At 69.7% G+C, this 56,734-nt stretch carries 52 protein-coding genes and 1 tRNA gene (2 of these 53 running past the window's edge); 25 read left to right on the top strand and 28 right to left on the bottom strand.

The features are described from left to right. From BLR46_RS07920 to BLR46_RS07905, 4 genes are all read right to left on the bottom strand, one after another. Positions 1-3,321: the 5' portion of a BREX-2 system ATPase PglY family protein gene (locus tag BLR46_RS07920; protein WP_093250694.1), read on the bottom strand. It extends 402 nt beyond the left edge of the window; only the first 3,321 of its 3,723 coding nucleotides appear in the window; it begins with the start codon at positions 3,319-3,321; the stop codon falls past the left edge of the window. After that, on the bottom strand, positions 3,318-6,845 hold the full coding sequence (pglX, locus tag BLR46_RS07915; protein WP_093250691.1) for a BREX-2 system adenine-specific DNA-methyltransferase PglX: 3,528 nt from the start codon (positions 6,843-6,845) through the stop codon (positions 3,318-3,320). Before pglX ends, BLR46_RS07920 begins: the two co-directional genes overlap by 4 nt. Beyond that, the gene (gene pglW, locus BLR46_RS07910; RefSeq protein WP_176761701.1) at positions 6,842-11,080 is read right to left on the bottom strand and encodes a BREX system serine/threonine kinase PglW; all 4,239 of its coding nucleotides are present in this window, start codon (positions 11,078-11,080) and stop codon (positions 6,842-6,844) included. The genes pglX and pglW overlap by 4 nt, the downstream gene beginning before the upstream one ends. A gap of 70 nt (positions 11,081-11,150) precedes the next feature. After that, the gene (locus BLR46_RS07905; protein WP_143008246.1) at positions 11,151-11,630 is read right to left on the bottom strand and encodes a hypothetical protein; all 480 of its coding nucleotides are present in this window, start codon (positions 11,628-11,630) and stop codon (positions 11,151-11,153) included. Positions 11,631-11,768: 138 nt separating this feature from the next. Here BLR46_RS07905 and BLR46_RS07900 point away from each other — a divergent pair, with 138 nt between their 5' ends. Together BLR46_RS07900 and BLR46_RS07895 are read left to right on the top strand one after the other, a co-directional pair. Then, positions 11,769-12,698 carry a hypothetical protein gene (locus BLR46_RS07900; RefSeq protein WP_093250686.1) on the top strand — a complete coding sequence of 310 codons (930 nt, stop codon included), beginning with the start codon at positions 11,769-11,771 and terminating at the stop codon, positions 12,696-12,698. A gap of 32 nt (positions 12,699-12,730) precedes the next feature. Continuing rightward, complete coding sequence (locus BLR46_RS07895; protein WP_143008245.1) at positions 12,731-13,822, top strand: hypothetical protein; 1,092 nt, start codon at positions 12,731-12,733, stop codon at positions 13,820-13,822. 1 nt (position 13,823) lies between these two features. Here the strand turns inward: BLR46_RS07895 and BLR46_RS07890 are convergent, their stop codons facing one another. Further along, positions 13,824-14,315, bottom strand: coding sequence for an RNA polymerase sigma factor (locus BLR46_RS07890; protein WP_093250680.1), 492 nt, complete (start codon positions 14,313-14,315; stop codon positions 13,824-13,826). 283 nt (positions 14,316-14,598) lie between these two features. Between BLR46_RS07890 and BLR46_RS07885 the strand changes: the two genes are divergently transcribed. Further along, the gene (locus BLR46_RS07885; RefSeq protein ID WP_281230826.1) at positions 14,599-16,914 is read left to right on the top strand and encodes a catalase; all 2,316 of its coding nucleotides are present in this window, start codon (positions 14,599-14,601) and stop codon (positions 16,912-16,914) included. A 15-nt stretch (positions 16,915-16,929) separates the two neighbouring features. On the opposite strand, the gene BLR46_RS07880 is transcribed toward BLR46_RS07885, so the two are convergent. After that, on the bottom strand, positions 16,930-17,529 hold the full coding sequence (locus BLR46_RS07880; RefSeq protein ID WP_093250677.1) for a hypothetical protein: 600 nt from the start codon (positions 17,527-17,529) through the stop codon (positions 16,930-16,932). A 220-nt stretch (positions 17,530-17,749) separates the two neighbouring features. Here BLR46_RS07880 and BLR46_RS07875 point away from each other — a divergent pair, with 220 nt between their 5' ends. Next, entirely contained in the window at positions 17,750-18,727 is a 978-nt protein-coding gene (locus BLR46_RS07875; protein ID WP_093250675.1) for a hypothetical protein, read from the top strand. Positions 18,728-18,888: 161 nt separating this feature from the next. After that, a complete protein-coding gene (locus tag BLR46_RS07870) occupies positions 18,889-21,555 on the top strand; it encodes an ExeM/NucH family extracellular endonuclease (protein WP_093250672.1) in 2,667 nt (888 codons plus the stop codon). Positions 21,556-21,624: 69 nt separating this feature from the next. Here BLR46_RS07870 and serC read toward each other — a convergent pair whose 3' ends face one another. Continuing rightward, positions 21,625-22,716, bottom strand: coding sequence for a phosphoserine transaminase (serC, locus tag BLR46_RS07865; RefSeq protein WP_093250668.1), 1,092 nt, complete (start codon positions 22,714-22,716; stop codon positions 21,625-21,627). Between the two features lie 35 nt (positions 22,717-22,751). Here serC and nagA point away from each other — a divergent pair, with 35 nt between their 5' ends. The 7 genes from nagA to BLR46_RS07830 all read left to right on the top strand — a co-directional run bounded on the left by nagA (position 22,752) and on the right by BLR46_RS07830 (position 32,128). Continuing rightward, positions 22,752-23,891: an N-acetylglucosamine-6-phosphate deacetylase gene (gene nagA, locus BLR46_RS07860; protein ID WP_425441383.1), complete on the top strand. Its 1,140-nt coding sequence runs from the start codon at positions 22,752-22,754 to the stop codon at positions 23,889-23,891. A gap of 26 nt (positions 23,892-23,917) precedes the next feature. After that, positions 23,918-24,613 (top strand): iron-dependent transcriptional repressor DtxR, encoded by a 696-nt coding sequence (locus BLR46_RS07855; RefSeq protein WP_093250663.1) that lies wholly within the window; start codon positions 23,918-23,920, stop codon positions 24,611-24,613. Next, entirely contained in the window at positions 24,606-25,352 is a 747-nt protein-coding gene (locus tag BLR46_RS07850; protein ID WP_093250661.1) for a class I SAM-dependent methyltransferase, read from the top strand. Before BLR46_RS07855 ends, BLR46_RS07850 begins: the two co-directional genes overlap by 8 nt. A gap of 58 nt (positions 25,353-25,410) precedes the next feature. Continuing rightward, positions 25,411-25,779: a thioredoxin gene (gene trxA / locus BLR46_RS07845; protein ID WP_093250658.1), complete on the top strand. Its 369-nt coding sequence runs from the start codon at positions 25,411-25,413 to the stop codon at positions 25,777-25,779. Positions 25,780-25,923: 144 nt separating this feature from the next. Further along, positions 25,924-27,561 (top strand): NAD(P)-binding protein, encoded by a 1,638-nt coding sequence (locus tag BLR46_RS07840; protein ID WP_093250657.1) that lies wholly within the window; start codon positions 25,924-25,926, stop codon positions 27,559-27,561. Next, the gene (gene nifJ, locus BLR46_RS07835) at positions 27,558-31,121 is read left to right on the top strand and encodes a pyruvate:ferredoxin (flavodoxin) oxidoreductase (RefSeq protein ID WP_093250656.1); all 3,564 of its coding nucleotides are present in this window, start codon (positions 27,558-27,560) and stop codon (positions 31,119-31,121) included. Before BLR46_RS07840 ends, nifJ begins: the two co-directional genes overlap by 4 nt. Beyond that, entirely contained in the window at positions 31,118-32,128 is a 1,011-nt protein-coding gene (locus BLR46_RS07830) for a dihydroorotate dehydrogenase-like protein (protein ID WP_093250655.1), read from the top strand. Before nifJ ends, BLR46_RS07830 begins: the two co-directional genes overlap by 4 nt. A 43-nt stretch (positions 32,129-32,171) precedes the next feature. On the opposite strand, the gene BLR46_RS07825 is transcribed toward BLR46_RS07830, so the two are convergent. Next, positions 32,172-32,247, bottom strand: a tRNA-Arg gene (locus tag BLR46_RS07825). 80 nt (positions 32,248-32,327) lie between these two features. On the opposite strand from BLR46_RS07825, the gene BLR46_RS07820 reads away from it, so the two are divergent. After that, complete coding sequence (locus BLR46_RS07820) at positions 32,328-33,704, top strand: UTP--glucose-1-phosphate uridylyltransferase (RefSeq protein ID WP_093250654.1); 1,377 nt, start codon at positions 32,328-32,330, stop codon at positions 33,702-33,704. Further along, positions 33,701-34,054 carry a hypothetical protein gene (locus tag BLR46_RS07815; protein ID WP_093250651.1) on the top strand — a complete coding sequence of 118 codons (354 nt, stop codon included), beginning with the start codon at positions 33,701-33,703 and terminating at the stop codon, positions 34,052-34,054. The genes BLR46_RS07820 and BLR46_RS07815 overlap by 4 nt, the downstream gene beginning before the upstream one ends. Here the strand turns inward: BLR46_RS07815 and mscL are convergent. The 4 genes from mscL to BLR46_RS07795 all read right to left on the bottom strand — a co-directional run bounded on the left by mscL (position 34,051) and on the right by BLR46_RS07795 (position 36,070). Beyond that, positions 34,051-34,410, bottom strand: a complete 360-nt coding sequence (gene mscL, locus BLR46_RS07810) for a large conductance mechanosensitive channel protein MscL (RefSeq protein WP_093250648.1) — start codon at positions 34,408-34,410, stop codon at positions 34,051-34,053. The two genes, BLR46_RS07815 and mscL, sit on opposite strands and share 4 nt — an antisense overlap. 93 nt (positions 34,411-34,503) lie before the next feature. Further along, the gene (locus tag BLR46_RS07805) at positions 34,504-35,109 is read right to left on the bottom strand and encodes an SAF domain-containing protein (protein WP_093250646.1); all 606 of its coding nucleotides are present in this window, start codon (positions 35,107-35,109) and stop codon (positions 34,504-34,506) included. Between the two features lie 55 nt (positions 35,110-35,164). Beyond that, entirely contained in the window at positions 35,165-35,425 is a 261-nt protein-coding gene (locus BLR46_RS07800) for an FmdB family zinc ribbon protein (protein ID WP_093250643.1), read from the bottom strand. Between the two features lie 93 nt (positions 35,426-35,518). Further along, positions 35,519-36,070 (bottom strand): 5-formyltetrahydrofolate cyclo-ligase, encoded by a 552-nt coding sequence (locus tag BLR46_RS07795; RefSeq protein ID WP_176761699.1) that lies wholly within the window; start codon positions 36,068-36,070, stop codon positions 35,519-35,521. Between the two features lie 17 nt (positions 36,071-36,087). Between BLR46_RS07795 and BLR46_RS07790 the strand changes: the two genes are divergently transcribed. After that, a complete protein-coding gene (locus BLR46_RS07790; RefSeq protein ID WP_176761698.1) occupies positions 36,088-37,374 on the top strand; it encodes a molybdopterin molybdotransferase MoeA in 1,287 nt (428 codons plus the stop codon). A 57-nt stretch (positions 37,375-37,431) separates the two neighbouring features. Continuing rightward, positions 37,432-38,154: a hypothetical protein gene (locus BLR46_RS07785; protein WP_093250639.1), complete on the top strand. Its 723-nt coding sequence runs from the start codon at positions 37,432-37,434 to the stop codon at positions 38,152-38,154. A gap of 7 nt (positions 38,155-38,161) precedes the next feature. Here BLR46_RS07785 and BLR46_RS07780 read toward each other — a convergent pair whose 3' ends face one another. Together BLR46_RS07780 and BLR46_RS07775 are read right to left on the bottom strand one after the other, a co-directional pair. Further along, positions 38,162-39,007 carry a hypothetical protein gene (locus tag BLR46_RS07780; protein ID WP_093250636.1) on the bottom strand — a complete coding sequence of 282 codons (846 nt, stop codon included), beginning with the start codon at positions 39,005-39,007 and terminating at the stop codon, positions 38,162-38,164. Continuing rightward, positions 39,007-40,239, bottom strand: a complete 1,233-nt coding sequence (locus BLR46_RS07775; RefSeq protein ID WP_093250833.1) for a PQQ-dependent sugar dehydrogenase — start codon at positions 40,237-40,239, stop codon at positions 39,007-39,009. Before BLR46_RS07775 ends, BLR46_RS07780 begins: the two co-directional genes overlap by 1 nt. 95 nt (positions 40,240-40,334) lie before the next feature. Here BLR46_RS07775 and BLR46_RS07770 point away from each other — a divergent pair, with 95 nt between their 5' ends. Both BLR46_RS07770 and BLR46_RS15515 read left to right on the top strand, forming a co-directional pair. Then, entirely contained in the window at positions 40,335-40,841 is a 507-nt protein-coding gene (locus BLR46_RS07770) for a methylated-DNA--[protein]-cysteine S-methyltransferase (protein ID WP_093250633.1), read from the top strand. An 89-nt stretch (positions 40,842-40,930) separates the two neighbouring features. Continuing rightward, a complete protein-coding gene (locus BLR46_RS15515) occupies positions 40,931-42,046 on the top strand; it encodes a resuscitation-promoting factor (protein ID WP_093250630.1) in 1,116 nt (371 codons plus the stop codon). A gap of 3 nt (positions 42,047-42,049) precedes the next feature. Here the strand turns inward: BLR46_RS15515 and BLR46_RS07760 are convergent, their stop codons facing one another. The 4 genes from BLR46_RS07760 to BLR46_RS07745 all read right to left on the bottom strand — a co-directional run bounded on the left by BLR46_RS07760 (position 42,050) and on the right by BLR46_RS07745 (position 45,323). After that, complete coding sequence (locus BLR46_RS07760; RefSeq protein WP_093250627.1) at positions 42,050-42,928, bottom strand: amino acid ABC transporter permease; 879 nt, start codon at positions 42,926-42,928, stop codon at positions 42,050-42,052. Next, the gene (locus BLR46_RS07755; RefSeq protein WP_093250626.1) at positions 42,925-43,605 is read right to left on the bottom strand and encodes an amino acid ABC transporter permease; all 681 of its coding nucleotides are present in this window, start codon (positions 43,603-43,605) and stop codon (positions 42,925-42,927) included. The genes BLR46_RS07760 and BLR46_RS07755 overlap by 4 nt, the downstream gene beginning before the upstream one ends. Positions 43,606-43,686: 81 nt before the next feature. Continuing rightward, positions 43,687-44,535, bottom strand: coding sequence for a glutamate ABC transporter substrate-binding protein (locus BLR46_RS07750; RefSeq protein WP_093250625.1), 849 nt, complete (start codon positions 44,533-44,535; stop codon positions 43,687-43,689). 17 nt (positions 44,536-44,552) lie between these two features. Next, positions 44,553-45,323: an amino acid ABC transporter ATP-binding protein gene (locus tag BLR46_RS07745; protein ID WP_093250624.1), complete on the bottom strand. Its 771-nt coding sequence runs from the start codon at positions 45,321-45,323 to the stop codon at positions 44,553-44,555. A 145-nt stretch (positions 45,324-45,468) separates the two neighbouring features. Between BLR46_RS07745 and BLR46_RS07740 the strand changes: the two genes are divergently transcribed. Continuing rightward, positions 45,469-45,870, top strand: coding sequence for a hypothetical protein (locus tag BLR46_RS07740; RefSeq protein ID WP_093250622.1), 402 nt, complete (start codon positions 45,469-45,471; stop codon positions 45,868-45,870). Here the strand turns inward: BLR46_RS07740 and ybaK are convergent. From ybaK to BLR46_RS07720, 4 genes are read right to left on the bottom strand one after another with little or no spacing between them, the layout of a single operon-like run. Beyond that, a complete protein-coding gene (ybaK, locus tag BLR46_RS15420) occupies positions 45,867-46,358 on the bottom strand; it encodes a Cys-tRNA(Pro) deacylase (protein ID WP_093250620.1) in 492 nt (163 codons plus the stop codon). The genes BLR46_RS07740 and ybaK overlap by 4 nt on opposite strands. Positions 46,359-46,378: 20 nt before the next feature. Next, a complete protein-coding gene (locus BLR46_RS15415) occupies positions 46,379-46,672 on the bottom strand; it encodes a hypothetical protein (RefSeq protein WP_093250618.1) in 294 nt (97 codons plus the stop codon). Between the two features lie 15 nt (positions 46,673-46,687). Next, on the bottom strand, positions 46,688-47,497 hold the full coding sequence (locus BLR46_RS07725; protein ID WP_093250616.1) for a fumarylacetoacetate hydrolase family protein: 810 nt from the start codon (positions 47,495-47,497) through the stop codon (positions 46,688-46,690). Between the two features lie 55 nt (positions 47,498-47,552). Then, positions 47,553-48,476 carry a hypothetical protein gene (locus tag BLR46_RS07720; RefSeq protein WP_093250613.1) on the bottom strand — a complete coding sequence of 308 codons (924 nt, stop codon included), beginning with the start codon at positions 48,474-48,476 and terminating at the stop codon, positions 47,553-47,555. Positions 48,477-48,694: 218 nt separating this feature from the next. On the opposite strand from BLR46_RS07720, the gene BLR46_RS07715 reads away from it, so the two are divergent. Beyond that, complete coding sequence (locus BLR46_RS07715) at positions 48,695-49,528, top strand: hypothetical protein (protein ID WP_143008244.1); 834 nt, start codon at positions 48,695-48,697, stop codon at positions 49,526-49,528. A gap of 5 nt (positions 49,529-49,533) precedes the next feature. Here BLR46_RS07715 and BLR46_RS07710 read toward each other — a convergent pair whose 3' ends face one another. Continuing rightward, entirely contained in the window at positions 49,534-50,367 is an 834-nt protein-coding gene (locus BLR46_RS07710) for a mechanosensitive ion channel family protein (protein WP_093250610.1), read from the bottom strand. A 194-nt stretch (positions 50,368-50,561) separates the two neighbouring features. Here BLR46_RS07710 and BLR46_RS07705 point away from each other — a divergent pair, with 194 nt between their 5' ends. Continuing rightward, entirely contained in the window at positions 50,562-50,996 is a 435-nt protein-coding gene (locus BLR46_RS07705) for an OsmC family peroxiredoxin (RefSeq protein ID WP_093250609.1), read from the top strand. A gap of 39 nt (positions 50,997-51,035) precedes the next feature. Here the strand turns inward: BLR46_RS07705 and BLR46_RS07700 are convergent, their stop codons facing one another. The 5 genes from BLR46_RS07700 to BLR46_RS07680 all read right to left on the bottom strand — a co-directional run bounded on the left by BLR46_RS07700 (position 51,036) and on the right by BLR46_RS07680 (position 54,093). Continuing rightward, complete coding sequence (locus tag BLR46_RS07700; protein ID WP_093250608.1) at positions 51,036-51,770, bottom strand: SDR family oxidoreductase; 735 nt, start codon at positions 51,768-51,770, stop codon at positions 51,036-51,038. 25 nt (positions 51,771-51,795) lie between these two features. Continuing rightward, a complete protein-coding gene (locus BLR46_RS07695; protein ID WP_093250607.1) occupies positions 51,796-52,239 on the bottom strand; it encodes a VOC family protein in 444 nt (147 codons plus the stop codon). A 57-nt stretch (positions 52,240-52,296) separates the two neighbouring features. After that, the gene (locus tag BLR46_RS07690; protein ID WP_093250606.1) at positions 52,297-52,761 is read right to left on the bottom strand and encodes a hypothetical protein; all 465 of its coding nucleotides are present in this window, start codon (positions 52,759-52,761) and stop codon (positions 52,297-52,299) included. Between the two features lie 120 nt (positions 52,762-52,881). Further along, positions 52,882-53,709, bottom strand: a complete 828-nt coding sequence (locus tag BLR46_RS07685; protein WP_093250605.1) for a DUF72 domain-containing protein — start codon at positions 53,707-53,709, stop codon at positions 52,882-52,884. Between the two features lie 36 nt (positions 53,710-53,745). Then, positions 53,746-54,093, bottom strand: coding sequence for a hypothetical protein (locus tag BLR46_RS07680; protein ID WP_093250602.1), 348 nt, complete (start codon positions 54,091-54,093; stop codon positions 53,746-53,748). 60 nt (positions 54,094-54,153) lie between these two features. Between BLR46_RS07680 and BLR46_RS07675 the strand changes: the two genes are divergently transcribed. The 4 genes from BLR46_RS07675 to BLR46_RS07660 form a co-directional block, all read left to right on the top strand. Then, the gene (locus BLR46_RS07675) at positions 54,154-54,744 is read left to right on the top strand and encodes a TetR/AcrR family transcriptional regulator (protein WP_093250831.1); all 591 of its coding nucleotides are present in this window, start codon (positions 54,154-54,156) and stop codon (positions 54,742-54,744) included. Between the two features lie 120 nt (positions 54,745-54,864). After that, positions 54,865-55,890 (top strand): ABC transporter substrate-binding protein, encoded by a 1,026-nt coding sequence (locus tag BLR46_RS07670; RefSeq protein WP_093250600.1) that lies wholly within the window; start codon positions 54,865-54,867, stop codon positions 55,888-55,890. After that, a complete protein-coding gene (locus tag BLR46_RS07665) occupies positions 55,887-56,690 on the top strand; it encodes an ABC transporter ATP-binding protein (RefSeq protein WP_218118384.1) in 804 nt (267 codons plus the stop codon). Before BLR46_RS07670 ends, BLR46_RS07665 begins: the two co-directional genes overlap by 4 nt. A gap of 3 nt (positions 56,691-56,693) precedes the next feature. Next, on the top strand, positions 56,694-56,734 hold the beginning of the coding sequence (locus BLR46_RS07660; RefSeq protein WP_218118383.1) for an ABC transporter permease. 1,525 nt of this gene lie beyond the right edge of the window; 41 of the gene's 1,566 nt are visible here — the first part of the coding sequence; it begins with the start codon at positions 56,694-56,696; its stop codon lies beyond the right edge, outside the window.

Genomic DNA, 56,734 nt, shown 5'->3' with positions numbered 1-56,734 from the left:
GCCGGTGGCGGTTGGCTGGGGAACCTCCGCAACGGCCAAGCGCCTGATGAGCGGAAGACCGTTCAGCGCGCGAAGCACCTCGCAAAGATCTGCAGCGGCCCGGGCCGTATCCAGCCGCCGGTTGGGCTGCGACTGGTCGAGCACGATCGAGTTCGAGGCCGCTTCGAGAGCGGTGACCAGCCGGGCGCTGGGTTCCGACCATTCGATGGCCCTGGCACGCACGGCCTGCGCAAGGTTGGCCACCGCGCTGGGCGTGGCGTGAGTGGAGCTGCTGAGCCCGAAGATGGCGCCGGCCAGTCGAGTCGCGGTGGCCCACTCGTCCTCGGCAGGCATGGGCTGCTCACGCAACTCCATCTCATCGCGCAACGTGCCGGGCTTGGGCGCGTCGATGGTGGCGCCGTGGTGGTACCAGGCACGCCGACGGAGTGCGGCCCAAGCGAGGATCACCAGGTCGGCCACCTCGCGTGTGAGGCCCAGCTTGGGCTCCATTCCCGCGATCCATCCGCGTACCTCGCCGACGGTGACCGGCCCGCTGGCGCTGGCATCCCGGGCCCCGAGCCGTCGAGCGAACTCCGGGCCCCACATGGAGAAGTACTCATCCCCCATGAGGAAGTGCGTTTCGGCGGCCTTGCCCACACCGAGCGGGTTCGCGATCCGACGCGCAGCCGCCGCGTCGGGGCCGAGCGGGACGCGGTTCTCGCGGTCGGCCAGCGCTTGCTCGACGTAGGAGTACGCTACCTGCAGCTCGCGTGGGCGGACCTCCTCGTCGCCCGGCTCGAAGCGGGGGTGAGCCGGGTAGGTGGCGGAAAATGCCTCCCGCACCAGGTGCTCGTAGGCCTGCTTGAGGGTGCCGCCGGCCGGGGGCCGGGGCGTGAAGCTCGGCGTCAGTGAGGCCAGCACCTCGGGGTGGGAGGCGTCGCCCACCACGTCGCCGCTGCCCATCGGGGACTCGACGTCGTAGGCCACCTGGATGGCCTGCTTGAGCCGGTGGAGGAGCGCCTCGCGCTGCGATTGCAGGATGGTCTTCGCCTGCACCCGGCCGGTCTCGGAGAGGTGGTCGGCGAAGGACGCGTAGCGGTCGCCGGCGCCTTCCAGGAGGTAGTTGAGGATCACCAGTCGGCTGACGTCGCGGATCCGCTCGGGGCTGAAGAACCGCGGCAGCCACACGATGGTGCGCTCGTCCCAGTTGCGGGCTCGCATCTGGTCGATCCGCGCGAGGTCCTCGGCGGCGGAATGGCCGGGGTCGTCGAACGGGTGGTCGACGACGAACCGCCACGTCGATGGGCGGGCGCGGAAGTGCTCGTCGGTCAGCCAGCCAGCGTCCCGAACGTTGCCGAAAACCAGATCCACCTCGCGGGCGGTGCCGCGCCAGATCACCTTAAGGGTGTGGGCGCCGAGCATGTCCTGGGGGCCCAGCGCATCGAGACCAAAGCCCTCGGCGACGAGCCGCTTGATCAGCTCGCGACGGCGGCCGTCGTTGTCCTCGCCTCGGGCCCGGTCCACCACCGACTCGTAGTCGACGTCCGAGAGCTGCACGGAGATCAGCGGGTTGCGGCCCTCGGTCTCGACGCGGATCTCCGGCACCTGCGTGGCCCACTGCCGCACCTTCGACAGCACGACGCTGGCCTCGCCGTTGGGCAGTGGCGAGCGGATAGAGCCGTGGTTGAGCGAGGCCAGCCGGCCGGCGGTCAGCCCCTTGAGGGCTGGCACGTTCGGCGCGACGGCGCTGAGCAGTAGCGTCTTGGCCAGGCGCAGGTCCCCGACGAGCGCTGGGGGCAGCGGGGCACCGTTGCGCAGGTCCTCGGCCGTGAGGTTGTACTGCTTGAGGATCATCGGCTGCAGCCGCTCCTGGTACAGGCTGCTCGCGGCCCGGAACAGGGCCGCGGACGCCTCGTCGAGCGGCTGGTCACCCGCCGCGCCCGTCACGAGGTAGTCGAAGGCGTCGCCCACGGGGATGACATCGGCAATCGTGAGCTCGTCGCGGCGGTCGACGAGCAGCTGCTGCATGACCTTCAGCGCGGTGCGCTCGCGCTGCATGACGCCGGCGAGCGACCGGAGCGTCGAAACGAGCGCGGGGGAGAAGGGGTAGGTGAGCCGGAACTGGGCGGCGTCGGCGCCGCGGTGCCGGTCGTCGGTGTTGATGCCGTCGAGGAGCACGTCCCAGGATTCGGCGCGTCTGTCGAGGGTGTCGAAGGCGCGGTCGATCTCGCGTTTGGCGTCGTCGTCGCGGGGGGTCAAGAGTCGCTTGTTGGCGACGTAGGGGAGGTTGTCGTCGCCCAGCCGGATCTCGGGGAAGCGGCCCTCCTGGAAGCGGAACGCCTGGTCCAGCGCCTGCTGCTCGGCTCCGCTGGCGCCCGAGTCGGCCAGCCAGCGGCGAAGGTCCATCTGGCGGGCGATGAAGGACACCAGCGGGATGCGGCGGCCGCCCTGCCCACCCTCGACGAGCTTGCTGATCTTCTGGGCCTCGGCGCCGAAGAACGCGTGGTCGCGGATGCGGAACGCCAGCCACAGCACCAGCTCGTCGAGGAACAGCACGACGGCGTCGTAGCCGAGTGACTGCGCGTGCGCGGAGATGGCGGTGAGGCCCTCGTCGAGGCCGATGTGGGAGGCGTGTCGGCTGTAGGCGGCGAAGTACCGCTCCTGCAGCGCGGCCACCAGCTCGGCGCGGCGGGGGTCCTGCGGGGAGGCGGCGCGGGCGGCGTCATAGCTGGCCGCGTCCCAGGTCGCGGCGCCGCCGAGGAAGGAGTCCCAGACGTCGCCGGCCTCGGTGCCCTCGTTGAGGCCATCGAAGAACGCCTGGTCGCCGATGCGGCGGCGCAGCGAGTCGGCGTCCTCCAGCAGGCGGCTGGTCTGGTGCAGCAGCGGCGGTGTGGCCTCCGGGTGGAGCTCATGTAGCTGGCGGAGGTAGCCGTCGAACAGTGCCTGCTCCAGCGACTGCGCGCCCAGCAGGTGAAAGGTCAGCGGGAGGATCTTGCGGCCCTGGAGCTGGGGGTCGTGCCGGGCGACGACGCCCGCGAGCTCGGGGATGACGCGGGCCTTCGGGGTCTGCCGCAGCAGCGCGTAAAGAACGGCCATGAAGTGGCTCTTGCCGGAGCCGAAGGAGCCGGTGAGGAACGCGCCCTTGCTGGAGTTGGCCGAGATGGCGGTGGAGACGACGCCGAGCGCGGTGTCGAAGGCGCGGGCCAGCTCGTCGGTGACCACGTAGTCGTCGAGCGTGCGGTTGAGGTGGGCGTCGTCGACGCTCTCGGTGAGCCGCAGTACGTAGTCGGCGGTGCTGGTGGTCTCCGGGATGGTGAAGATGTCACGCAGTAGGGCGCTCACTTGGCGGCCCTCCTTCCGCGGGTCGGGGCTGGGGGGCGCCACGCGGCGAGGTCGTCGACGGTGAGGCCGAGGGACTTGAGGTGTTCGCTCAGCTGCTCCCGCGCGAACTGGGCCGGGCTGACGCCGAAGGTGGGGTCGAGTTCGGAGTGCCACTGCTCCACCCACGGCTGCAGCTCGGCGAGCCCCGCGACGAGCGGGACGAGTTGGGCGTCGGGGGCGCCCTCGGCGATGCGCTCATGGATGATCGTGGCCAGCGCGAGGGACTGCTGCGCGTGGTCCCAGCCGGCCCAGCCGAGCAGCGGGGTGGGGTCGGTCTCGCGGCCGGCGCCGGGATAGAGGATGAACCGCTCCTTCGGCACGTCGAGCTTGCCACGGTTGGACCAGTAGGAGGTCTTGCGGAAATCGGCCGTGGAGTACTTGGGCGGCACGGGGATCGTCCCCACCGGCTCACCGGCGTCTTCCTTGCGCTGTAGCTCCCAGGTGCGCTGCCACTCGGCGAACTTCCTGAGCCCCGAGTCCTTGAGCCGGTACGCGGCCAAGTAGGGCACCGCCTCGGACTCGATGAGCGACGTCAGCGCCGCGACCAGGTCCGCATCGCGGCGGCCCTGCCACAGCTCCACCACGGAGACGAACTCCGCGTCCCGGCCGAGCGCGTCGGCGAGCTGGCTCACCGACAGCGGCCGCACCTGCCCCTGCGACGTGAACCACAGGGAGCGGTCCTCCAACCGGTCCAGCAGCCAGCCGCGCAGCGCGCGGTCCGCCTGCTTGGTGAACGGCTCGGTGGCCCAGCGCCGCTTGTATTCGGGAGCCTCCAGCAGCCGGATGGCGTCGACAGACTCGATCGCGTCGATCCGCCGCTGCACGAGCTCGCGGTAGTCGGCCGGCCAGTGCTCCGGGACCTCCGTGATCGGGGTGGAGCCGTGTCGCGAGAACCAGGTGGTCTCCTCCTCGCCCGCTGCGATCCGGCGCGCGAGCACAATCTCGAATGCCCGCTCTCCGAGCCGCACCTCCGGCGGCTCGCCGGCGTGGACGAGTGCATCGTCCAGCAGGCCGTATGAGGCGTAGACCTCCCAGTCGAGCTCCTCCTGGTGCGCGATCATCCGCCCGCGGAGCGAGGACTGCGCCGCCTCCGCTTCGCCCAGCAGATCGGCGGTGGGCGGCTCCGACTCAATCAACGCCTCCACTTGGTTGCGTGACAACTCCTGCGCCAAGTCGTCAAGCACACGAGCCCTGTCCAGGGGTAGCTGCTTGGGAAGCGGGAATTCCTGGAGAGTCGTGCCGGTGAACTCGTACGTATCCCGGTGCGATTCACCGCGCGCCGCGTAGCCTGCGTCGACTCGCGCCCCACCGCCCTCGCCCTTGTTGTGGCTGTTCTGCTTGAGCCAGAAGCACGCCGTCGACGAGTTCAGGACGCCGAGGAGCTTGAGGTGGTCGTCCTCTGTGGCGTCGGCCGGCAGCTTGATCACCGGCGCGGACCTGTTGAACACCTTTCCGCCGCGGTCGAGGACGAAGTGGTTGTGCGTGGCGACGAAGGCCATAGCGATCCCCAAGGGAATCCTGAATCGCTCTGGGTGCCAACGGCTCCATTCGTACCAGGTCAGGCCGATCTCCTCATGTGTCCCGCCCGGCTCACGCCGAAGGCTCAGACCTGCCCGCTGAGCCCACAGCAGGCGCTTCAATCCAGGATCCTCAAGTTCAGCCTGGAGAGTCTGGTCGTAGGGGAAGAGAGCTTCAGTGTGCGGCGACAACGCCCAATCTCTGACGGCGTCCCCGGTGGCCAGCGGTCGCACGTGAGCCTGCGGAACCTGGAATCGTGTCCATGTCCCAGTCGGAGCGAAGTAGGCGTCATCTGAACCGGTGTGACATGTTCGTCCGATCAGCCTTACTTGATCGCCGAAGCGCTGGCCCCCGGCGAGCGCGGCGCTGAGAGCCGCGGCACCGCCGCCAGTGAGGCTCCAAGGGTGGGACGTCAGAGACGCCCGCGGTAGATCGACGACGGTGATCCAGGCGTCTTCGTGCGGACTCGTTCCGATGTTCTGGGCGATCGAGGACCAGACGAGACCGTTCGCGGCCACAGCAGGCCGTCCTGGCTCCCCCCGGATGCCCAACACGGAGCGAACGGTCCCCGATGCTGGGGTCTGATTTCGTCCCACAAGAATGACTGTGGGAGTTCCGTGCCCCGGGATGTATGCCCCCGAGGTGTCGATGACTTCTCGGAGATCCAAGTGCGTCAGGAAATCCTCGATGATCGGCGTACCGAACTCGCGTTTCATGAAGGCGTTGGAAGTGATTTGGCCGACCCAACCGGGCTTGGTTTCGGCTGCGCCTCGTCTGGCGAGTCTGAACAGCAACTCCATGAACGGGGCGGTTAGCTGGTATTGCCCCTTGAGGTAAGCGAAGCGTTCGCGATAACTGGTGCTGAGTGCCTTGTCCTTGACAGTGATGTAGGGCGGGTTCGCGACAACAGCGTCGTACTGACCACTGCTAAGCGCCTCAATCAAACCCTCTCTGTGCTCAGTTGAATAGGCGAACTCGCTTTGGGTTTGGAACAGACCCTCCTTCACCCGGCTGAACCACAGCGAGTCGCCGGCCAGAACGTGGATCTTGAAGCCGGGCGCGGTCTCCAGGGAGCTGTGGCCGATGGCTTTCAGCGCGGCGACGGTGAGGCGAAACACTGCAATGGCTGCGGCGAACGGGTTGATGTCGACCCCCCACACGGCGTCGAGGGCGTTCTGCACCTGGTCACGGCGGCCGAGGGCAGGCGCCTCCGCCTGCCAGCGGGCGAGCAGTCGGCGGAAGGCGCCGAGGAGGAAGTGACCGGAGCCGCAGGCCGGGTCGATCAGCTTGAACCCGTCGAGCGGGCGGTCGTTCAGGGCGGGTTCCAGGGTGCGGTCGAGGATGAACTCCTCGACGAACTCCGGGGTCTGGAGGAGGGCGTAGGTCTTCTTCGCGTGGTCGGAGAGGTCCTGGTAGAGGTCGCCGAGGAAGCGAGTGTCGAGCTGCGGATCGGTGAAGTCGTGGACCAGCGTGCCGTCGTCGGTGCGCTGCCGCCAGAACTCCAGCAGCCGGCCGACGGCCTGACCGGAGGGGGAGACGGTGTGCAGCATGGCCTGGTCGTCAACGAGTCCACGCGTGGCGGGCGTGGCGGCGAGGTGTGCGATGGCCTGCTCGACCCATTCGCGGTCGGTGTGTTCGGGGTGGGCGCGGAAGTAGGCGAGCTGCGCGTCGAGGGCCTCCTGCCGTCGCTCGGCCGGCCCGGAGATCCAGACGGGGCCGAGCAGGGCGTTGTCCTCGCAGAACCGGACGAAGGTCGTGGTCAGCACCCAGGACACGGCGGCCTGCGTGATCCGGTCGTCGGCCCAGGCCGTGTAGGTGGCGGCGGTGCGGTCCCCAGAAGTGGCGGCGGCGTGCTCGCTGCGCCACTCCTGATCGAACTCGGGCAGCGCGATCCGCTGGCGCAGGTCGTCCTCCAGGAGAAGCACCTGCTTCTTCAGGTCGGCGACGAGGGCGGCGGCGTTGATCACGCTGGGTGTCCTTCCGGGGCGGGGGTGCGGTGGTACGTGTCTATCCAATCGCGCGGCACCGACACGTACTGGTTGGGGGCGGTCAGGGGCAGGGAGTGGCCGTCCACCATGGGGCCGATGTTGCCGTGCAGCTGCGGGACGACGAGCCACACGGCGGTGGGCCGGGGGGTGGCCAGATCCATCCACCCGGCCAGGAGGCCGAGTGCCTCGTAGCGGGCGAGCAGGGACGCGTCGAGCAGCGCGACGGGGCGGCCCGCGGCCTCCTGCAGGGTGGCCTCGATGGCGGCGCGGACGGCGGGTAGGGAGCGCTCGACCAGGGCGCGGAGTCCGGTGTGGGCGCGGGAGCCCGGTTGTTCTGCGTCTGCGCCCAGCACCACGTCCCAGGGGAGCCCGGCCGCGGCGGCGGTGGCGTGGAGGGCGTCCATGAGGGTGTGGGTGAGGTCCAGGGGGACGGCCTCGAAGTGGGTGGCGAGCACGCCGACGAGGCGGTCGTGGGCGCCGGCGTCGACGCCGAGCGCGACGAAGGAGCGGCCCTTGCGGCTGTCGATCAGCCGTTGGCCGACGGCTCCGGGTCCGGAGGCGAGCGTGGCGGGGGTGCCGAGCTGGGTCTGGAGGCGCGATTCGAGGCCGGTGGTGTCCTTGCCCGCCGCGGCGGCGGCGCGGTAGCCGCGGGCGTTGTCGTCGTAGCGCAGGCCGCGGCCGAGGCCGTCGACGATGGAGTCGAGCTCGGGCCGCTGGGGGAGGGGCCGAAGCTGGGGGAACCGGGCCTGGACGCGTTCCCGCAGCTCGACGGGGCGGTACAGCTGGCCGGGTATGACGGCGGGGAGGGTGTAGCGCAGCGCGGCGCCTGCGGTGAGGTCGCGGTGGTGCAGCTCCCCGGCGGCCGACGCACCCGCGTGCCGGGAGACCAGCGCCGCCAGCTGGGCCAACCGCTGGCCCCGGCGGAGGTCGTCGAACGGGGCGGCGGCACGTGGCGAGGTGGCCTGGTCGAGAACGGCGCCCAGCTGCTGGGCTGCGCGGGCGGCCGGGACGAGGGCGTCGGCGCCCGACCCGTTGGCCTCGTCGACCAGTGAGTCTGCGCGGCGGCCGAGGACCTCGGCGACGTCGAGCAGATCGTGGCGGACGGCCACGAGCAGCGGCTGCCCCTCCCGACGGCGGAGCAGCCAGCCTGCCTCGCCATCGCCCGACCCCTCGGCGCGTTCGCGCGCGGCCTCCCGCTCCAAGGTCCAGCGCAGCATGCCCTGGGCCAGCCGGAACTGGGTGGCTTCGTCGGCCGACGGGCCGGCCACCATGAGGCTCAGCAGGTGGGTGGCGAGTTCGTCGAAGGTCGCCACGCCGCCGAGTTCGCCGAGGCGCTGGTCGACGGCGTCAGTGAGCCGGCCGAGCAGCGTGAGGGCGGCTGGGTCGGCGGCCCAGCGGTCCTGGAGGGTGCCGAAGAGCTGGCTGACGCGGCCGCGCGTGACCGGCGGGGAGAGGGCGGCGGCCAGCTCGGCCTGGGTGGCGTTGGGGTCGGTTCGGCCGAGGATGCCGAGGATGAGGGAGGCGAGCTCGACGGCGCGGTCCTCCTTGCCCTGGCGGGCGGCGGCGAGGAGGACGTCGGCGCTGTCGTGCGGATCCGGCAGCGGGGTGGTGTCTTCCACCACGCGCCAGGTGTGCTCCTTGCTCTTGTACTTGTCGCGCCAGGTGCGGGCGTGGCGCTTGATCTCCTCGCGGGTGGCGGACGAGGAGCCTGGGAGGTGGTTGAGGCGGACGGCGTCGATCTGCGCGACGTCGCCCACCGTCGCCACCTTGAGCGGCTCCAGCGCAGAGATGGCGCGGGGGGTGAGGCCGGACTGCGTCAGCGGGGTGTCGGCGGTGGCCTGGGCGGCGAGCTCGTCGGCGTTGATGGGCGGCACGGAGCTGGCGGGGAAGCAGGCGCGCCATTCGAGGAGCATCTGGGTGGCGGTGTCGTGCCGGGCGGCGGCGTCGCGGGCCAGTGCGCGGGTGAAGAAGGCGGTGAGCTGGGCGGAGACTGAGGGGTCGAACCGGGTGGGGTCGATGGCGGCCTCGTCGGGGATGGCCGCCGGATCCGAGAGGCCGTCACCGTAGACCGGTGGGTGGCCGGTGGCCATCTCGAACAGGACGACGGCGGCGGCGTAGCGCTCCGCGGCCGAGTCGTACTGCCTGCGGGCGGTGAGGAACGGATCGAGGTAGGGGCGGGTGCCGGCCTGGATGTCGGAGGCGGCGGCCTTGGCCAGGGAGAAGTCGAAGAGGACGAGGTGCTTGGAGCGATTGCCGCGGTCCACTTGGACGCCGAGGTTGGCGGGTTTGATGTCGCGGTGGGTGACGCCCGCGTCGTCGAGGACGACGAGGGTCTCCAGGAGGTCGGTGCCCCACCGGTCGAGCAGGTCGAGGGAGAGGCGCTCGCGGTTGCCGAGGTGGGTGGCCAGCGTCTCGCGGCCGGCGGAGGCCAAGAGGAGGGCGCGGCGGCCGGCGACCTCGAGCGGGCCGTCGATGAGCTTGACGATGCGCGGGCTGTTGACCTGGCGGAGGGTGTCCGCCTCGTCCTCGAGGCGGCGGGCGGCGGCGTCGTCGACGGCCACCTTGAGGACGCGCTCCGGCCGGTCGTCGAGGCTGAGGTCCTCAACCAGCAGGCCGACGGCGGTGGAGCCGGCGCCGAGGCGGCTCTTGAGTTCGAAGCGTCCGCCGAGGATGGCGCCGGGGCCGGCATCGAGGGGGTCGGCCGCTTCCTCCTGCTCTGGGCTGGTGGTGGCGGCGTCGAGGGCGCCGAGGAAGGCCGCGACGTCGGGGAGGCGGTCGGAGACCTGCGGGTGGGTGGCCTGGAGGATGGCGTCGCGCAGGGCGGGCGGCACCTCGGGGAGCTCGACGGAGACGTCGAGGCCGCGCTGCTCGCGGAGCCGGACGGTGAGGTCGGCGCGGTTGCGGGCGGGGAGTTGGCCGCCGGTGACCAGGTAGAACGCGAGCGCACCGAGTGAGAAGACATCGAGGCGGAGGCGGTCCGGGGTGCCCACCTGGATGCCCTCCGGTGCCGTGAACGCGGCTCGCGCCCAGCGATCTGCCAGCGGGATCTCGCCGGCGAGGACGTCGGCCAGCTGGGTGACTCCGCGGGTGGCCTCGGTGTGGGTGGCCTCGTCGGTGCGGCCGACGCCCTGCCAGTCACCGACCTTCACCTGGAGGCGGCCGTCGCGGCTGGTGTGGACCAGGACGGCGCGCGGGTTGAGGCCGCGGTGCACCACGTTCTTGCCGTGGGCGTAGGCGAGGGCCTCGGCGACCTGGCGGACGAGCGCGAGCTGGTCGTCGAAGCCGAGGGTCGGGCGGCCGGCGAGCCACAGGTCGAGGCGCTGCCAGGACGGGTCGTAGGGGTAGACGAGGCCGGGGCCGAGATCGGAGTCGACGAGGTCCTCAGGCCGGAGGACTGCGTCGTGGCTGAGGTGCTGCATGACGCGCATCTCATGCTCGGCGATGCGCCGGACGCGACGGCGGGCCTCGTCGGGCGAACCCTCGGGGACGGTGCGGAAGCGGATCCGGCGGCGGGTGCCCAACAGTTTGTGGGTGCCGAGCCAGTCCTGCCAGCCGGGGCCGTCGTCGACGGGCTGGGGGTCCAGGACGAAGCTGCCCGCCTCGCGCTGGTGGGAGCGCAGCCCGATGAGCTTCATCATTCCGACGACGGCGTTCTCCCGGACGGTGCTGTTCGGGTGGGGTGTGCCGTTGAAGAGCTCGGTGATGGGGCTGAGCCCGGAGGCGGCCTCGTTTCCGGGGAGGCCGTAGAGGTCGCGGCGGTCGGCTTCGGGGAGATCGACGACCAGGTCCGGGTGGTGGAGGAAGACGGATTCCTGGATGTAGGGGATGACCTCGCGGGCTGGGGGAGGTGGGGAGTCGAAGCGCCTACCGCGGCGCCAGGCGTCGTACTCGGACATCAACTTCGAGCGCAGGCGCTTGGCCTTGCGGTTGGCGAGGCGGAGGGGCGAGTCCTCGGGCGCGCGACCGTCGCGGAGCCAGGTCTGGTCGTTGCCGCGGAGGCGGCCGGAGTAGTACTTCAGCTCGACCAGGTGGAGACCGTCGGGAGCCAGGATGAGGAGGTCGACCTCGGACCAGTTACCGCGGTCGTCGCGGAACTCGAAGTTGGTCCAGGCGCGGAACGGGGCTCGCTTGGGCAAAAGGTCGCGAATGAGTCGCAGACCATCCTTCTCGTGGGCGAACTGGGAGGGGGTGACTTCGACCCAGCGGTCGTTCACCACTCAGCCCTCCTGACTCGTTCGAACGTACTTTAGGACAACATTTTCTGGAGCGCTAGCTCGTGACCCTTCACTGTGCTGTCTCGTGATCGACGGAGACGGAAAGGTCGTCTGCGACCCAGAACACGGCGATGCCCAGCCGGCGGAGTGCAGGGAGGACGTGCGAAACCATCTCCCGATGGTGTTGGTTGTCGGGAAACGCCAGTCCCGCCTGCGCTTCACCTCCCGACCACACGCGCAGCGCTCTGTGGATCGCCACCGAGACGTGGCTGCGCACTTGATTGCGGGTGAAAAGGGAGCCGTAACGCTTGGTGCCCATCTTCGAACTGCCTGCGCCCTTGGCCTCGATGACCAGCCGGTCAACCCCGCGCCGGGCGACGATGTCGTCCCCGTGCTGGTGAGCCATCGCATGGCCTTCGATTGACCATCCGTCGCCGGCCAAGTGTGTCATCACCGCGGTCACCACATCGTCCTCGTAGAGAAAGGGCTTTGCTGCATCGGCCTGTGGAGTCGTCGCCTGAGCCGTCGACGCCTTGCTTTCGTGTGTCAAGAGGGCACCCTCCGTATCGTTTTCCGTCCACTGTGACAGGATCCTCGAACCTGTCTACCACGGCACTCGCACTCCGCGCGTTGACATTTCACGGTTTCTTGCGTCTATGCAGGTGAAGGCACTCAACAAGGAGACAGCATGCCAACGAACACCGCACTCCGGCTGGACCGTACGTACATGGAGGAGGCCCACGTTCCCGTTCGGCGAGAGAGCGCTCTGCGTGCGATCCACCACCTGCTCGATCTGGAGAACGTCGACCTCGCACACAAGAAGGAACTCATCAGCATCGGGCTCTGGAAATGGACGGAGGCCGAGGGATTCCCGCCCCATCCGAAGTACCACATCCGCCTCCGCTCCGTCGGGTCCATCGATGTCGAGCGCACTGCCAAGGTGAACCACGAACACGTGTGGACACGAAGCTGGATCACTGGGGAACTGCTGCGGCGCGAGAGTTGGACGCTTGATGACCTGCGAAACTTCCTGACGCAGTACGCGGTTGCCTGCATCGTCACCACCGACGAACACGCACGCCTGAGCCAGTCGCGAGCCACAGGTTGGGAGCGCTATAGAGAGGCAGGGGTTCTGGTCTGGGACATGTTGACAGATCTGCCCTTCGAATTGCCGATCGGCGCGGACACCTCGTCGAAGGATGAACAGGCAACCGCGCGGCGCGGCTCGTCGGAGCCGGCGTTCTTGGTCGATGAGGCGGTGGCGCAACAGGGTGGAGCGCAGGCTTCCAACCTCCGTCGGTTGCTGGCACGCCTCGGGACGGAGGAGATCGCCGTCGTAGTCGGCGAGACGCGTGAAGGCGGTGTGGGCGACTACCTGCGGGTCCACGATTTCTCGACGGGTGAGCCATCGCCGGCGGTCGCCTACCTCCACTGGAATGGCAAGGTCTCCGTGAGGCTGCAGCACACAGAGCTTCCTGACTACCTTGCTTCGGACCCCGACGTGCGCTCGGTCCAACATCGGTCGTACGGCGTCAATACGCGGCTGACCGGTCACGAGTCATTGGACCTCGCGGAAGAACTGGTAACCCTCGCGCTCGACAAGGTGAGGTCGCTGTGACGGGAAACAGAGGGCTCGACTTGGCGCTCAGCGTGGCTGAGAACGCCCGCTACAAGGTGCGCTCGACTGCGGAGAACGGGGAGGAGGTGATTTACTCGTTGGCGTTCCTCTCCAGGCGACTCGTCGTCCTATTGGGGGGAGCTGCAGAGGGCAGCGGCTGGTGCTGGATCGGGGTTGAAGTTGGCGTCTTTCCGCTCTCGGGTGAGCTCATCGATGCGATCGACAGTCATTCTCGCTCCTCCTTCCAACGCCTGCACGGGGCGCTCCATGACGGTCAGGCCACACTGCAGTTGAGGCATCGCGTGAGGGGAGACGAGCTATCGGTCTCGTCGTTCCAGCGGGTGGTCAGGGACCTGCAGACGAATGCCTCCGTGCTCTTCAACCACGCACACTGGAGGCGCGTTGCGCAGCTCCCCATCGACGCTGACAGCCCTTCGTGGCCCGCTCAGCTGTCGATATCGGAACAGTTCACTGCCCAGTGGAAACAGATCCTTCGCCGCGCCGGTCACAGGACTGACCTGAACGTAGGGGCGGAGGGCAGGCTTGGCTGCGAGCCAGCGACCGGTCACGAGGTGCTCGCCATCTCGCGCGACGGTTGGTTCCAGTCCAGTGCGGCGCCTTGGCCGAGTCCCGAATTCACGAGCCTGAGCGACTGTGCGGCGCTGCTCGGAGCAGTCAAGACGCCAGAGTTCTCGGCATTGCGAGATTCTGGGGGCGTGGTCCAGGCCTGCGGAGCCATCGGAGGCTTGACCTATGTCATGGAGGATGAGGCGAATCTGGAACGTGCCTTCGCCGTCGTGGTCGGCAATGCGACCAGTCCATCGGTCTTTGATCTTGTCGCGCGATACTTCGGGGTGGCACGAAAGATGAATGGCCCGCTGCGCACCGAGTCCTTTTCGGATTCCCGATGGAGGCGCCCCCTGCTGGTGCAGGCGTCCGCCAGCGAGGAACGAATCAGGGTGTACACGCGCATCGACTCGGGCGAGATGGTGATGGACGCGAGCATCTCACACGCAGCCACTGCCTTGCTGAAGCAACCTGACTCATCCGAGGCGACGGGGCGACTCAGCCTCGAACTTGACGAGTGGTACACCCGCGCTCTGGACCGGACGCAAAGAGAGTGAGTCAGTTGATGTCGAGATCGGGGAAGGCGTCGCGGATCTTGCGCCTGGCCACCGCGAGCTTCGTCCTCACCGATGGCTCGGTGTACCCGTGACGATCGGCCAGCTCCTGCAGGCTGTATCCCTCGTTCTGTCCAACCAGAAGCTCACGCTCGATGTCGTTCAACACTTCGAGTGCCCTTTCGAGTTGGTCTCGTGCGGCCAGCAAACTGCTGGGGCTTCTAGTCTGTAGCTGGCGGGGCAGCGGGGAATGGGCGAGAGTGCCCTCACCCGGGATTCGCGCCCACCCGGCGTCGGGGTCCCGTCGTGCATGGTCTATTGCCAGGTTGCGCGCGGCACGTCTGACCCATGCGCGAGGCTCTCGCACTTCATCCCGGTGCATCCAGTACTTCTTCATGGTGGAGGAAGCGATGTCCTCAGCCCACATTCCAGCCCCTTGTGCCCGGGCAACGTGTTCGGCCAGCGACCTCAGATCTTCGTACTCCCTGTCCAACACGTCGTCATTACTCCCATCTAGGCGCCGCGCGCCTTTGTCACGCGACGCTACAGCGCAATCCCGGCACCGGGCGCCAGATAGAGCGAACGAGCAACGTGCTCCCCGTTGGGTCTCTTCTGCCGTTCTATCCTCCGCAGATTTTCAATGCGCACCGTTCGCGTCCGGGCGACGATGCACGTGTGAATCGTCGCCCTCCCAAGTGACCCGCACCGCTCCATAGACTCGAAATCCATCTTGGCCCGCGACCACGCGCTCGGGCCCGGCGTCGATCGAGGAGCAACAGGTGGCCAACAAGAAGAGCACGCCCGAATCGAAGAAGCTCGGCCCAGGCAAGAAGAAGCCGGGCCAGGGCATGGACAAGCCGAACCAGAAGAAGGGCAAACGCGACATGAGCGTCGCCGAGCACGACCTCACCCCGCCGCCGGGTCCCGGCGTCGAAGCCCCCTCGCTCGAGGAGCCGACGGCGCCCGTGCCGCCTCCGCCGCCCAAGCCGTCGCAGCGCGGGCCGGAGACGGTGACCCCCACTGGGGCCCCAAGCGGCGCAGCCCCGGAGGACGTGGCCCAGCAGGGCGAGCACCTCACCACCTCGCAGGGCGCCCGCCTGCGCTCCACGGACCACTCGCTGAAGGCCGGTCCTCGCGGGCCCGTCCTGCTGCAGGACCACCACCTGCGCGAGAAGATCACGCACTTCGACCACGAGCGCATCCCCGAGCGCGTCGTCCACGCGCGCGGCACCGGTGCGCACGGCGTGTTCGTCGCGAACGGCCGCGCAGAGAAGATCTGCCGCGCGGCGTTCCTGAAGCAGGGCGTGGAGACCGACGTGTTCGTCCGGTTCTCCACGGTGGTGGGCTTCCGCGGCTCGGCCGACACCGTCCGGGACACCCGCGGCTTCGCGACGAAGTTCTACACAGAGGAGGGCAACTACGACCTCGTCGGCAACAACATCCCGGTGTTCTTCATCCAGGAGGGCATCAAGTTCCCCGACGTGGTCCACGCGGTCAAGCCCGAGCCCGACAAGGAGATCCCGCAGGCGCAGAGCGCGCACGACACCTTCTGGGACTTCGTGTCGCTGCACACCGAGGCCCAGCACCACACCGCCTGGAACATGTCCGACCGCGGCGTCCCGCTGTCGTACCGCATGATGGAGGGCTTCGGCGTCCACACCTTCCGCCTCATCAACGACGCGGGCGAGACCTCGCTCGTGAAGTTCCACTGGAAGCCGCACCAGGGCGTGCACTCGCAGGTGTGGGAGGAGACCCAGCTCACGGCCGGCAACGACCCGGACTACCACCGTCGCGACCTATACGACGCCATCGACGCCGGCGCCTACCCGGCGTGGGACCTGGGCGTCCAGGTGATGCCGGACACGGAGGACGAGATGTTCGAGGGCATCGACCTCCTGGACCCGACGAAGATCGTGCCCGAGGAGCTGTGCCCGGTGGAGATCATCGGCACCATGACGCTCAACCGGCGCCCCACGAACTTCTTCGCAGAGGTGGAGCAGGTCATGTTCAACCCCGGCAACCTCGTCCCGGGCATCGACGTGACCAACGACCCCCTGCTGCAGGTGCGGCTCTTCTCCTACATCGACACCCAGATCACGCGCCTCGGCGGCCCGAACTTCAGCCAGATCCCCATCAACCGCGCCCACTGCCCGGTCAACGACATGTTCCGCGACGGGTTCCACCAGCACGCCGTCCACGGCGGGGTCGCGCCGTACAAGCCGAACTCGCTCGACGGGGGCAACCCCGCCCAGGGGAAGGACAGCGACACCGTCGCCTTCATCGACGTGCCCACGCCGGTCGAGGGCGCGAAGGTGCGCGAGAAGCCGGCCTCCTTCGAGGACCACTTCAGCCAGACCACGCTGTTCGTGCGCTCACTGAGCGAGGTCGAGCGCCAGCACCTGGCCCGCGCCTACACGTTCGAGCTCGGCAAGTGTTACGAGGAGGCCGTCAAGCTGCGGCAGCTCCAGTGCTTGGCCAACATCGACGCCGACCTGTGCGCGGAGGTGGCGGCCGGTCTGGGCCTTCCCGTGCCCGAGCCCACGGTCCCGCCCGCCGAAGTCGAGCCCAGCCCCGCCCTGTCGCAGGTCGGCAAGAAGTGGCCGGTCACCGGGCGCAAGATCGCGGTGGTCGTCGACGCGGACACCGACCCGGCCGCCATCGAGAAGGCGCGGAAGGCGGTCATGGACGCCGGCATGCTCGCCTTCGTGGTGGCGCCCCACGGCGGCAAGCTGGGCGACGTCGTCGTTGACCGCACGTTCCTCACCGCGGCATCCATCGAGTTCGACGCGATCCTCGTCGCCGATGCGCCGGCCCCCGGACCGGACGCCGTGCCGACGTTCGACGCCAAGGCCGGGCACGACGCCTTCGGCCCGGTCGACCCGCGCGTGGTCAAGCTGGTGGCCGAGATGTTCCGGCACGCCAAGGCGATCGCGGCCGATCCGGATGCGGCGGCCGTGCTGGCAGCGGCAGGAGTGCCGGAGGACGCGCCGGGAGTGGTCGTCGGCGGACCGGCGGACGCGGTGGCGCCGTTGGCCGACCTGCTCGCGAGCCATCGCGTGTGGGAGCGTTTCCCGACGGCGCCGGCCAAGGCGTGACAGCGGGGCCGCCGGTCAGGACTCCAGGACCACCAGGTCCAGTCGGGGGTCGGCGGCTACGACGTCGCACATGCCGAGCACCTCGTTGACGATGCGCCGGGTCTCGGGCTCCACGTCGCCCAGGACCCGGCGCAGCTCCGCGGCCGTCTCCAGGACGTGCACATGCTTCGCGTACCCGTCGATGTGGCCCTCGATGCCGCGCAGGGGGATGCCCAGCTGCCGCTCGCCGAGGCGGCGCAGCGAGTAGTAGGTGTCGAGCCCGTTGCGCGCGAGGTCGAACTCCGCCCGCTCGAGTTCCTCCTCGGTCACGTCGACGGTGATGTGCGCGGCCGACCGGTGGTCCAGGAGGGCGTGGAACAGTCGCCAGCTGGCGCGCATCCGCTCCGGCGACACGTACCCGCCCGACAGCAGGATGGACAGGTCCTCGCGGGTCGGCCGGTTGTTGGCAACGGTGAACTCCGGCGCCCTGCGCATGAGCGGTAGGAAGGCCCGACGGCGGTGCGGCTCCTCCGGGAACGCGACGCGTGCGGCGGCGATCAGTTCCTCCGCGAGGTCCCCATCGGCGCCGAACATGTCACGCACGTCGTCGATCGCGACGGCGTAGAAGTCCACCATGCTCGGCAGCCTAATGTCGCGCCCATGACGGGGAGCGGAAACATGCGAACATTGCCCGGCCAGGCGCGGCAGCCCCCGCGGGGCCCCCGTCGGGGAGCGCGTAGACTGACGCCAAATGAACCCTCGCGCCCGCAAACTGATCGTCACCGCCACGCTGCTGGTGGTCATTGCCGTGGTGATCATCGGCGCGATCGTCACTTCCCACTAGGCTGGGCCCGCCATGAACCGACGTTTCCGAGCCGTGCTCGCCGCGGGCGTGATCCTGGCGGCCACTGCGTCCGCCTCCGCCTCCGCGGCGTTCACCGTGCCCCCCGACCACGTGGGTGAGATCGTCGGCATGGCGTGGGACGAGGAGACCGCGCGGCTGTGGCTCGCGGGGGAGGAGGCCGACGACGGCACCCTCATCGGACTCACCGAGGACGGCGAACAGGCGCAGCTCACCTGGAACGCGGACATCGCGTCCGTCGAGGCGCTGGCGCTGTCGGGCGGAGCGCTCTTCGTCGGCGACCTCGGCAACCCCGACCTCGACCGCGACACCCTCACGATCTTCCGCTTCGGCGACACCCAGCCCGGCCGTAAGCAGTACCGCGCCTACGTGCTCGAGTACCCGGACGGGCCCCGCGACGCGCAGGCGATGATGGTCTCCGGCCGCGGACGGATCTACATCGCGACGACCGGGGACGACCCCGGCATCTACCGGGCGCCCGAGAACCCGTCGCGCACCAGCACCGACACCCTGACCCGCGTGGCGGACGCGCCCGAGGGCGTCACCGACGGCGTCTTCCTCGACGACGGGAGCACGCTCGTGCTGCGTGCGGCCGACGGGGTCCATGTCATCGACGCCTTCTCCTGGGAGACCGAGGCCGTCGAGACGTACGTGAACGGCCCGGAAGGGGAGTCCGTGGCGGCGATGGGCGACACGCTCCTGTTCAGCGCCGGCGGCGTGGTCCGGGAGGCGGAGGTCCCCACCAGCGACACCACCACCACGCTCGAGCCCGTCGCGTCTCCGGAGCCGTCGCCGGAGCCCTCCACGCCGGTACCCACCGGCGCCGAGGGCACGCCGTCGCCCGCACCCACGGCCGGACCCGCCGCCCCGACGGGCGCCACCCCACGCAACACGGGCACCCTCGTCGCACTCGTCGTCGCCGGGGTCGTGGCGATCGCGGCCGGCGCGACGACCTACTTCGTAAAGGGCTAACTGAGCCACCGCGCGTGCAAGCATGGGGGCCTGGACCGCCAGGAGGGGCAGGCGCGCGTTCACCGTTCGTTCACCGTCTGCTGCACTGGCCGTCACTTCGACGCAATAGTTTCGGGTCGGGCGCTCCGTCGCGTCCGTCCCCAAGTCAGTAAGGATCATCAGTGCGTTCAGAACGAAAGATCTGGGCCGGGCTGCTCGCCGCCGCCGTTGCCGGCACCACCTGGTTGGTGCCCCAGACGGCGAGCGCCGCCGCGTCCGACCTCATCATCAGCGAATACGTGGAGGGATCGAGCTTCAACAAGGCAATCGAGCTCTTCAACGGCACCGAATCGACGATCGACCTCAGCCAGTACCGACTGGCGCTGTTCTCCAACGGGGGCACGACGCAGACCGCGAGCGTGACGCTGACCGGGACCTTGGCCCCCGGCGACGTGCACGTCGTGGCGCACGGCGACGCGACCCTCGGCGGCTTCTCGCCCGACCAGCGCAACTCGTCGGCGATCAACTTCAACGGCGACGACGCGGTCGTGCTGTACAAGGGTGACGCCGTCATCGATTCCTTCGGCCAAGTGGGCGTCCGCGCCAACTTCGGGACGGACGTCACGCTGGTCCGCAACGCGTCGGTCACCGCGGGCGACACGAACACCACCGACGCGTTCTCCGCGGCCGCGGAGTGGGCGTCGTACCCTTCGAACACGTTCTCGTACCTCGGCAGCCACACGATGGACGGCGTGACGCCGGGCGAGGACCCGACGGATCCGGGTGAGGACCCGACCGATCCTGTCGACCAGTGCGAGCTCGAGGCCACCGCCATCGGCGCGGTCCAGGGCTCCGGCGATGCCACGACGATGGGCGGCCAGAGCGTGACCGTGCAGGGCGTCGTCGTCGGCGACTTCCAGACCGGTGGCTTCAACGGCTACTACCTGCAGGACGAGGGCGACGACGACCCCGCCACCTCCGACGGCATCTTCGTCTTCGACCGCAACCAGCTCGCGGGCGACGTGGCCGAGGGCGACGTCGTGCGCCTCACCGGCACGGCCTCCGAGTACTTCGGCATGACCCAGCTCACCGCGACCGCCGCCGTCGACTGCGGCGAGGGCGCGCTGCCCGAACCCACGGTGATCGACTTCCCGAACACCGACTTCGAGCGCTACGAGGGCATGTACGTGACCTTCGCCGAGCCGCTCACCATCCTCGAGCTCTACCAGTACGGCCGCTACGGGCAGATCGCGGTCGGCCCTGAGCGCCAGTTCCAGGCCACCGCCCTCTACTCGCCCGAGACCGCGGAGGCCCGCGCCGAGTACGAGGCGAACCTCGTCAACCGCGTCCTCATCGACGACGGCCGCTCGACGCAGAACCCCTCGGCCATCCACCCGGCCACGCTCGAGCCGCTCACCATGGACACCCTGTTCCGCGCCGGTGACCGGATCGACGGCGTCGCCGGCGTGCTCGACTACCGCTTCGACAACTGGGCGATCCAGCCCACCACTGCCGGGACGATCGAGCACGTCAACGAGCGCCCGTCGGTGCCCGAGGTGGGCGGCGACTTCCAGGTGGGCAGCTTCAACGTGCTCAACTACTTCACGACACTCGGCTCCCGCGGGGCCGAGACGGCGGAGGAGTTCGAGCGCCAGGAGGCCAAGATCGTCACGGCCATCAACAAGGCCGACGCCGCGATCATCGCCCTGAACGAGATCGAGAACAACGGCACCGCCGTCGGCGTGCTGGTCGAGGCCCTGAACGAGGCCGCCGGCTACGAGAAGTGGGCCGCGCTCGAGACGGGCGTGATCGGCACCGACGAGATCACCACCGCGTTCATCTACCAGCCGGCCATCGTGCGGACCGTCGGTGACTTCGACACCCTCACCTCGGCCGACGATCCCCGCTTCGACGACACCCGCAGCCGCCCGACGCTGGCCCAGACCTTCGAGCACCTCGCCAGCGGCGAGCTCATCACCGTGGCGGCCAACCACTTGAAGTCGAAGGGCTCCGCCTGCGGCGACCCCAGCGAGGCCACGCTGGGCTACCTCGTCGGCAACTGCAACGAGACCCGGACCGAGGCCGCCGAGGCGATGGTCGACTGGCTCGAGGGCGACACGATCGGCGTCGAGAAGACGGAGAACATCCTCATCGTGGGTGACCTCAACTCGTACGACCACGAGGACCCGATCAAGGTCTTCGAGGCCGCCGGCTACACCGACCTGACCAAGCTGTACGAGGGCGAGCGCGCCTACTCGTACGTCTTCGACGGCCAGCTCGGCTACCTCGACTACGCACTCGCCAACGAGGCGCTGCTCGACAACGTCACCGGCACCGAGACGTGGCACATCAACGCCGACGAGCTACCGCTCATCGACTACACGATGAAGTTCAAGGCGCCCGCGGAGGATGCGCTCTACGCCCCCGACGAGTTCCGCTCGTCCGACCACGACCCCGTCCTGGTCGGCGTCGACTTCGACGAGCCGCAGGCGGACCTCGTCCTCAACGAGGTCAAGCCGACGGGTCGCCTCGCCTTCGTGGAGCTCCTGAACGCCGGCGACGGCGACGCCGATCTCGACGGGCTGACCCTGACGGATGGCCGCGGTCGGACCTACGAGCTCAGCGGCACGCTGGAGGCCGGCGCCTACCTGGTCCTCGACCAGGAGGATCTGGGCTTCAAGCTGCGCGGCGAGGACACCGTCGTGATCTCCGACGGAGAGGGCGCCGAGGTCGACTCGTTCGCGTGGGAGGGCGCCCCGGGCAACGGGTCGTACAGCCTCTGCGACGGCGAGTTCGTCCGGGCTGAGGCGACCGCGGGCGCGATCAACGCCTGCGTCGTCGACGGCTGACCGCACGACCGCACACGAACGGGGAGGGCCCCAGCCGATCCGCCTGGGGCCCTCCCTCGTCGTCCGGGATCAGTGGCAGCGCTCGATCACGTAGTTCAGGCAGTCGGTGAGCGCGGCGACGTCGGAGGGCTCCACGCTGGCGTAGCAGCCGATCCGCAACTGGTTGCGCCCGAGCGAGCGGTACGGGTCGACGTCGACGATGCCGTTGTCGCGGAGCACGCTGATCACGTAGGCGGCGTCGATGCTGGCGTCGAGGTCGATCGTCGCGACGACGGAGGAGCGCGCGGACGGATCCTCGACGAAGGGCGTGGCGAAGTCGTGGGCGTCGGCCCAGCGGTAGACGATGTCGCTGCTGGTGCGGCAGCGGTCGGCGACGGCGGCAAGGCCGCCGAGGTCCAGCATCCACCGCAGTTGCGCCTCGAGGAGGAGCAGCGTCGCGATCGACGGCGTGTTCAGCGTCTGCTGCTTGCGCGAGTTCGCCACCGCCGTGGTGAAGTCGAGCATCTGCGGGATCCAGCGCCCGGTGGCGATCCGCTCGGCGCGCTCCACCGCGGCGGGGGAGGCGAACGCCAGCCACAGTCCCCCGTCGGAGGAGAAGTTCTTCTGCGGGGCGAAGTAGTAGAGGTCGGTGTCGGCCAGCTCCACCTCGATGCCGCCGGCCGCTGAGGTGCCGTCGACGAGGGTGAGCCCCTCCCCGACGCGACGGACCGGCGCCATGACGCCCGTGGAGGTCTCGTTGTGCGCCCAGGCGTGCACGTCGGCGTCGCCCGCCGACGGCACCGCGACCGAGCCGGCGGGTGCCTCGTCGACGTCCGGCTCACCAAGGAACGGCGCCTTCCGCGACGCCTCGGCGAACTTCCGGCTGAACTCCCCGAACACCCCGTGGGCGGACTTCTCCTCGATGAGCGAGAACGTGGCCATGTCCCACACCAAGCTGGCGCCGCCGTTGCCGAGCACCACCTCGTACCCGTCGGGCATGGCGTACAGCTCTGCCAGCATCGACTGGACCCTGCCGACGAGCTCGCGCACCGGCGGCTTGCGGTGGGAGGTGCCGAGCACGTCCGAGCGCGACACCAAGTAGTCGAGCGCCTCGGGCCGCACCTTGGCGGGCCCTGAACCGAACCGTCCGTCCTGCGGAAGCAAATGAGGGGGGATCTGCACGTGGCCATTCTGGCACTACTGATTGAATGGGGCCCATGCAGAGTCTCGCAGTCGCCCGCGCGGTCACCCGCGACGGGGTGTTGACCGATGTCCGAATCAGCTTCGAGGACGGCCGGATCGCCGCGATCGAGCCGGGGGCGGGCGACGGGGCGGCCCCCCTCTGGGCGGTTCCCGGCTTCGTCGACACCCACTGCCACGGCGCGGTCGGCGTGAGCTTCGGCGACCCCGACCCCGCCGCCAACCGGCGCGCCCGCGACTTCCACCTCGCCCACGGGACCACCACCCTCTTCGCGAGCACGGTCACCCGCTCCCTGGAGGACCTCGAGCGCGAGTCGGCCGCGCTCCGGGCGCTGTTCGACGAGGGCGTCGTCGACGGCATCCACCTCGAGGGCCCCTTCCTCGCGGAGGCGAAGAAGGGCGCCCACGCGGCCGAACTCCTCGTCGACCCGACACCGGAGGCCGTGGAACGGCTCCTGGCCGCCGGGGGCCCGGCGCTGAAGATGATCACCATGGCGCCCGAGCGTGCCCACGCGATGGAGGCCATCCGGCGGTTCCGGGAGGCGGGGGTCGTCGTCGCCTTCGGGCACACCGACGCCGACGCCGACACCTGCCGGGCCTCCATCGACGCCGGTGCCACTGCGGCGACCCACCTGTTCAACGCGATGAACGGCATCCACCACCGCGTCCCGGGCCCGGTGCCAACGCTGTTGCACGACGAGCGCGTCCTCGCCGAGCTGATCTGCGACGGCGTGCACCTCCACCCGGACGTCATCCGGCTCGCGCACGAGGCCGCAGGCCCCGATCGCATCGCGCTGGTCACCGACGCCATGAGCGCCACCGGCTCGGCGGACGGCGCCTACAAACTGGGCGGGCTCGACGTCATCGTGCGCGACGGCGTCGCCCGCCTCACCACCGCCGACGGCAGCCCCGGCGCCATCGCGGGCAGCACCCTCACGATGGACGAGGCCTTCCGGTTCGTGGTGTCCGAGGTGGGCATCCCGATCCCCGAGGTGGCGCGCATGGCGGCCACCACTCCCGCTCGGTACCACGGGCTCACGGAGGTGGGCGAGATCGCCGTCGGCAAGCGCGCGGACCTCTGCCTCGTCGACGACGACGGCCGCCTCCAGAGCGTCGTCCGCGGGGGCGTGCACATCCCACCCGCCCGGTCCGCCTGAGGCGGCGGCGGAGTAGGCTGGCGACGATGAGCGACTTGATTGACACCACGGAGATGTACCTCCGCACGGTGTACGAACTCCTCGAGGAGGGCGTGCCACCGTTGCGCGCGCGGATCGCGGAACGCCTGCACCAGTCGGGCCCGACGGTGTCGCAGACGGTGGCCCGCATGGAGCGCGACGGGCTGCTCGTCGTCGCCCCCGACCGGACCATCAAGCTCACCCGCGCCGGCGACCAGCTCGCGCGCGAGGTGATGCGCAAGCACCGGCTCGCCGAGCGGCTGCTCACGGACGTGATCGGGCTCGAGTGGGAGAAGGTCCACGACGAGGCCTGCCGCTGGGAGCACGTGATCTCGGTCGACGTGGAGCGCCGTCTCGTGCAGATCCTGGGCGAGCCCACCACGTCGCCCTACGGCAACCCCATCCCGGGCCTCGACCAACTGGGCCTCCACCTGCCCCACCAGCGTTTCCGCGACGGCGTGGTGAGCCTCGCGGAGGCCGCGGCCGACGGCGCCACCCGCGTGCGCCTGGCGCGGATGAGCGAGAATCTCCAGGCCAACGACGAGCTCCTGTCCCTGATCGCGGACACCGGCCTGCGGCCGGGGATCGAGTGCGAGGTCACGGAGATCGCGGGGGGCGTCGAGCTGCGCTGCGGCGACAACGGCCTGAAGCTCGCCGCCGCCGACGCCGAGCTGCTGTTCGTGGCGGTGCCCAACGGTGAATGACAAGCGGCTGCGCTGGATCATGTCCCACCGGCCCGGCGCGGTCGAGTCGGTGATGGAGCGCAGCTTCGGCGGGTCCAAGACACCGTACGACTGGCTCGCCCGCTCGGTGTCGTCGTCGGCGAAGAAGGTCCTGGTCGTGCACTGCGGTTCCGGCGGGATGGTGGAGCACCTGAAGCAGGAGGGGCGCTTCATCGTCGGGCTCGACTGGTCCGAGAGCTCCATCGAGGAGGCGCGACGGCGCGGCCGCAACGTGCTGGTGCAGGCGGACGCGAACTACCTGCCGTTCCACTCCGAGTCCTTCGACGCGGTGGTCAGCGACTTCGGGCTCGGGGTCAACGAGAACCGGCAGTTGCTGCTGCTCGAGGCGGCCCGCGTGCTCCGCCCCGGCGGCATGTTCGCCGCGCTCGCCCCGTCGCTGCGTCCCATGAACCTCGACGACGCCCGCCGCGTCGCCCGTCTGGCGCGACAGCTGAGGGTCACGCCGCACCTTCCGGGCGACACCGAGTTCCGCGCCGTGCCGCTGCTGACGATGGCCGGCCTGCAGAAGGTGGAGGACGCCCGTGCCCGGTTCTACTTCGATGTCCGCAACCGCGACGACGCGGAACTGCTGATCGGCGGCCTCCGCCCCACCGAGGACGTGGAGCGCGCGAGGCAGGCGGTGAACTACCTTGCCGAGCGCGTGAAGGAGCACACGGTGCGCCTGCCGCTGCCCATGCGGAGGCTCCTGGCGATCAAGTGAAGGAATAAAGTGGACCGCCACAGCGTTTTCCCAGGACATCCACGGAAGGGGACTAAACATGGCGACCACCGCCTTGACCGCTGAGAACTTCGCGAGCACCGTCGAGGAGAACGAGGTCGTGCTGGTCGACTTCTGGGCCGACTGGTGCGGCCCGTGCAAGCGTTTCAGCCCGATCTACGAAGAGGCCTCGCAGCGTCACGACGACGTCGTGTTCGCGAGCGTGGACACCGAGGATGCGCGGGACCTGTCCGCGGCCCTCGAGATCCAGTCGATCCCGACGATCATGGGCTTCCGCCGTGGCCAGCTGGTCTTCCGCCAGTCCGGCCTCCTCACCGGCAAGCAGCTGGACTCGCTGATCGAGCAGATCAAGGAGCTCGACATCGACGCGCTGCTCGCCGAGGCGAAGGCCGCCGAGGGCAAGAACTGACACTCGGTCCAAGCAACACCCGCCGATCCCTCACGGGACGGCGGGTGTTTTCGTTGAAATGGCAGCCATGGGGGACCCCGGTGCGGGGGCCGGAGAAGGGGGTTCTAAGCTGAAAACTACGACACAGGGTCGTAGGAGGCGGCGATGGAGCACCAACGTAAAGACATGACCGTTCTGCCGGATCTCGCGAAGGAGCGGGGCCGGGTGGGACCGGTCCGGGAACGCAGGCCGGTGTACCTCGACATGCTGCCGCCGTGCAACGCCGCGTGTCCCGCGGGCGAGAACATCCAGGAGTACATGCGTCTGGTGAAGGCGGGCCAGGCCAAGGAGGCCTGGCTGCAGCTGGTGCAGGACAATCCGTTCCCGGCCATCCATGGGCGCGTCTGCTACCACCCGTGCGAGACCAGCTGCAACCGCGGCGACCTGGACGCGCCCGTGTCGATTCGGTCCGTCGAGCGCTACCTGGGCGACCTCGCCATCGCGGAGGGCTGGAGCTTCCCGCCGCCCCGCCGCCGCTCCGGGCGTCGGGTGATGATCGTGGGCGCCGGCCCGTCCGGGCTCTCGGCGGCCTACCACCTGACGAGGCTGGGCCACGGCGTCGAGATCTTCGACGCGGGCGACGAGCCGGGCGGGATGATGCGTTACGGCATCCCCGAGTACCGGCTCCCGCGTGACGTCCTGGACGCCGAGATCGCGCGGCTCGTGGAGATGGGCGTGGTCATCCACATGAACAGCCCGGTCAAGGACCTTGAGAAGGCGAAGCGCGAGGGCGTGTTCGACGCGGTGTTCGTCGCCGTCGGCGCCCACATCTCCAAGCGGGTCGACATCCCCAGCATGGACGCGTCGCGCATCGTTGACGCCGTCAGCTTCCTGCGCGACGTCGCCTCCGGCGAGCGGCCCATCATCGGCCGGCGCGTGGCCGTCTACGGCGGCGGCAACACCGCCATGGACGCGGCACGCGTCGCGAAGCGGCTCGGCGCGGAGGAGTCGGTGGTGGTCTACCGGCGCACTCGCGAGCAGATGCCCGCCCACGAGGACGAGGCGGTCGACGCCGAGAACGAGGGCGTGCGGATGAACTGGCTGCGCACCATCACGTCCATGGGGGAGGAGGGGCTCACCGTCGAGGTCATGGAACTCGACGAGGAAGGCCGGGCCCGCGGGACCGGCCGCTTCGAGAAGCTCGAGGCGGACACCGTCATCCTGGCCGTGGGCCAGCGCGCCGACACCGAGTTCCTCAAGAAGATCCCCGGCATGCAGTTCGACGACGACGTCGTCGAGGTGGACCCGGAGACCCTGATGACGGCCGTCCCCGGAATCTTCGCCGGCGGCGACGCCGTCCCCTCGGACCGGACCGTCACCATCGGCACCGGCCACGGCAAGAAGGCCGCGAAGCGGATCGACGCCTGGCTCAACATGGAGACCGCCGACCGTCGCCCGAAGCACCCGGTGGTGACCTTCGACCAGATGAACGTGTGGTACTTCGGTGAGCACGACCGGCGCAAGAACCCCGAGGCCGACGTCGAGACCCGCGTTCAGGACTTCACCGAGATCGTCCGCGGCCTCACCGCCCAGGAGGCCCGCTTCGAGGCCGGCCGCTGCCTGAGCTGCGGCAACTGCTTCGAGTGCGACGGCTGCTTCGGCGCGTGCCCGGAGGACGCGATCATCAAGCTCGGGCCGGGCCGGCGGTACCGCATCGACTACGAACTCTGCACCGGCTGCGCCACCTGCTACGAGCAGTGCCCGGTGCACGCCATCGAAATGATTCCGGAGGGCAACGCATGACCAGGGCGATCATCGACGGCAACGAGGCCGCGGCCGACGTGGCCTACCGGCTGAGCGAACTGTGCTCGATCTACCCGATCACGCCGTCGTCCACCATGGCTGAGCTGGCCGACGAGTGGGCCGCGCACGGGCGTCGCAACATCTTCGGCACCGTGCCGACCGTCATCGAGATGCAGTCCGAGGGCGGCGCTGCCGGCGCAATGCACGGCGCGCTCCAGGCGGGGGCCCTGTCTACGACGTTCACCGCCTCCCAGGGACTGCTGCTCATGATCCCGAACATGTTCCGGATCGCGGGCGAGCTCACCTCGTCGGTGTTCCACGTCGCGGCGCGGTCGTTGGCGACCCAGGGACTGTCGATCTTCGGCGACCACCAGGACGTGATGGCGGTGCGGCAGACGGGCGTGTGCCTGCTGAGCTCGTCGAGCGTCCAGGAGGCGCACGACATGGCCGCGATCTCCCACCGCGCCACCCTCGACGCGCGCGTGCCGTTCGTGCACTTCTTCGACGGCTTCCGCACCTCGCACGAGCTCAACACGCTGACCAAGCTCACCGACGAGGAGCTGCGCGCGTTCGTGCCCGAGTCGCTCGTCCTCGAGCACCGGTCGCGGGCGCTGAGCCCCGCGCACCCGTTCATCCGGGGTACGGCGCAGAACCCCGACACCTACTTCCAGTCGCGCGAGACCGCGAACCCGTACTACGCGGCGGTGCCCGGCATCGTCGAGCGGGCGATGCGGGAGTTCGAGGGGCTCACCGGCCGCCGCTACGGCCTCGTGGAGTACCACGGCCACGAGCAGGCGGACCGGGTGGTCGTGATCATGGGTTCCGGCGTGGAGACGGTGCGCGCCACCGTCGACCACCTCGTCGCGGCCGGCGAGCGTGTCGGCGTCGTCTTCGTCCGGCTCTACCGGCCCCTGCCCGTGGAGGCACTGCTCGCTGCCATCCCTGCCACCACCAGCAGGGTCGCGGTGCTCGACCGCACCAAGGAGTCGGGCGCCGCGGGGGAGCCGCTCTACCTCGACGTGTCGTCCGCCCTTGGCGAAGCCGTCATGTCCGGCCGCCGCGACACCCTGCCCCTGGTGATCGGCGGGCGCTACGGCTTGTCCAGCAAGGAGTTCACGCCCGCGATGGCGAAGGCGGTGTTCGACGAGCTCGCCAAGGAGTCGCCCAAGGCGAGGTTCACCGTCGGGATCCACGACGACGTCACCCACCTCTCGCTCGACTACGACCCCGGGTTCGACCTCGCTGACCCGGAGACCCTGTCGGCGGTCTTCTACGGGCTCGGTTCGGACGGCACGGTGGGCGCGAACAAGAACACCATCAAGATCCTCGGCTCCAGGGACGGCACCTACGCGCAGGGCTACTTCGTCTACGACTCGAAGAAGTCCGGCTCGCGGACGGTGTCGCACCTGCGGTTCGGGCCCAACCCGATCCGGGCGCCCTACCTCGTGGGGCAGGCCGGGTTCATCGGCTGTCATCACTGGTCGATCCTGGAGCGCGTCGACGTGCTCGAGTTCGCGCGGCCGGGGGCGACGCTGCTGCTGAACTCGCCGTACGGCGACCAGACGTGGTCGCGGCTCCCCGAGCCGGTGCAGCGCCGGATCATCGAACTCGGGCTCAGCGTGTACGCCATCGACGCCGGGGCCGTGGCCCGGGCCGCGGGGCTCGGTTCCCGGACCAACACCATCCTGCAGACCTGTTTCTTCGCGATCTCCGGGGTGCTGCCCCGCGAGGAGGCGATCGAGGCGATCAAGCACGCGATCACCAAGACCTACGCCCGCAAGTCGGCAGAGGTCGTGCGGAAGAACCACCTCGCGGTCGACCAGGCCGTGCAGAACCTCGTGCAGGTCACCCCGGGCGAGGCCTCGTCGCACGGGCTCCTGCCCCCGGTCCCCGAAGGTGCGCCGGAGTTCGTCCGCACCGTGACCGCGGAGATGCTCGCCGGGCGTGGCGACTCGCTGCCGGTGTCCGCGCTGCCGGCCGACGGCTCCTACCCTTCGGGCACCACTAAGTACGAGAAGCGCAACATCTCGGACATCGTCGCTGTGTGGGACCCGGAGGCGTGCATCCAGTGCGGCAACTGCGCCTTCGTCTGCCCGCACGCGGTCATCCGCGCGAAGACGTACCCCACGTCCGCCGCCGAGGGGACTCCCGACGGGTTCCTTTCGGCCCCGCTGAACGCGGTCGGCCTCCCGGACACCAGCTACACGCTCCAGGTCTACGCCGAGGACTGCACGGGTTGCGGGCTCTGCGTCGAGGCCTGCCCCGTGCGGCCCATCGGCCAGCCGCACCGTCGCGCGATCAACCTCGAGCCCAAGCTCGACCGCGAGCCCGAGAAGCGGGCGGTGGAGTACTTCGAGTCGATCCCGTACAACGCCCGGGAGCGGGTCGACTTCGGCACGGTCCGCGGCACGCAGTTCCTGGAGCCGCTGTTCGAGTTCTCGGGCGCCTGCGCGGGCTGCGGGGAGACGCCGTACCTGAAGCTCCTCACACAGCTGTTCGGCGACCGGCTCATGGTGGCCAACGCGACCGGCTGCTCGTCGATCTACGGCGGCAACCTCCCCACCACGCCGTGGTCGAAGAACGCCAAGGGCCGGGGGCCCGCGTGGTCGAACTCGCTGTTCGAGGACAACGCGGAGTTCGGGCTCGGCATGCGGCTCGCCGCCGACGTGCACCGCGACCTCGCCCGCGCCAGGCTCAGCGAGCTGCGCGAGGCGATCGCCGACGACGAGCTCGTCGACGGGCTGCTGGAGAACGAGCAGCGGGCCAGCTCCGACCTCGTTGCCCAGCACGAGCGGGTGGAGCGGCTGCTCGACCGGCTCACGCAGCTCGACGGGCCGGCGGTGGCGGACCTGCTGAGCGTCGCGGACCACCTCGTCCGGCGGTCCGTCTGGATCGTCGGCGGCGACGGGTGGGCCTACGACATCGGTGCCGGTGGCGTCGACCACGTGCTCGCCTCGGGCCGCAACGTCAACATCCTCGTGCTCGACACCGAGGTCTACTCCAACACCGGCGGCCAGGCGTCCAAGTCGACGCCGCTCGGCGCGGTGGCGAAGTTCACCTCGGGCGGCAAGCTGACGAACAAGAAGGACCTGGCGCTGCAGGCGACCGCCTACGGATCGGTGTACGTGGCCCGGGTGGCGATGGGCGCGGACCCGCAGCAGACGCTGAAGGCGTTCCGCGAGGCCGAGTCGTTCGACGGGCCGAGCCTGATCATCGCCTACAGCCACTGCATCGCGCACGGCTACGACCTGCGCGACGGCCTCGACCAGCAGTACAAGGCGGTGAACTCGGGGCACTGGCCGCTGATGCGGTACAACCCCGTGATCCGCGAGCGGGGCGGCAACCCCTTCCTGCTCGACTCGCCGCGGCCAAGGCTCACGCTGGAGGAGTACCACGCCCACGAGCTGCGGTTCAAGGCGCTGAAGGCCGCCAACCCGCAGGAGGCCGAGCGGCTGCTCGCGCTCGGCCAGGCGCAGGTGGACCGTCGTTGGCAGGAGTACGAGGAGCTCGCCACCAAGGGTGCCGAGCGGTTCGCGATGGATGCGAGGGAACGCTCATGAATCTGGAGACCAACTACCTGGGGCTCACGCTGAGGAATCCGGTCGTGGCCTCGGCCGGGCCGTTGAGCCAGACCGTCGCCGGCATCCGGGAGCTCGGCGACGGGGGAGTGGGTGCGGTCGTCGTCTACTCCCTGTTCGAGGAGCAGCTCCGCCGCGAGGCCGAGCGGCTCACCCGCCTGGAGACGCAGTTCGAGGACATGTTCGGGGAGGCCACGTCGTTCTTCCCCGAGGTGCCGAACGAGGGCGCCCATCCGGCGCACCGGTACCTGAGGCTGATCGAGGACGCGGCGCGCGTCAGCGAGGTGCCCGTGATCGCCTCGCTCAACGGCGTCTCCGTCGGCTCCTGGATCGACACCGCCCGCCAGCTGCAGGACGCGGGCGCGGCGGCGATCGAACTCAACATCTACTTCGTGCCCGGGGACCTGCGGACCACCAGTGCCCAGGTGGAGCAGCGACACGTCGAGATCGTGTCGGCGGTGAAGCAGTCGGTGAGCGTGCCGGTCGCGGTGAAGCTCAGCCCCTACTTCTCGTCGCCCGGCCACATGTGTGTCGAGCTCGACCGGGCGGGCGCCGACGGGCTCGTGCTCTTCAACCGGTTCCTGCAGCCTGACATCGACATCGACCGCTTGGAGATGGTGTCCGGAGTGACGCTGTCGAGTCCCAACGAGGCTCGGCTGCCTCGGACGTGGATCGCGATCCTGCGCGGGCACGTGCGGGCTTCGCTGGCGGCCACGACCGGCGTCGAGACGCCGGAGGACGTCATCAAGTACATCCTCGCCGGCGCCGACGTGGTGATGACCACCTCCGCGCTCGTGCGGCACGGGGCCGGCTATGCGCTCGACCTCGTGGTCGGGCTGGAGGACTGGCTGACGTCCCGCGGCCTCACGCTGGAGCAGGCGCGCGGGATGCTCGCGATCCCGGAGGCGGCCTCCGCGGACGCCTTCGAGCGGGCCGGCTACGTGGATGCGCTGCAGAAGGCGAAGTCGACGTACGGAAGCCTCGTTTAGCAGTTTGGGCGCCTCCCCAGGCGCATGCGGGGAAGGGAGAAGGTGGCGGCCTCGGTTGGATTCGAACCAACGGCACCCGCTTTAGGAGAGCGGTGCTCTATCCCCTGAGCTACGAGGCCATCTCGCGTATCGTAGCCGGTACCGGCCCGGCGAGACGAACGCGGGGGCCGGCCCGCGAAAAATTCCAAGGAGGAAGCACGTGTCCCAGGAGGGTCTGCAGGAAGCACGCACCAAGATGGAACGAGCGGGGGTCTCGGCCCCGGCCATCGAGGTGTTCACGAACTTCTATCAGCAGCTCGAGTCGGGCGCGACGGGCGTGATCCGTGAGGACGACATCGACCCCCTCGACGAGCCGACGCGGCTCGCCGACGTGCAGGTCAGCGACGAGCAGGCCCGCGAGGCGCTCGACAAGCTCGTGGTGATCAAGCTCAACGGTGGCCTCGGCACCTCCATGGGGCTCGAGAAGGCGAAGACGCTCCTCGAGGTCCGAGAGGGGCTCACGTTCCTCGACCTGGTGGCGAAGCAGGTGATCTCCGCCAGGGAGCATCACGGCGCCCGCCTCCCCCTGCTGTTCATGACCAGCTTCCGCACCGACGCGGACACCAAGGAGTACCTCGCCCGCTATCCCGACCTCACAGTGGACGGCGTGCCGCTCACGTTCCTGCAGAACCAGGAGCCCAAGCTGCGGGCCGACGACCTGACCCCGGTGGAGTGGCCGGCCGACCCCTCGCTGGAGTGGTGTCCGCCCGGCCACGGTGACCTCTACCCGGCGCTCGAGGGCTCGGGCGTGCTCGACGCGCTGCTCGCGGCCGGCTTCAAGTACGCCTTCGTCTCCAACGGCGACAATCTCGGCGCGGTGCCCGACGCGCGGCTCGCCGGCTGGTTCGCGAGCTCGGGCGCCCCCTACGCCGCCGAGGTCTGCCGCCGCACAGTCAACGACAAGAAGGGCGGCCATCTGGCGATCCGGAAGTCCGACGGCCAGCTGATCCTGCGGGAGACCGCGCAGACCGACCCGGCGGACATGGGGCACTTCACCGACGAGCACCGCCATCCCTACTTCCACACCAACAACCTCTGGTTCGACCTCGAGAGACTCCGGGCCACGCTCACCGAGCGGGGATCGGTGCTCGGCCTCCCGCTGATCCGGAACGAGAAGACCGTCGACCCCAAGGACCCGGGCTCCACGCCCGTGATCCAGATCGAGTCGGCCATGGGCGCCGCGGTGGAGGTCTTCGAGGGGGCGACGGCGATCGCGGTCGGGCGGGAGCGGTTCCTGCCCGTCAAGACCACCAACGAACTGCTGCTGCTCCGCTCGGACGTGTACGAGCTCGACGAGGGCGGGCACCTCGTCGCCCAGACTGACCACTCGCCGGAGATCTCGCTGGACCCGGAGCACTACAAGAAGGTGGACGCGTTCGCGGAGCGCTTCCCCCACGCGCCCTCACTGAGGGAGGCGACCAGGCTGACCGTCGAGGGCGACTGGACGTTCGGCAAGGATGTCCGCGTGGTCGGTGACGTGACATTGGATGACCGGGGGGAGAAGCAGAAGGTGCCCGAGGGCACCGTGCTGACATGAGCGATCCTGCAGATTTCGCGGCCGAGCTGGGCCGCGCGTTGACCGGGGAGACGCTCCCCCTGACCTCTCCGCTGCTCGAGGACCTGGTGGGCGACCTCCGGGACCTCGGGTGGGGAGCCGAGCAGCTGGGCCTGCTCCGCCAGGCACGTCAGGAGTCCGGAGAGCCCTGGCCGTTCCCGGTCCGCCGAGACGTGGTCGCGGAGGTGGGGTTCGCGGTGTTCCACGCCCGGTTGGCAGCGCTGCGGGACGCCCTCGGCCTCACCGGTCTCCAGACGATGCAGCGGGCCAGCCGGGCGCTGACGGCGGAGGAACGCCGCCTGGCCGCCGACCGCCCGCCGCACTGGGGCTAGCTGCGCTGCGCCTTGAGGAGGTCGCGGATCTCCGTGAGCAGCAGCTCCTCGTTGGAGGGGGTGACCTCCTCCACCTTCTCGTAGCGGCGCTTGACGGCGTTGTAAGGCTTGACGACGCCGAAGTAGATCACGGCCGACAGGATCAGGAACGCGACGAGGGCGGTGATGAAGACCCCGACGTTGATCGGGCCGATCGCGACCTCGGAGAAGTCCGGCTGGCCGCCGAGGAGGCCGATGACGTCGAGGATGATCTGGGTGAACGCCGTGACCACGGTGGCGAACGCGCCACCCATGATGAAGGCGACGGCCAGCTCGACGAGGTTGCCGCGCATGATGAATTCCTTGAAGCCCTGCATTGGGTCTCCTCCCGGGTGAGTGCGCGCGACGCGCGCGCTGACCCCATTGTGGGCGAGCGGAGGGGCGGAGCGCGGAGGAACCTGCCGTGCCGCTCACAATGCACCGAGGACGATCACCAACTGACCCGATTGGCCGAGTGCCGCCACCTCCCCGGCCACCTCGCTCGGGACCTCGACGACGACCATCCCACTGCCCGATGGGAGGGACAGCCCACCGCCCTCCTGGGACGGCAGCTTCGCGACGCGCGCGGAATCGGTGACCACCTCGGGGCGTTCTCCGAGTGCGACGAGCAGGCTCACCGTCGTCCCGGGCTCAAGGAGGGAGCGCAGGGCGGGGTCCTGCACCGCAATCGGCACCAGCGCCCGGCCGTCGCGCGAGGGGTCGGAGGAGAGCATCGTCGAGCGCGTGAGGACCTGACCCGCCTCGAGCGCGATGGCCGTGGTGGAGCCCACCACCGCGTCGGGGTCCCTCAGCGTGCCGGGCGTCACGAGGCGCGGGGGCGCCTCCGTCAGCGTGACGTCTCCGGCAGAGATCGTGTGGCCGACCGGGAGCGGGCGGGCCGCGACGAGCACCGGCTCACCGGGTGGCGGCGACTGCACGACCGACACCACGCCGGCCACGCACAGACCCGCGAGGACGGCCGCGACCGCGCGGCGGTGCCAGCTGACGAAGGAGGCGATGCGGTGGAGCAGCTTCATGCCCCACTGTGGTCACGGATCCGGGCCGACGCCCGGTTTCCACAGGCCCGTCGGGTCAGGCCGCGCTGGTGGCGGGGCTGGACTCCGTCGTCTTCTTCTCCGCCGGCTTGGGGGCGGAGGAGGAGGAGGACTTCTGGGACGCCCGGTTGTCGGTCTTGTAGAAGCCCGAGCCCTTGAAGACCACGCCGACGGCGCCGAAGACCTTGCGGAGATCGCCCTGGCACTCGGGGCAGACGGTCAGCGCGTCGTCGGTGAACTTCTGCTGGACCTCAAGATCGGCGCCGCAGTCGTTGCATCGGTACTGGTACTTGGGCAAGACGGAACCTCCCGGGGAAAAACGTGTGCGCGCCCATGGTACGCCGCGCAGGCGAGTTCTTCCGCATCAAGGGCGTGCGCTGGGAGCGAACCGTCACAGGAGGTGGACGCCGCTCTCGGTGACGTACCCGTCGACGGGCAGGTCGTGGGGCTCCCTCGGCACGGTGTCGACGACCTCCACGTCCCGGCTCCAGGCGAGGACCGTCGCGTCGTCGCGGCGATGGCGCAGCGCGCGGTCGTACCAGCCGCCGCCCACCCCGAGCCGGTAACCGGCACGGTCCACCAGCAGGCAGGAGGCGATCACCACGTCGGCCTCGACCAGCGACCCGGCCCCGAGGAGGGGCCCGGCGGGGGTCGGGATCCCCTGCCAACCGGCCCGCATGGCGTCCCAGCCCCGGAACCTGGCCCAGTCCACCTCGCGGCGGATCACGGGGACGCGGACCTCCCAGCCGAGGGCGCCCAGCGCGTCGATGAGCGACGAGGTGCCCGGCTCCCCGGGGAGGCTGGCGTAGGTGGCGAGCACCCCGGGCCGCTGGGGCAGCCAGGCGAGGAAGTGCCGCAGCCGGGCTCCGTCCTCCGCGGCGAGCGCATCCGGGCTGCGGTTTGCGCGCACCGCCGCACGAAGTGCGGGTTTGGCCTCAGTCACCCGTCTATCGTATGGGCATGGCTTGGTTTGGTCGGAAGAAGGAAGCGCCCCTCGAGGTCGAAGAGGTCGAGGTGGCGCCGAGCCTGCCCGAGCCACCCCCGCTGAACGAGGCGGGCCTGCGGTCCATGCAGGACCACGTCGACTACCTGCTGGGCCTCGTCGAGCCGCTCAACCCCTTCGGGATGGGGCTCCTCGAGGCGTGGGACCAGGTCCTTTGCGAGGACCTCGAGTCCCTCGTCGACGTCCCCGCCCACACCACCGCGCTCGTCGACGGCTACGCCGTCCGTGCCGCCGACCTGGTCGACGAGGACAACCAGCGGGTCGAGAGCATGCAGTTGTTCGACGGGGAGGGGCGCATCCCCGTCGGCGCCATCAAGCACGTCACCGTGGGGGAGAAGCTGCCCCCGGGTGCCACGGCCGTGCTGCCATCCACCTTCATCGCGCTGGAGGGCGAGCTCGCCCGAGTCTTCGAGACCGTCACCGACGGCGAGTACGTCCGCAGCGCCGGCGAGCACCTGTCCGCCGGCGAGCCGCTGATGCGGGTCGGTGAGGTCGTGGGTGCCCGGCACATCGGCCTCCTCGCCGGCGCCGGCATCGACAAGGTGTTCGTGCGGCCGAAGCCGAGGGTCGTCGTCGTTGGCTCGGGCGAGGGGCTCGTGGAGCCCGGACGACCCGTCGATGCCGACCAGACGATCGACGCGAACTCGTTCCTCATCGCCGCTGCGGCGCGGGCCGCGGGAGCTCGCGTGTTCCACATCGTCGTCGGCTCCAACAACCATGCGGAGCTGGCACAGCACGTGACCGACCAGCTGATCCGCGCGGACCTCGTCATCTCCACCACCGGCGGGCGCCGGGAGGACTACGAGGCGATGGTCCAGACGATGTCGGGCATCGGGTTGGTCGACTCCGCCCAAGTGGCCATGACCCCGGGCCGCACGCAGACCTTCGGTCTCATCGGGGAGGACAACATCCCGATGATCATGCTCCCCGGAAACCCGGTGAGCGCCTACGTGTCGTTCCAGGCGTTCGGCTGGCCGCTGATCCGCAAGCTGGCGGGCGCCGACCCGCAGCGCAAGCTGCACCGCGGCATCGCGCGGACCGGCTTCCGTTCCTTGGAGGGCCAGACCCACCTCCTGCGGGGCATCGTGACGAACGAGTCCGGCATCAACCGCGTCGCCCAGGTCTCCCGGCAGCACGCACTCAGCGAGCTCGCCGAGGCCAACGTGCTGATCGTGCTCGACGAGCAGACGGCCCAGGTCCGCGCCGGCGAATCCGTCTACTACTGGAAGCTCGACGAGGACTGAGCCCGACACGCTTCCCCACGGGCAGCCAAATCACATCGATGTTGTTAACGTGGGCGCATGCTCGCCGGACTCCTCATCGCCGCCCTCCTCGTGGCCGGTTTGGCGTTCGCGGTTCCGTGGATCTCCGCCCAACGGCACAACCCCGACGACTTGGCGGAGGAGCCCACCGAGCGGTTCTCGCAGTCGATGCGGATCCTCCAGCGTGACGTCGTCGAGTACGGCGACCCGAGTGCCGTGTCGACCCCGCTCACCCGTGCCTCGGAGTTCTACGGCCTACACATGACCGCCAAGCAGGCCGCGAAGCGCCGGCTCGTCGTGCTGGCGTCGCTGGCCGGCACCGGCATCGTCCTCGGCGTGCTCACGGCGCTCGGCATCCTGCCGTGGTGGTCCGCGCTGGTGCCCGTCGCCCTCATCGCGGTGTTCCTCGGCATCGCACGGTTCAGCGTCGTCGACATGCACCGCCGCCTCGACGCCTACGCCGCCAGCCTCGAGACGGGCTTCGGCGACGACGAGGACACCGAGGTCATCGAGTTGCAGCAGGAGGACACCGAGCCGACCGAGTTCTCGGTCGATCTCTCGGCGCCGACCGGCCGGGGCGCCTTCTGGGACCCGGTCCCGGTGACCGCGCCCACCTACGTGCAGCAGCCGCTGCTGCCCCGCACGGTCCGCACGATCGACCTCTCCGCGCCCGTCGTCGCCTCCACCCCGCTGGTGCCCACCGCGGACCGCCCGGACGCCTACGTGCCGGAGGAGTCGCTGCGGCCCGCCGTCGGCGAGTGAGCGGCGATCAGTCGAGCAGGTAGTCCGCGGCCGTGACGGCCATGCGCGCGTGCTCGTGGGCGACGCCCGGGACGACGACGAGCCGCCAGCCGAAGTCCGCGTCGAGTTTCCCCGCCAGTTCCCTGCCCGACTCGTAGAACGCCCGGCCGCGCTCGAATCGGGTGCTGCCCTGGCGCAACGTGTGCTCGTCGTCCCGGCGGAACTCCTGGCCATGGTCCGCCCCGCCCAGCATGACGACCAGGTCGCGGGCGAGGAAGGCCGTGAGGTCGGTCTTCGGGGCACGCTCGAAGCCGTACGGGAAGGGACGGCGGCGGCGCGGCATCGTGTACCAGCCCGCGTTCGCCGCCACTGCTCGGTCAACAGGCGCAGCGGGGGTGAAGGCGAGATACCGGTGCACGAACTGCGCACCGGCCGAATGGCCGTACATCCGGAACGTCCCAGGAGTGCCGCCCAGTCGCTTCACCGCGTCCTCGACGAGCGGCGCCACCATCGCGAAGGTCCACTTGCGCCGAGGGCGGTGGCGGGTGAACGTCGGATCGATGGTGCCGCCGAGGTTGTAGGAGTGGGTGTCGGGGAACCGCTCCCCGGAGAACAGCGGCGCCACGACGATCGCGTCGCGTCCCGCGATCAGGGGTACCCACGCGTCGCGATAGGCGTCCGCGTTGCGGCGCACCCCGTGCATGACCGCGATCACGGTCGCCCTCGTCGGATCGCCGGACGCAGCCGTGTAGACGCGCACCCTCGGGAAGCCGCGCATCTTGAAGGAGTGGGCATGGAGCCGGACGTCCCCCTGCGGGAAGGAGACGACATGGGACCTGCCGAACACGTCGGCCAACGGGCGGGGGAACTGCATCAGGCCGGTCGGAGTTCCAGGAGCCGGGCTCCCGCGCCGTCCTCGAGCAGCCAGATGCTGCCGTCGGGCGCTTCCTCCACCGCGCGGACGCGCTCGCCCATCTCCCACTCGTCGACGATGTCGGCATTCTCGCCGTCGAGGGCGACGCGCACCAGCGTCTCGCCGGAGAGCCCCCCGAGCAGTGCGCTGTTGCGCCACCCCGCGAAGAGGTCGCCCTCGTAGATCTCGAGGTTGCCGGGCGAGATCGAGGGGGTCCAGAAGGCCTTCGGGGCCTCGAACCCGTCGCCCTCGCGGTGGTCCGGGATGTCGCGACCGTTGTAGTGGCTGCCGTTGCTGGCCTCGGGCCAGCCGTAGTTGGCCCCGGGGACGATCCGGTTCAGTTCGTCGCCGCCCTCCGGCCCCATCTCGGACGACCACAGGGTGCCGTCGACGTCGAAGTCGAGCCCGAGCGGGTTGCGGTGACCGATGCTCCAGAAGGAGCTCTCGACGCCCTCGTCGCCGAACGGGTTGTCCGGGGCGGGGGTCCCGTCCAGGGACAGCCGCAGGATCTTGCCGAGGTTCGTGCCGTTGTCCTGCGCCGGATCCATCTCCTGGCGGTCGCCGGAGGTCAGGTAGAGGAGGTCGTCGGCGATCGCGATCCGCAGGCTGAAGTGGCCGTCACCGCCCGCCGGGTCCTGCTCCCAGATGACGTCGAGGTCCTCGAGAGCCGCGTTCGCGATGTCCAGTGTGCCGAGGCCCAGCATGCCGTGCGGACCCTCGTCGCCGCGGGTGACCCAGCTCACGTAGATCCTGCCGTCGGTCTCGAACGAGGGGGCCGGCTTCACGTCGTGCAGGCCGGCCTGGCCCTCGTGGTAGACCTCGGGCACGCCGCTGACCTCCCGGACCTCGCCGGTGGACTGGTCGCGCAGCTTCATGGCGCCGCCGCGCTCGTTGATGAGCAGCAGGTCGGTGCCGGGGAGGAACTCCATGGCCCAGGGCTCCGTGAACTTCCCGTGCTCGGTGGTGCGGAACTCCCGCACCGGGGCGACGTCCGGCGAGGGCTCCTCCGACTGGGGCGATTCGGACGGCGACTCCGCGGGCGAGGCGCTCGGTGACGCGCTGGGCGGGTCGCTCGGGTTGGCGCTGGCGGGGGGAACGGGGCTCGTCGGGGCATCCTCCGGGGCCTGGTCACCGTTGGCGCATGCGGCCAGTGACAAGGACATCAGCGCTCCCCAGGCGAGTACTCGTCGCATGAAGCGACGGTACTGGATCGGGGGCTCCAGCAACAGGGCGGCCACGCCGGGGTTTGCGGGGTTAAGCTGTGGGAACCGAACACAGGAGGCTCCCGATGTCCGTCACCCGCCATGCCAGCGTGGACACCGTGCTCGGCGCCCTGACCATCGTCGCCGATGCCGAGTCGGTGGTCGGCGTCTACTTCCCGGACCACACCCACCCGCCCACCCCCGAGGCGATCGGTGAGGTGGTGAACGAGGGCGACGACCCGCTCATCAGTCGTGCGGCGAGGGAGTTGCGCGAGTATCTCGACGGAAGGCGCCAGAGTTTCGACGTGCCGGTCTCCACCGACGGTGACGAGTTCTCCGAGAGCGTGTGGGCGTACCTCAGGACAGTGCCGTTCGGTGAGACGACGACGTACGGCCGCATCGCCCGCGAGCTCGGCAACCCCGGGCTCGCGCAGCGGGTCGGGCGAGCCGTGGGGCACAACCCCGTGAGCATCCTCATCCCCTGCCATCGGGTGGTGGGTGCCGACGGCGCGCTCACCGGCTATGCCGGTGGGCTCGAACGGAAGCGGGCGCTGCTGGATCTCGAGGCGAGCGAGGACAGCCGACTCTTCTGAGCAACACGCCGCGAATTCTGAGAAGATTTTTGGGAATTCTCAGACAACTGGCTACGCTGATCGGGTCCCACTCCCACCTGGAGGCTCGAATGGCCAAACTCGCCGTGCCCGCGATCGCCGGCGCCACCGCACTCGCGCTCGTAGCTTCCGTCGGAGTCGCCACAGCCATGCAGAAGAACGACGTGGCCCTCACCGTCGACGGTGCCACGAAGGCGATCGCGGTGCGTGAGGACACGGTCGGCGAGGTGCTGGAGCTCGAGGGCATCGAGCTCGCCGAGCACGACGTCGTCCTCCCCGGTGTCGAGTCCGAGGTGACCGACGACATGGAGATCACGGTCCTGGTGGCCCGGCCGTTCGAGGTCACTGTCGACGGGCAGACCCGCGAGGTGTGGACCACGGGCAAGACCGTCCAGGAGGCGCTCGGCTTCCTCGACCTGGATGCCGCCGATTCGAAGCTGTCGGTGTCGCGGTCGGCGGCGATCGGCCGCGAGGGGCTGAGCGTGGACGTGTTCACGGCCAAGGACGTGTCGCTGGTCGCTGGCGGCAAGGAGATGGCGGTTCGTTTCGCGGGCACCGTGGCGGACGTGCTTGTCGGGGCGCACCTCACGCCGGATGCCGACGACATCGTCGCCCCGGCGCCCGACACGCTGCTGGCCGACGGCATGGAGATCAAGTACGTCGACGTGGAGGTCACCACCCCCAGCGTCGAGAAGGCGATCCCGTTCGGGAAGAAGTCGGTGGAGTCGAGCAAGCTCGCGAAGGGCAAGTCCGAGGTCACCACCAAGGGCGTCGAGGGCCTGAAGCGCGAGACCTGGAAGAACGTCTACCACGACGGCCAGCTGCAGAGCTCGATCAAGCAGTCGGAGGAGGTCCTGAAGGACCCGGTGACCCAGGTCACCACCGTCGGGACCTACGTCGCCCCCAAGGAAGCGACCACCTCCTCGACGGGCGGTGGCGGCGGCGCCATCGACCTCTCGCGCGCCGCGATGTGGGACCGGATCGCGCAGTGCGAGTCCACTGGCCGCTGGAACATCAACACCGGCAACGGCTACTACGGCGGCCTCCAGTTCAACCTCGCCACCTGGCGCTCGGTGGACGGCACGGACTTCGCCGCCTACCCGCACCAGGCGAGCCGCGCGGAGCAGATCACCGTCGCGAACCGGCTCTACGCGATCCGCGGCACCCAGCCCTGGAGCTGTGCCTGACCCCTACGCGTTGCTCGCGTCGAGTTCGGCGTCTGCAGCCCGGCCTCGCGCGCCAACCCCGGCGCTCGTGCCCCGGCGCTGCAGGCGCCGTTCGAGCATCTGCGCGACGCTGGTGACCACCAGGTTCAGCACGATGAACAGGAGCGCACCGACGACGAAGGTCACCGTCAGGTTGCCGAACCGGTTGCCCATCTGGCGGATCCGGTTGAGCAGCTCGGGGTAGAGGATGATGTAGCCGAGGGCGGTGTCCTTCAGCACGACGACGAGCTGGCTCACCAGCGTGGGCATCATCGCGGTCAGCGCCTGCGGGACGAGGATGAGTCGTCGCGTCTCGGAGGGGCTGAGGCCGATGGAGAGGCCTGCCTCGCGCTGGCCGGCCGGGAGCGACGCGACGCCGTTGCGGATGACCTCCGCGATCACCGCGCCGTTGTAGCAGGTGAGGCCGACGACGACCGCCGTGAAGCTCAGCGTCTGGCCCGTGATGTCGGAGTTGTACGTCAGCAGGTAGAAGACGAACAGCATCATGATCAGCACCGGCACGGCGCGGAAGAACTCGACGATGACGCCCGACCCCCAGCGGAGTGGGGCCACCTCGGACATGCGGCCCATGGCGAACAGGAAGCCGAAGATGAACGCCAGCACCATGGAGAGGGCCGCCGCTACGACGGTCTGCCGGATGCCGGGGACGAAGTACTGCTCCCAGGCCTCCGGGGTGAATACGGGTGCCCAGCGGTCGGGGGTGACCTGGCCCTGCTCCCAAAGGATGGCGAAGACCCAGGCGCCGATGCCGAAGATGACGAGCGCGCCGAGGATGGCGTAGATCAGGTGGCGGCTGCGGGTCCGGGGACCCGGCGCGTCGAACAGGATCGCGGTGGTGTTCATCGGCGGACCGCCAATCGCTGGGAGAGCCAACTCGTGAGCATGCCCATCGGCAGGGTGAGCGCCACGAACGTGATGGCGACGAGGCCGAAGATGAGGATGATGACGTCGGAGCGGAACTCGATCATGCGCGCCATCGAATGGGAGACCTGGGCCACGCCGATGGCGGTGACCACGGTGGTGTTCTTGGTGAGCGCGATGAGGACGTTGCCGAGCGGGGTGATCGCTCCGCGAAGCGCCTGCGGAAGGATGATGTGGCGCAGGTTCTGCGCGAAGGTGAGGCCCAACGAGCGGGCGGCTTCCGCCTGGCCCACGGGGATCGTGTTGACGCCGCTGCGCAGCGCCTCGCACACGAACGCGGCGTGGTAGACGGCGAGCGACAGGATCGCCAACCGGATGTTCGTGTCGACGATGTAGCTCGCGGAGTCGCGCGGAGCGAGCTGGAGGCCCAACTGGTTCCACAGCACGAGGTTCGAGGCGATGACGATCAGCGTCAGCGGGGTGTTGCGGAAGGCGGTGACGTAGACGGTGCCGGCGAACTGCAGTGCCTTCACGGGCGAGAGCCGCATGATGGCGACGATCGTGCCGAGGACGAACGCCAGGATCGCCCCCCACAGCGTCAGCCACAGTGTCAGGCCGACGGCTCCGAAGAAGTCGAAGCGTTCAATGAGTTCGAGCACGGCACCTCCTTGGTGGGTCGGGTCTCATGGGACGCGACGGGTGCGCCCGGGGGCGGCACCCGTCGCGTGGTGATGGGGCGGCTAACCGCAGTGACCGCCCGGAGTCGGGGGATTGGTGTCCGGGTTGGGGGTGTAGTTCGCCGGGCCGAAGTTGTCCTGGATGGCCTGGTCGATCACCCCCTCCTCGAACAGCTCGACCAGCGCCTCGTTGATCTGCTCGCAGAGGTCGCTCTCCTTGTTGAGGCCGATTCCGTAGAGCTCCTCGCTGAACGGGGCTCCGACGACCTTCAGCTTGCCCGCCCACTCGTCCTGGGCGGCGTAGCCGGCAAGGATGGAGTCGTCGGTGGTCAGCGCGTCGACGCTGCCGGAGGCGAGGGCGTCGACACAGGACGAGTAGGTGTCGTACTCCTGAAGCTGCACGTCGGGGTGCTCCTCCTTCACCCGTTCCGCCGGCGTGGAGCCGGACACGGAGCAGAGGATCTTGCCCGAGAGGTCCTCGGGTCCCTTGATGGAGTCGTCATCCGCCCTGACCAGGAGGTCCTGGCCCGCGACGAGGTACGGCCCGGCGAACTGCACCCGCTCCTTGCGGGAGTCCGTGATCGAGTAGGTGGCCACGATCATGTCCACCTGGCCGGACTCCAGCATCGTCTCGCGCTGGGGTGAGGGCGACTCGGTCCATTCGATCTGGTCCTCCGAGTAGCCGAGCTTCTCGGCGACCGCGATGGCGACGTCCACGTCGAAGCCGGACATCTCGCCGCCCTCCTGGAGGCCGAGGCCCGGCTGGTCGAACTTGGTGCCGATCTTGATGGTGTCGCCGCTGGCGCCGTCGCCGTTCGCGCCTTCACCATCGGCGCTGTCGCCGCCGCAGGCCGTGAGGGCCAGGGCGGCCGCCGCTGCCAGGGCAGCGATCCGGTAAGTGTTCCTACGCATGGGATCTGTCTCCTTCGTCAGTGTGTGAGGATCTTGCCGAGGAAGTCCTTGGCTCGTGCCGACTGTGGATTGGTGAAGAACTCCTCAGGGGTGTTCTCCTCGACGATCGCCCCGTCGGACATGAAGACGACGCGATCGGCGGCTTTGCGGGCGAAGCCCATCTCGTGTGTGACCACGATCATCGTCATGCCGGAGTGCGCCAGGCTGGTCATGACGTCGAGGACTTCATTGATCATCTCCGGGTCCAGGGCCGAGGTCGGCTCGTCGAAGAGCATCACGGTGGGGTTCATCGCGAGGGACCGGGCGATCGCCACTCGCTGCTGCTGGCCGCCGGAGAGCTGGGCGGGGTACTTGTTGGCCTGGTGTTCGACGCCGACCCGCGTGAGCAGCTTCATGGCGTGTTCCTTGGCCTCGGCGGGCTTCATCTTGCGGACCTTGACCGGGCCCATCGTGACGTTCTCGAGGATCGTCTTGTGGTGGAAGAGGTTGAAGCTCTGGAACACCATGCCGACGTCGGCGCGCAGCTTCGCGAGCGCCTTGCCCTCCTTGGGCAGTTCGACGCCCTTGATCGTGATCGACCCGGACTCGAACGTCTCGAGCCGGTTGATGGTGCGGCACAGCGTCGACTTGCCGGAGCCCGACGGGCCGATGACGACGACCACCTCGCCCTCTCGTACGGTGAGGTTTATGTCCTTGAGCACGTGGAGGTCGCCGAAGTGCTTGTTGACGTCCTTGAGCACGACCAAAGGTTGGCCGAGCCCCTCCGTTCGCCTCGTGGTGTCGGTCATGGAGTGAAAGGTAACGGTAGGCGGGGGCGATGCGCTGCCGGAAGTCGGCATTGTAACGCGATCGTGACCTTGCCAATGGTCGGACCAACGCTGCGCTGACTAGCGCTTTTCTCCGGGTGGTGGGTGCACGCGTAGCATCCTCACCATGACACGGTTCGTCATCGATGCCGTCGCGCTGCTCGAGCTCGCGCAGGCCGGGCGCCCGCCGCACTCGGGCCACCTACTCGTCGCCCCGTCGGCCGTGCGCTCCCAGGCGCTCGAGGTGCTCCTCGCCCGAGTCAATCAGGGCGCTCTCCCCGACGACGAGGCGCTGGCGCTCCATGAGCGGATGACGGAGCTGAAGATCCGGCTTCTGGGCGACCGCGTCAGTCGCCGCACCGCTTGGGACATCGCCCGGAAGTCGGGCTGGTCGAGCCTGCGCCACGCGGAGTACATCGCCATCACGAGGCTGCAGGGTGACGCCCTCGTGGCCGGCGACGAGGAACTCGCCGCGGCGGCCGCGGAACTCGTGCGGCTGGAGCCGATGGAGGCGCTCTTCCGGCCCTAGCCGCGACGCGCGATCGACGCCGTGCGTCCGCGGCAGATCTTCAGCAGGTCCGAGGGCGTGAGCTCGATGTCGAAGCCGCGCTTCCCGCCGCTGACGAGGACGGTCGCGTGTTGCGCCGCCGACTCGTCGAGCAAGGTCGGCAGCGCCTTCTTCTGCCCGATCGGGCTGATCCCGCCGACGACGTAGCCCGTCACCCGCTCGGCGGCCGCGGGGTCCGCCATGACGACGCGCTTGACGCCCAGCGCAGCGGCGACGGACTTGAGGTCGAGTTGCCTGTCCACAGGAATGATGCTGACGGCCAGCTTGCCCGGGCCGCTCTCGACCAGCAGCGTCTTGAACACCCGGGCCGGTTCGACGCCCAGCGCCTCGGCAGCCTCGAGGCCGTAGGACTGGACTGACGGGTCGTGCTCGTAGGCGCGGACGGTGTACGGGATGCGCGCCCGGTCCAATGCCACGGTCGCCGGGGTGCCGCCTGCTGCTCTTGCCACCCGCCGAGTAAAGCACGGACCTAGATGAAGGCGAGCACGACGACGATCAGCGCGGCGGCGAGCGCGACGTAGAAGGGGAATCGCCGTCGCAACACGAGGTACAGGACGCCCGGCATGAGGAGCATCAGCCCGAGCGCGATCAGCATGGGGCCGACGACGATCGCCAGTTCTGACATGTACCCGCCCGACAACCCGAGGGAGAGCTGCTGGAAGCCGACGAGCAGGACGCCCGCGGGCGGGATCATCGCCACCAGGGTGAGCGCGACCGCCCACCACGGCGACCATCGGGCGGTGTCGGCCTGTTGCTCACTCATCCGCCCAGTGTGGCATCAGCGGGAGTCGAGGTGCTGCGTGAGTTCCCCCAGCCCGTTGATCGCGACGGTGAACGTCTCACCCTGCTCGAGCCACTCCGCTCCGTCGACGCCGAAGCTGCCGGGGATCGGGCCCATGCCGATCAACGTGCCGGGCTCGAACTGGAACCTCCGCTGAAGTTCGAACAGGATTTCGGCCGGGCTGTACGGATACGCCGTGGTCCCGTGCCACGGCTCGCGGCCGTCGAAGGTGACCCGAACGTCGAGTGCCCTGGGATCGGTGATCTCGTCCGGGGTGACGAGGTATGGCCCGAGGCCGATCACGACGGAGTCCGCGCCGCTCTCGATGTCGTGGACGTGCACCTCGTTGAACAGGACGTACGCGGCCGGCTCGATGTGTTCGAGGGGCAGCCGCATCTCGCGGGGGGTGACGAGACCGAGCTGGGGACGCAACCCGAACCGCACAGCTCCCGGGGCCGAGACCCGGATGGTGTCCCCGGGGCCGGTGATGGTGGGGTGGTTGAGGGGCTCGGTGACGATCCCGTCGTCGGTTGAACGGCAGACGAGCACGGTCCTGGGGTGCGCGACCGGGGGATACAGGTGCACCTCGTCGAGGGCCACGCCAGGGTCGCTCGTGTCACTCGCGATGGTGCGCGCCCGCTGCTGCGTGCCGGGGAGCCCGCTGAGGTACTCCTCGATGGACCCGAGTCCGTGGTGGTCGTGCTTGGTGGAGACATCGAGCCGGACCACCCGGTCGTGGCGCAGGGCACCGAGGGCGATCGTCTCGGAACCTTCGAAGTCAGCGAGCCTGTACGTTACGAGTTTCATCTTGGCCTCCTTGCCACAGCCTAAGCAGCTTGGAGCGCACAACGGTGTGGAATGGCTAACGCGGGCGCAGTTCCAGGTCGAGCTCGGCCCGGCGTCCCGCCCTCACTCGTAGATGGCGGATCGTCCAGGGGGCGAGGCCCTCGTTGAGGTCCACGGACTGCTGCAGCTCGGTGGCCAGTTCACGGACGAAGCCGCGGAACGCGAGGTTGAGCAGCGGGTTCGAGACCCGCACACGGAAGTGGCTGAGCCCGAGGACGTGGCGCTCGTCCACCGCCAGCACCCCGGAGATCTTCACGCGTTGGCGGAAGATCTTCCACCGCACCCGCGCCCGCCCGTCGAACCTGATCCGGCGTGGACCGAGCTGACGCAGCGACAGGTGCTCACGGTCGAGCCGGATCCCTTCTGCTGCCAGACCGGGCCGGGCGGCGTCCGCCATCGCCCGAACGGCGGGTGCCACTTCGGTGCGGACTCTGAGCCGTAGCGCCGAGCCGGTCCCGAGCCGCGCCGGCTGGTCGACGGGGAGGTCCACGACGAGGCGTCCACCGGCGAGGTCCACCCAGTCGATGGGGATGTCACGACCCTCCGCCTCGATCGTCACCGGCACGCCTTGGACGAGGACGGGCCGAGCGCGCAATTCCGCACGGCTCAGGGTCGCCGGCTCGGTCCGGAGCCTCACTCCGGGCCGGTTCGCCGGGGACTGGTCGGATACGGGTCCAGGCGCCGACGCACCGGGGTCCTGCTCGAACAGCAGGCCGGTGGCATCAACGACGAGGGACGCGACGTCGGCGCCCTGCAGTTCTGCGCTCACCTCTGGTCCTGCTCCGCGCAGCAACCAACCCGAGGTCGCCGGATCCAAGCTGAGCGCCTCGACGAGGCGGCGACCGAACTCGTCGTTCGTGGTGGGCCGCGGCGAGTCGCCGAAGGGGATGAGGCCTCGTGCATCCTCCGCCGCAGCGTCGGGTCCTGGCTCGTTCGTCACCGGACAAGTGTGTCAGGGGCGCCGCCCGCGGGAGCGGCGCGCGGCCGACGCGAATTGTCGCGGATCGGCCTCCCGGTTGACCCGCCGGGCGCACAATGGTTCCACTCATGGCCTCGCGGCTGCGGATGGGGCCACCCTCCGTGATCTGTCCGCCCCTCGTCGCCAGGGAGCGCAGCCCGGCGCGACCGGGCGCATCGTCCGGATGGCGAGGTGGGGGCATGACAGGCTCAGTCGTTGACCGCGGAACGCCTCTGGACGCTTGGCAGCGGAAACGTCGTCGGATCTTCCTCGCCGCGGCCTGGGCGCTCACCATCTCGTTGGCGCTCCTGTTCACGGTGGTGACCGCGCTCACGTTGGTCCTCTGGGTGCAGGACCCGAAGTCCGCGCTGACCACGCCGGTCACCGACCTCGCCTTCGCGGGACTTGGCGCGAGCATCGTTGCGGGAGTGGCCTGCCAGCTCCGCCCGGGGCGACCGGTGATCGGGCTGGCGCAGGCCCTCATCGGGTCGCTGGCGCTCACGGGCGCCGGCTGGGTGACGCACCGCGACGAGCCGCGCGTCGGGGGCATGCTGATGGCGCTGCTCATCGGCGGCCTGTGGCTGCTCAGGCCCAGGACACCGTCGGAACCCCGGGTGGAACGCATGGACATCCGGCTCGTGGTGGCGGGCGTGGTGGGGTTGGCCGCTGCCCTCCCCCTGGCCGCCTACGCGGTGCAGCGCGCGGGTGAGTCCGGGCCGGCCTGCTACCTGGGCCGGTGCGTGGCGGGGGACCGGTTCGCCGAACTGGCCGCCGCCATCCTCCTCTACCCGCTGCTGGTCCTCCTGGCGGCGACACGGCTGCCGGGCTGGCGGCTGCCGATGTGGACGTCCGCCATCGCGACGATCGTCCTCGGCATCGCGGCGCTCGTCCTGCCCCACGCGCCCACGTCGCCGGGAACCATCGGTGGCGCGTTCTCCGTGGTCTGGGGCGGTGCCCTCGCGGTGTTCCTCGTGCGGCGCCGGAAGCGCAGGCGCCGGACGACGGGAGCGACGACCCCCGGGGCCGCCGCCTGAAGGAATCAACGGGGGACGGTGGGGACTTCCGCTGGGCCGGGGTCCGCGCCCACCAACTTGACCGTGACCACCTCGTCCCCGGCCTTGACGCCGTGCGCACGGAAAGTCTCGAGGACCGCCCTGATCACCGCGTCCTGGGCGTTGCGCGTCTCCATCTGTCTGGAGCCCGACCAGAAGAGCAGGTCCATGCGCACCGTCGCCGTGCCGATCTCGCGCAGGATCGCCTGGGGAGGTGGGTCGTCGAGAACATCCGGGAGCTGTTCCATGGCGGCCAGGGCCGCCGCCCTCGCGGTCGCGAGGTCGGTGGCGTCGTCGAGATCCACCGCCACTGTCGAACGTACCTTCTCGTAGCCGGTCTGGACCGTCACGATCTCGGAGTGGAGTGATGAATTGGGGATCAGCACCAGCCGCCCGTCGAACGTGCGGAGGGCCGCATGCGAGAGCCCCATCTCGCTGACGGTGCCGGCGTGGTCGAGCACCGAGATCTGGTCGCCGACGCGGAAGCGATCCCGGGCCAGGATGACGATTCCGGCGAACATGTTTCCGAGCACGGTCTGGAACGCGATGCCGGCTGCCAAGGAGACGATCGTGATGCCGCCGAGCACGTCCACGGGCTTGACGCTGGGAAAGACGATGGTGATCGCGCCCGCCGAGAACAGCACGATGATCATCCACTGGAACAACCTCGAGAAGACCCGTGAGGAGCTTTCGCTGCGCCCTCGCCAGGCGAGGACGGTGTGGACGAGGTGACGGACGAGGAAACCGAGCAACGCACCGGCGAGCAGGACGGCCAGACCGACCAGCGCCGCCTGCCAGGTGATGGGAGGAAGATCGATCATGTCGTTGCTCGCTCCTTCAGCCGTCGAGTCCGCGGGACACAAGAGCCTACGCGCCCTCGTGTCCACCCTTGTCCGCGTCGCCGGACGACTGCATCGGCGAAGCGGCCAAAGCGGCCTCGGACGGTCGTAGTGTGGAGGGACGGCACAGCGCCGGCGGCGCGAGGACCCGCGTCGCAGAACGTAAAGGAGGCACCATGCCAACCCCGATCGTCAACAGCGCAACCACCGTGTGGAAGGGCGACCTTCCCACCGGCTCCGGCACCGTCAACCTCGACACCTCGGGTGCCGGCTCGTTCCAGGCGAACTGGAAGGCCCGCTCGGAGGAGTCCGGCTCCTCGACCACCCCCGAGGAGCTCATCGCGGCCGCCTACGCGACGTGCTTCTCGATGCAGTTCTCCCACGAACTGTCCGAGAACGGCACGGCCCCGACCCAGCTCCAGACCAACGCGAAGGTGACCTTCGCCGTCGGCTCCGGCATCACGAAGATCGACCTCGCGGTCGAGGGACAGGTCGACGGCCTGTCCGAGGACGATTTCCGGCGCATCGCCGAGTCGGCCAAGAAGAACTGCCCGGTCTCCCAGGCGCTGGCCAGCGTCCCTGAGATCAATCTCGACGCGAAGCTCGCCTGACGCTCGCGGCCCCGTCGACCTTCCGTCGGCGGGGCCGCGTCATGCCCCGGCCATCAGCCATTCACCGAACGTCGGCCCGAGGATCTCGGCGTCCGGGCCGGGCAGTAGGGCGCCGTGGCGGAACGCCTTGCCGGTGCGTCCGGGGACGGGTAGCGCGACCGGGAGCGCACCCGTGCCGGGGAGGGCCTTCGTCATCTCCCACAGGGTGGTGACCTCCGGCCCGGCCACGTCGTGGATGCCCTCCGGGAGCTCACCGGTGACGCACCGGGCGACCACGTCGGCGACCGATGCGAGGGCCACGGGCTGCACGGTCATGGACGGCACGACGGCCAAGGGGCCGAGGCGCATCCTGTCGAGGTTCTGGCGGGCGAACTCGTGCCACTGGGTCGAGCGGACGATCGTGAGGCGCTCGTGCTCCGCCAGCGCGATGCGCTCCTGTTCCGCCTTCCCGGCGTAGTACCCGTTGCCCTGCAGCTCGGGACGCGTGCAGCCGACGATGGAGACCAGCACGTGCCTCGCGCCGTGGGCCCGCGCGACCGCGTTGGCCGCCCGGGTGGACCGGCTGAAGAACTGCCTCGCCCGGTTGGCGTTCTGGGTGAAGACGTCAGTGGCCTCGACGACGACGTGGGGTGCTCCGAGGCGGTCGGCCGGCTCCGGGTCGAGGACATCGAATCCGGTCGAGCGGGAGTGGAGGGTCGCCGTCGCGCCGCGTGCGACGCACTGGTCCCGGATGGCCTTGGCCAGCCTGCCGGCGCCGATGATGGCGACGTCCACCGTCGGCTTCCTGTCCGGTCCCGCCTCAGCTGACACAGAACTCGTTGCCTTCCGGGTCCTGCATGACGTGCCAACGGAACGGGCCCTGCGCGTGCGACGCGACGTAGGTGGCCCCCCGCCCGACCAGCTCGTCGCGCAGGCGGTCGATGTCCTCACCGCCGGAGTGGATGTCGTAGTGCATCCGGTTCTTGCCCGTCTTCGGCTCCGGGACGTCCTGGAAGAGGATGCGCCGTCGAGCCGGGTCTCCGACCTCGGTGGAGGGGCAGATCGCCGCGGCGCCACGCCAGACCAACTTGCCCTTGTAGGTCTGCGTGTCGTCCGCGCTCGCGTAGCCCTCGTCGAGCATCCGCTGGATGAAGGCCGGGTCGCTCGGCTCCACGACCCAGCCCAGCGTCTCCGCCCACCAATCGGCGAGCGGATGGGCGTCCCGGCAGTCAACGGCGATCTGGACTCCGTAAGGCTTCGGCATGGGCACTCCTTCGTCGCCCATCAGCCTAGGACGACGGACCGGCCCAGCGGGAGGGGTTCAGAAAGTCGCCGGCCGTGCCAGGAGCGGCCAGTCGTGGCGTGCGCCGAGCACCGCGATGGCCAGCGCAGGGACGATCCAGAACAGGTAGCCCCACCCGAGCAGGATCAGCGCCACCTGGAAGGCCGCGACGGCGACCCAGCCGAGCCTGGACGCGCGGCCGCCGACGAGCAGCAGGACCCCGATCAGGACCTCGAGACCCGCGGCGACCAGCCCCCAGAACACGGGGTTCGCCATGAAGACCTGGGCCCAGAGCCTGCTCACCCACTCCATCGACGCCGCCTCCCCATAGGAGGCGTAGACCTGCGGGTTCGCCACGACGACGCCGAGGTGGACGCCCGCCATGCACGTGTAGAAGGCGCCGGCCGCGATCGTGAAGCCCGGCGGCCAGCGACGCGGCGTCCGCGCCGCATGAGTGTGCGCGAGACGCGCGCCGTTCACGACGTCCGAACGATGCACGATCATGATGGCTCCCCATGGATGCGCGGCGACGCGGGAGGGCGTCGCGAGCCACCATCCGTCGTTCCATGCTACGCCCCGCGCCACCGGATTACTACGGTTCGTCGTATCGGTTGGACAGTGGCGTCAGCGCAGTCGCTCGAGCAGCCTGACCGCGTCGTGTGGCGCGTGGCCTCGGGCGTCGTTGTCGAAGTAGACGTAGGTGTCGAGGCCGGCTTCCAACCAGGCTCGGCACTGCGCGGCCCAGCGGTCGAGCGACTCGTCGGTGTACGCGCTGGCGTAGAGCTCCTGCTCGCCATGCAGCCGGACGTAGCGGAAGTCGCTCGTCGCGTCGCTCATGGTGGGCCAGGTACCCGCGCTGTCGGCTATCACCATGCACACGTCGTGGGCCGCCAACAGCGCATGCGCCTCCGGTGAGTCGAACGTCGGGTGTCGGGGCTCCAGCGCGTGCCGGACCGGGCGGCCGGGCGAGGCGTCGGGGGCGATCTCGAGCCGCACCCGCTCCGGGGTGAGCTTCTCGTCGTGCCCGTGGCCGAGGGCAGCGATCTCGCCGTGGGTGCGCGGCAGCAGCGACAGGAAGTGGCCGACCTTCTCTGCGTCGAACGCCATGCGCGGGGGTAGCTGCCACAGGATCGGGCCGAGCCGGCGGCCGAGGGCGAGGACGCCGGAAGCAAAGAAGTTCGCGAGCGGGGTCTCCACTTCGCGCAGCTGCTTCATGTGGGTGATGTAGCGGCCGCCCTTCACCGCGAACACGAAGTCATCCGGGGTCTCGGCCGCCCAGGCGGCGTACGAGGATGGCCGCTGGAGCGAGTAGAAGGACCCGTTGATCTCGGCGGAGGTCATCGTCGCACCGACGTGGCGCAACTCGTCGCGTTGGCGCAGCCCCGCGGGGTAGAAGTCGCCGCGCCAGTTCCGGTACCGCCACCCGGAGACGCCCACGTAGCATCCGGTCACGCTGCCGAGCCTAGGTCACCGGCCCGGCAGGACGGGTCACCAGAAGACGGCGATCGCGATGTTCAGGAGCGCGAGCCCGCCGACCGCGTGGGCGAGGCCCACCGAGACGGGCTCCCCGCGCTTGACCTTCCGGCGGCCGATGAAGGCGGCGACGAGGGCGCCGAGGAGGATGAGTAGCTTGACGCCGATCTTGATGTGGTTGACCTGCCCGTCGCCCATCTCGAGCAGGCCGACGAGCGCCAGGCCGGAGAGCAGTTGCAGCCATGCCCCGATGTGCTGCCACTGCAGCACGGTGGGCTTGCGGAAGGTGGCGAGCCAGCCGCCGACCAGGGCGGCGGCGCCGATGAAGTGGACGAACAGGGCGATCGAGTGGACGAACGTCATGGAAGAAGGTTAGCGGGATATCGACACCATGTCGAAAAGATTGCGCGTATGGTCGGCCCCATGCCGCGCATCAGTGAACCCACGGTGGCCGCCCATAGGGCTGCCCGCGAGCGCGCACTCCTCGACGCCGCCCACGCGCTGCTGCTGGAGACAGGGGAGCCGCCCGCGCTCGGTCAGGTGGCCTCCCGCGCGGGCCTCGCCAGGTCCAGCGTCTACCAGTACTTCGACTCGAGCCGCGACCTGCTCCGCGCGATGGTGCAGGACATCTATCCCCGATGGGTCCGGCGAATCGCGTCCGCGATGTCCGCAGCCCCGACGCCCGCCGACCGGATCCTCGCCTATGCGGTGACGAACGTGCGGCTGGTCGCCGAGGGCGCCCACGCCGTCGGCGCTGCACTCGCCGCGCTCGAGCCCAGCGAAGCGGTCGACGAGGACGCTGCGCGCATGCACCGCGAACTCCAGCAGCCGCTCGTGGAAACGCTCGTCTCGCTGGACGTCGACTCGCCCGAGCAGGTGGCGTCGCTCGTCAACGCGGTCATCCACGGGGCGACGCTGCTGCTGGACGGCCACACCGTCGACGAGGCCGTCGCCGCCATGAGCCTGGTGCTCGGCCCTCTCGTCAGGGAACTGGGAGGCACCGGGAGCTTCTGAGCCTGAGACTGCCCGGGAGCGCTGCGTTTCCGCCGCGACGGCACCGCGCGCGCCTAGGATGCGGGGAAGGCCGGGGGCGAGCGCGCCCGTCGGCCCGCTCGACAGGGAGGTCGTAGACAGATGCTCACCCCACGTTTCAGTCGCCGCGCCGCTATGGGCGGCTTCGGCGCCGCCTCGCTGGCCGTCCTCGTCGGGTGCGGGGACGACCCGGCCTCCCCCGAGGGCAAGGACGCAGTCACCTACCAGTTGTCGTGGACGCACTCCGTGCAGTTCGGCGGGACCTATCTCGCCAAGGACCGCGGCCTCTTCGAGGAGCAGGGTCTCGACGTGCAGCTCGCGCCCGGCGGGCCCAATGTCGCCGGCGACGCCAACACCGTCAGCGGCGCGGCGCTCATGAACATCTCGGTGGCCGACGGGGTGGCCAGATCGAACGCCGAGGGCGCAGACCTCGTCATCATCGGGGCGCAGTACCAGAAGAGCCCCGTCACCATCCTGTCGCTGGCCGACGCCCCGCTGACCGGGCCCGAGGACCTCGTCGGCAAACGGATCGGGGTCGCCGGAACAGACACCCCGGGCCTCGAGGCGTTCCTCACCATCAACGGCCTCACCAAGGACGACCTCGTCTTCGTCCCGAGCCAGTACGACCCCGCGGTCCTCACCGCCGGCCAGGTGGACGGGCTCTACTGCTTCTACAACGACCTCCCGGTTGCGCTGGCCGTCCAGGGCATCGAAGGCCATTCGATGCTGCTCGCCGACCACGGCTACAACCCCATGAGCCAGACCTGCACCGTGCTGCGCTCCAGCCTCGCCGACGAGCAGAAGCGCGACCAGATCGTCCGCCTGTTCCGGGGCGACGCCCGGGGCTGGCAGCTGTACAAGGACGACCCGCAGGCGGCCGCGGAGCTTGCGGTCGAGGCCTACCCGGACGCCGGGCTGGACCTCGAGACGCAGCGCGGGATGGCCGACGTCCAGCTCGACATCATGTACTCCGACCTGACCGACGAGTTCGGGTTCGGCTGGTTCACCGACGAGCAGGTGCAGGAGAACCTGAAGCTGTTCGAGTTGCTCGGCATCGAGGGCGGCACCGCCGAGATGTGGGACCGGTCGATCCTCGAAGAGGTGTACGCGGACGGGCCGACGGCGTGACCGCGGCGGGCGTGCGCGGCGCCCCGGAGGTCGTCTGTGCCGCCGTCGGCAAGACCTTCGCGACCGGCGCCGGCCCGCTGGCGGTCCTCGAACCGCGCGACCTCACACTCGCCCCCGGTTCGGTGACCGCGCTCGTCGGGCCCTCCGGGTGTGGCAAGTCGACGCTGTTGCGCATCATCGCCGGGCTGGAACGCCCGGACCCCGGCGGCTCGGTCCTGATCGACGGCGACGAGCCCCTCGCAGTCCGTCGTCGCGGTGAGATGGCCATCGCCTTCCAGGACGCCTCCCTCCTGCCGTGGCGGACCGCCGCGGGCAACGTCGCGTTGGCACAGCGGCTCGCGGGCAGGCCGGCCGACCCGGCACGCGTGAGCGCGTTGCTGCGGAAGGTCGGGCTGGCGGGCTTCGAGAGGGCACGACCGGCGCAGCTCTCAGGGGGCATGCGCCAGCGTGCCGCCATCGCCCGCTGCCTCGTCACCGAGCCGAGACTGCTGCTCTTGGACGAGCCGTTCGGAGCGGTCGACGAGCTCACCCGCCGCCGGCTCAACATCGAACTCCCGCCGCTCTGGTCGGGCACCAGCACGACGACGCTGCTCGTCACTCACTCCATCCCGGAGGCCGTGCTCCTGGCCGACCGCGTGCTGGTCATGTCGCCGCGGCCGGGCACCATCCTGGCCGACCTCCCCGTCGCGCTGGATCGTCCCCGCCGCATGCAGCACCTCCACAGCGAGGAGTTCACCCGGCTCGTGGAACGCGTCGGCGCGCTGCTCGGGGTCGACCAGTACGCCGCCGACGAGGGGTGAGGCGTGCCTGGAGTGCTGAGGACGGTGCTGGGGTGGGTCATGGC

The organism is Tessaracoccus oleiagri (assembly GCF_900103275.1).
GTDB lineage: Bacteria > Actinomycetota > Actinomycetes > Propionibacteriales > Propionibacteriaceae > Arachnia > Arachnia oleiagri.
Note: the sequence above shows the minus strand (reverse complement) of the source record. Positions and strands in the feature narration are given on the sequence as shown.

Excerpts from the sequence above, each read along its gene's own strand:
- BLR46_RS07705 (WP_093250609.1), top strand. The coding sequence starts at position 50,562 with ATGCCAACCCCGATCGTCAACAGCGCAACCACCGTGTGGAAGGGCGAC.
- BLR46_RS07695 (WP_093250607.1), bottom strand. The coding sequence starts at position 52,239 with ATGCCGAAGCCTTACGGAGTCCAGATCGCCGTTGACTGCCGGGACGCC.
- BLR46_RS07770 (WP_093250633.1), top strand. The coding sequence starts at position 40,335 with ATGTCCGTCACCCGCCATGCCAGCGTGGACACCGTGCTCGGCGCCCTG.
- nagA (WP_425441383.1), top strand. The coding sequence starts at position 22,752 with ATGCAGAGTCTCGCAGTCGCCCGCGCGGTCACCCGCGACGGGGTGTTG.
- BLR46_RS07715 (WP_143008244.1), top strand. The coding sequence starts at position 48,695 with ATGACAGGCTCAGTCGTTGACCGCGGAACGCCTCTGGACGCTTGGCAG.
- trxA (WP_093250658.1), top strand. The coding sequence starts at position 25,411 with ATGGCGACCACCGCCTTGACCGCTGAGAACTTCGCGAGCACCGTCGAG.
- BLR46_RS07680 (WP_093250602.1), bottom strand. The coding sequence starts at position 54,093 with ATGACGTTCGTCCACTCGATCGCCCTGTTCGTCCACTTCATCGGCGCC.
- BLR46_RS07690 (WP_093250606.1), bottom strand. The coding sequence starts at position 52,761 with ATGATCGTGCATCGTTCGGACGTCGTGAACGGCGCGCGTCTCGCGCAC.
- BLR46_RS07675 (WP_093250831.1), top strand. The coding sequence starts at position 54,154 with ATGCCGCGCATCAGTGAACCCACGGTGGCCGCCCATAGGGCTGCCCGC.
- BLR46_RS07840 (WP_093250657.1), top strand. The coding sequence starts at position 25,924 with ATGGAGCACCAACGTAAAGACATGACCGTTCTGCCGGATCTCGCGAAG.
- BLR46_RS07760 (WP_093250627.1), bottom strand. The coding sequence starts at position 42,928 with ATGAACACCACCGCGATCCTGTTCGACGCGCCGGGTCCCCGGACCCGC.
- BLR46_RS07775 (WP_093250833.1), bottom strand. The coding sequence starts at position 40,239 with ATGCGACGAGTACTCGCCTGGGGAGCGCTGATGTCCTTGTCACTGGCC.
- BLR46_RS07900 (WP_093250686.1), top strand. The coding sequence starts at position 11,769 with ATGCCAACGAACACCGCACTCCGGCTGGACCGTACGTACATGGAGGAG.
- BLR46_RS07740 (WP_093250622.1), top strand. The coding sequence starts at position 45,469 with ATGACACGGTTCGTCATCGATGCCGTCGCGCTGCTCGAGCTCGCGCAG.
- BLR46_RS15515 (WP_093250630.1), top strand. The coding sequence starts at position 40,931 with ATGGCCAAACTCGCCGTGCCCGCGATCGCCGGCGCCACCGCACTCGCG.
- BLR46_RS07750 (WP_093250625.1), bottom strand. The coding sequence starts at position 44,535 with ATGCGTAGGAACACTTACCGGATCGCTGCCCTGGCAGCGGCGGCCGCC.
- BLR46_RS07815 (WP_093250651.1), top strand. The coding sequence starts at position 33,701 with ATGAGCGATCCTGCAGATTTCGCGGCCGAGCTGGGCCGCGCGTTGACC.
- BLR46_RS07710 (WP_093250610.1), bottom strand. The coding sequence starts at position 50,367 with ATGATCGATCTTCCTCCCATCACCTGGCAGGCGGCGCTGGTCGGTCTG.
- nifJ (WP_093250656.1), top strand. The coding sequence starts at position 27,558 with ATGACCAGGGCGATCATCGACGGCAACGAGGCCGCGGCCGACGTGGCC.
- BLR46_RS07805 (WP_093250646.1), bottom strand. The coding sequence starts at position 35,109 with ATGAAGCTGCTCCACCGCATCGCCTCCTTCGTCAGCTGGCACCGCCGC.
- BLR46_RS07780 (WP_093250636.1), bottom strand. The coding sequence starts at position 39,007 with ATGCAGTTCCCCCGCCCGTTGGCCGACGTGTTCGGCAGGTCCCATGTC.
- BLR46_RS07880 (WP_093250677.1), bottom strand. The coding sequence starts at position 17,529 with ATGGTGGACTTCTACGCCGTCGCGATCGACGACGTGCGTGACATGTTC.
- BLR46_RS07875 (WP_093250675.1), top strand. The coding sequence starts at position 17,750 with ATGAACCGACGTTTCCGAGCCGTGCTCGCCGCGGGCGTGATCCTGGCG.
- BLR46_RS07670 (WP_093250600.1), top strand. The coding sequence starts at position 54,865 with ATGCTCACCCCACGTTTCAGTCGCCGCGCCGCTATGGGCGGCTTCGGC.
- BLR46_RS07855 (WP_093250663.1), top strand. The coding sequence starts at position 23,918 with ATGAGCGACTTGATTGACACCACGGAGATGTACCTCCGCACGGTGTAC.
- mscL (WP_093250648.1), bottom strand. The coding sequence starts at position 34,410 with ATGCAGGGCTTCAAGGAATTCATCATGCGCGGCAACCTCGTCGAGCTG.
- BLR46_RS07830 (WP_093250655.1), top strand. The coding sequence starts at position 31,118 with ATGAATCTGGAGACCAACTACCTGGGGCTCACGCTGAGGAATCCGGTC.
- BLR46_RS15415 (WP_093250618.1), bottom strand. The coding sequence starts at position 46,672 with ATGAGTGAGCAACAGGCCGACACCGCCCGATGGTCGCCGTGGTGGGCG.
- BLR46_RS07790 (WP_176761698.1), top strand. The coding sequence starts at position 36,088 with ATGGCTTGGTTTGGTCGGAAGAAGGAAGCGCCCCTCGAGGTCGAAGAG.
- BLR46_RS07745 (WP_093250624.1), bottom strand. The coding sequence starts at position 45,323 with ATGACCGACACCACGAGGCGAACGGAGGGGCTCGGCCAACCTTTGGTC.
- BLR46_RS07785 (WP_093250639.1), top strand. The coding sequence starts at position 37,432 with ATGCTCGCCGGACTCCTCATCGCCGCCCTCCTCGTGGCCGGTTTGGCG.
- BLR46_RS07725 (WP_093250616.1), bottom strand. The coding sequence starts at position 47,497 with ATGAAACTCGTAACGTACAGGCTCGCTGACTTCGAAGGTTCCGAGACG.